This window comes from Pseudomonas sp. TAE6080 (genome assembly GCF_018732265.1).
Taxonomy (GTDB): Bacteria; Pseudomonadota; Gammaproteobacteria; order Pseudomonadales; family Pseudomonadaceae; genus Aquipseudomonas; species Aquipseudomonas brenneri.
Genome location: NZ_JAHIDY010000001.1, coordinates 345,749 through 403,419, shown reverse-complemented (window position 1 = coordinate 403,419; position 57,671 = coordinate 345,749). Strand labels below are relative to the sequence as shown.

General features: G+C 59.7%; 42 protein-coding genes (2 of these 42 running past the window's edge). 18 read left to right on the top strand and 24 right to left on the bottom strand.

Translation table 11 applies throughout. The annotated features are described in order from the left end of the window. The 3 genes in view from KL786_RS01815 to nosR are tightly spaced (at most 53 nt apart) and all read right to left on the bottom strand, a layout consistent with a single transcriptional unit that may run on beyond the window. A protein-coding gene (locus tag KL786_RS01815) for a LysE family translocator (RefSeq protein ID WP_032859925.1) crosses the window boundary here: on the bottom strand, positions 1-355 show its 5' portion. It extends 284 nt beyond the left edge of the window; only the first 355 of its 639 coding nucleotides appear in the window; the start codon lies at positions 353-355; its stop codon lies off the left edge, out of view. Positions 356-380: 25 nt separating this feature from the next. After that, the gene (locus tag KL786_RS01810) at positions 381-794 is read right to left on the bottom strand and encodes an NUDIX hydrolase (RefSeq protein WP_032859926.1); all 414 of its coding nucleotides are present in this window, start codon (positions 792-794) and stop codon (positions 381-383) included. Between the two features lie 53 nt (positions 795-847). Next, positions 848-2,191 (bottom strand): response regulator c-di-GMP phosphodiesterase, NosR family, encoded by a 1,344-nt coding sequence (gene nosR / locus KL786_RS01805; RefSeq protein ID WP_215516534.1) that lies wholly within the window; start codon positions 2,189-2,191, stop codon positions 848-850. Positions 2,192-2,445: 254 nt separating this feature from the next. Between nosR and KL786_RS01800 the strand changes: the two genes are divergently transcribed. From KL786_RS01800 to KL786_RS01785, 4 genes are all read left to right on the top strand, one after another. Continuing rightward, positions 2,446-4,320 (top strand): putative bifunctional diguanylate cyclase/phosphodiesterase, encoded by a 1,875-nt coding sequence (locus KL786_RS01800; protein ID WP_215516533.1) that lies wholly within the window; start codon positions 2,446-2,448, stop codon positions 4,318-4,320. 63 nt (positions 4,321-4,383) lie between these two features. Further along, positions 4,384-5,325: a cytochrome-c peroxidase gene (locus tag KL786_RS01795; protein ID WP_314385386.1), complete on the top strand. Its 942-nt coding sequence runs from the start codon at positions 4,384-4,386 to the stop codon at positions 5,323-5,325. Continuing rightward, positions 5,322-7,127 (top strand): DAHL domain-containing sensor histidine kinase, encoded by a 1,806-nt coding sequence (locus KL786_RS01790; protein ID WP_215516532.1) that lies wholly within the window; start codon positions 5,322-5,324, stop codon positions 7,125-7,127. Before KL786_RS01795 ends, KL786_RS01790 begins: the two co-directional genes overlap by 4 nt. 2 nt (positions 7,128-7,129) lie before the next feature. Further along, on the top strand, positions 7,130-8,509 hold the full coding sequence (locus tag KL786_RS01785; protein WP_215516531.1) for an ATP-binding protein: 1,380 nt from the start codon (positions 7,130-7,132) through the stop codon (positions 8,507-8,509). Positions 8,510-8,531: 22 nt separating this feature from the next. On the opposite strand, the gene KL786_RS01780 is transcribed toward KL786_RS01785, so the two are convergent. After that, on the bottom strand, positions 8,532-8,804 hold the full coding sequence (locus KL786_RS01780) for a type B 50S ribosomal protein L31 (RefSeq protein WP_032859931.1): 273 nt from the start codon (positions 8,802-8,804) through the stop codon (positions 8,532-8,534). 234 nt (positions 8,805-9,038) lie between these two features. On the opposite strand from KL786_RS01780, the gene KL786_RS01775 reads away from it, so the two are divergent. After that, positions 9,039-10,658, top strand: a complete 1,620-nt coding sequence (locus tag KL786_RS01775; RefSeq protein WP_215516530.1) for an FMN-binding glutamate synthase family protein — start codon at positions 9,039-9,041, stop codon at positions 10,656-10,658. A 12-nt stretch (positions 10,659-10,670) separates the two neighbouring features. Continuing rightward, positions 10,671-10,955 carry a putative quinol monooxygenase gene (locus KL786_RS01770; protein ID WP_215516529.1) on the top strand — a complete coding sequence of 95 codons (285 nt, stop codon included), beginning with the start codon at positions 10,671-10,673 and terminating at the stop codon, positions 10,953-10,955. 37 nt (positions 10,956-10,992) lie between these two features. Here KL786_RS01770 and KL786_RS01765 read toward each other — a convergent pair whose 3' ends face one another. Genes KL786_RS01765 through KL786_RS01755 form a run of 3 tightly spaced genes read right to left on the bottom strand, consistent with a single transcriptional unit; the run spans position 10,993 to position 13,873 of the window. Further along, on the bottom strand, positions 10,993-12,567 hold the full coding sequence (locus KL786_RS01765; RefSeq protein ID WP_215516528.1) for a glycosyltransferase family 39 protein: 1,575 nt from the start codon (positions 12,565-12,567) through the stop codon (positions 10,993-10,995). After that, the gene (locus tag KL786_RS01760; RefSeq protein ID WP_215516527.1) at positions 12,564-13,502 is read right to left on the bottom strand and encodes a glycosyltransferase family 2 protein; all 939 of its coding nucleotides are present in this window, start codon (positions 13,500-13,502) and stop codon (positions 12,564-12,566) included. Before KL786_RS01760 ends, KL786_RS01765 begins: the two co-directional genes overlap by 4 nt. Then, entirely contained in the window at positions 13,499-13,873 is a 375-nt protein-coding gene (locus KL786_RS01755) for a GtrA family protein (protein WP_215516526.1), read from the bottom strand. Before KL786_RS01755 ends, KL786_RS01760 begins: the two co-directional genes overlap by 4 nt. Positions 13,874-14,123: 250 nt before the next feature. Here KL786_RS01755 and KL786_RS01750 point away from each other — a divergent pair, with 250 nt between their 5' ends. Both KL786_RS01750 and KL786_RS01745 read left to right on the top strand, forming a co-directional pair. Beyond that, positions 14,124-15,257 (top strand): OpgC family protein, encoded by a 1,134-nt coding sequence (locus tag KL786_RS01750; protein ID WP_215516525.1) that lies wholly within the window; start codon positions 14,124-14,126, stop codon positions 15,255-15,257. Positions 15,258-15,323: 66 nt separating this feature from the next. Beyond that, on the top strand, positions 15,324-21,803 hold the full coding sequence (locus tag KL786_RS01745; RefSeq protein WP_215516524.1) for an NEL-type E3 ubiquitin ligase domain-containing protein: 6,480 nt from the start codon (positions 15,324-15,326) through the stop codon (positions 21,801-21,803). A gap of 48 nt (positions 21,804-21,851) precedes the next feature. Here KL786_RS01745 and KL786_RS01740 read toward each other — a convergent pair whose 3' ends face one another. Beyond that, entirely contained in the window at positions 21,852-23,270 is a 1,419-nt protein-coding gene (locus KL786_RS01740) for an amino acid permease (protein ID WP_032859936.1), read from the bottom strand. A 488-nt stretch (positions 23,271-23,758) separates the two neighbouring features. Here KL786_RS01740 and KL786_RS01735 point away from each other — a divergent pair, with 488 nt between their 5' ends. From KL786_RS01735 to KL786_RS29915, 5 genes are all read left to right on the top strand, one after another. Further along, entirely contained in the window at positions 23,759-26,860 is a 3,102-nt protein-coding gene (locus KL786_RS01735; RefSeq protein WP_215516523.1) for a transglycosylase domain-containing protein, read from the top strand. Between the two features lie 162 nt (positions 26,861-27,022). Further along, positions 27,023-27,346: a hypothetical protein gene (locus tag KL786_RS29335; protein ID WP_252193538.1), complete on the top strand. Its 324-nt coding sequence runs from the start codon at positions 27,023-27,025 to the stop codon at positions 27,344-27,346. Between the two features lie 20 nt (positions 27,347-27,366). Next, positions 27,367-27,792 (top strand): NEL-type E3 ubiquitin ligase domain-containing protein, encoded by a 426-nt coding sequence (locus KL786_RS29330; protein ID WP_252193537.1) that lies wholly within the window; start codon positions 27,367-27,369, stop codon positions 27,790-27,792. Between the two features lie 43 nt (positions 27,793-27,835). Continuing rightward, positions 27,836-28,051, top strand: coding sequence for a hypothetical protein (locus KL786_RS29325; protein WP_252193536.1), 216 nt, complete (start codon positions 27,836-27,838; stop codon positions 28,049-28,051). Positions 28,052-28,617: 566 nt separating this feature from the next. Continuing rightward, entirely contained in the window at positions 28,618-33,438 is a 4,821-nt protein-coding gene (locus KL786_RS29915) for an NEL-type E3 ubiquitin ligase domain-containing protein (RefSeq protein ID WP_215516522.1), read from the top strand. Between the two features lie 232 nt (positions 33,439-33,670). Here the strand turns inward: KL786_RS29915 and KL786_RS01720 are convergent, their stop codons facing one another. The 7 genes from KL786_RS01720 to KL786_RS01695 form a co-directional block, all read right to left on the bottom strand. Then, a complete protein-coding gene (locus KL786_RS01720; protein WP_215516521.1) occupies positions 33,671-34,903 on the bottom strand; it encodes a hypothetical protein in 1,233 nt (410 codons plus the stop codon). A 23-nt stretch (positions 34,904-34,926) separates the two neighbouring features. Then, positions 34,927-35,055 (bottom strand): hypothetical protein, encoded by a 129-nt coding sequence (locus tag KL786_RS29815; RefSeq protein ID WP_286675690.1) that lies wholly within the window; start codon positions 35,053-35,055, stop codon positions 34,927-34,929. 31 nt (positions 35,056-35,086) lie between these two features. Then, a complete protein-coding gene (locus KL786_RS01715) occupies positions 35,087-35,572 on the bottom strand; it encodes a CS1 type fimbrial major subunit (RefSeq protein ID WP_215516520.1) in 486 nt (161 codons plus the stop codon). A gap of 5 nt (positions 35,573-35,577) precedes the next feature. Beyond that, positions 35,578-36,339 carry a molecular chaperone gene (locus KL786_RS01710; protein WP_215516519.1) on the bottom strand — a complete coding sequence of 254 codons (762 nt, stop codon included), beginning with the start codon at positions 36,337-36,339 and terminating at the stop codon, positions 35,578-35,580. A 74-nt stretch (positions 36,340-36,413) separates the two neighbouring features. Next, the gene (locus KL786_RS01705; RefSeq protein ID WP_215516518.1) at positions 36,414-37,640 is read right to left on the bottom strand and encodes a hypothetical protein; all 1,227 of its coding nucleotides are present in this window, start codon (positions 37,638-37,640) and stop codon (positions 36,414-36,416) included. Positions 37,641-37,663: 23 nt separating this feature from the next. Further along, a complete protein-coding gene (locus KL786_RS01700) occupies positions 37,664-40,183 on the bottom strand; it encodes a CS1-pili formation C-terminal domain-containing protein (RefSeq protein ID WP_215516517.1) in 2,520 nt (839 codons plus the stop codon). Between the two features lie 117 nt (positions 40,184-40,300). Next, positions 40,301-40,798 (bottom strand): CS1 type fimbrial major subunit, encoded by a 498-nt coding sequence (locus KL786_RS01695; protein ID WP_215516516.1) that lies wholly within the window; start codon positions 40,796-40,798, stop codon positions 40,301-40,303. Positions 40,799-41,302: 504 nt separating this feature from the next. Between KL786_RS01695 and KL786_RS01690 the strand changes: the two genes are divergently transcribed. Both KL786_RS01690 and KL786_RS01685 read left to right on the top strand, forming a co-directional pair. Continuing rightward, the gene (locus tag KL786_RS01690) at positions 41,303-41,875 is read left to right on the top strand and encodes a PadR family transcriptional regulator (RefSeq protein WP_215516515.1); all 573 of its coding nucleotides are present in this window, start codon (positions 41,303-41,305) and stop codon (positions 41,873-41,875) included. Continuing rightward, positions 41,872-42,639, top strand: coding sequence for a siderophore-interacting protein (locus KL786_RS01685; RefSeq protein ID WP_065944164.1), 768 nt, complete (start codon positions 41,872-41,874; stop codon positions 42,637-42,639). Before KL786_RS01690 ends, KL786_RS01685 begins: the two co-directional genes overlap by 4 nt. 36 nt (positions 42,640-42,675) lie before the next feature. Here KL786_RS01685 and KL786_RS01680 read toward each other — a convergent pair whose 3' ends face one another. Both KL786_RS01680 and KL786_RS01675 read right to left on the bottom strand, forming a co-directional pair. Next, positions 42,676-43,299: a Pr6Pr family membrane protein gene (locus KL786_RS01680; RefSeq protein ID WP_215516514.1), complete on the bottom strand. Its 624-nt coding sequence runs from the start codon at positions 43,297-43,299 to the stop codon at positions 42,676-42,678. Next, positions 43,296-43,529, bottom strand: coding sequence for a VF530 family protein (locus tag KL786_RS01675; protein WP_215516513.1), 234 nt, complete (start codon positions 43,527-43,529; stop codon positions 43,296-43,298). The genes KL786_RS01680 and KL786_RS01675 overlap by 4 nt, the downstream gene beginning before the upstream one ends. Positions 43,530-43,822: 293 nt before the next feature. Between KL786_RS01675 and KL786_RS01670 the strand changes: the two genes are divergently transcribed. The 3 genes from KL786_RS01670 to KL786_RS01660 all read left to right on the top strand — a co-directional run bounded on the left by KL786_RS01670 (position 43,823) and on the right by KL786_RS01660 (position 49,942). Continuing rightward, positions 43,823-45,841 carry a TonB-dependent receptor gene (locus KL786_RS01670; protein ID WP_215516512.1) on the top strand — a complete coding sequence of 673 codons (2,019 nt, stop codon included), beginning with the start codon at positions 43,823-43,825 and terminating at the stop codon, positions 45,839-45,841. A gap of 251 nt (positions 45,842-46,092) precedes the next feature. After that, complete coding sequence (locus tag KL786_RS01665) at positions 46,093-47,430, top strand: carbohydrate porin (RefSeq protein ID WP_215516618.1); 1,338 nt, start codon at positions 46,093-46,095, stop codon at positions 47,428-47,430. A gap of 100 nt (positions 47,431-47,530) precedes the next feature. Beyond that, on the top strand, positions 47,531-49,942 hold the full coding sequence (locus tag KL786_RS01660) for a glucose/quinate/shikimate family membrane-bound PQQ-dependent dehydrogenase (RefSeq protein WP_032859949.1): 2,412 nt from the start codon (positions 47,531-47,533) through the stop codon (positions 49,940-49,942). A 414-nt stretch (positions 49,943-50,356) separates the two neighbouring features. Here KL786_RS01660 and KL786_RS01655 read toward each other — a convergent pair whose 3' ends face one another. The 7 genes from KL786_RS01655 to KL786_RS01625 all read right to left on the bottom strand — a co-directional run. After that, a complete protein-coding gene (locus tag KL786_RS01655) occupies positions 50,357-52,693 on the bottom strand; it encodes a putative bifunctional diguanylate cyclase/phosphodiesterase (protein ID WP_215516617.1) in 2,337 nt (778 codons plus the stop codon). Positions 52,694-52,872: 179 nt separating this feature from the next. Further along, positions 52,873-54,072 carry an ABC transporter substrate-binding protein gene (locus KL786_RS01650; RefSeq protein ID WP_215516511.1) on the bottom strand — a complete coding sequence of 400 codons (1,200 nt, stop codon included), beginning with the start codon at positions 54,070-54,072 and terminating at the stop codon, positions 52,873-52,875. Next, complete coding sequence (locus KL786_RS01645) at positions 54,069-55,049, bottom strand: CobW family GTP-binding protein (RefSeq protein WP_215516510.1); 981 nt, start codon at positions 55,047-55,049, stop codon at positions 54,069-54,071. The genes KL786_RS01650 and KL786_RS01645 overlap by 4 nt, the downstream gene beginning before the upstream one ends. A gap of 15 nt (positions 55,050-55,064) precedes the next feature. Then, positions 55,065-55,373: a hypothetical protein gene (locus KL786_RS01640; RefSeq protein WP_032859951.1), complete on the bottom strand. Its 309-nt coding sequence runs from the start codon at positions 55,371-55,373 to the stop codon at positions 55,065-55,067. Positions 55,374-55,386: 13 nt separating this feature from the next. Beyond that, positions 55,387-56,136 carry an SDR family NAD(P)-dependent oxidoreductase gene (locus tag KL786_RS01635; RefSeq protein WP_032859952.1) on the bottom strand — a complete coding sequence of 250 codons (750 nt, stop codon included), beginning with the start codon at positions 56,134-56,136 and terminating at the stop codon, positions 55,387-55,389. 42 nt (positions 56,137-56,178) lie between these two features. Then, positions 56,179-56,940, bottom strand: coding sequence for an SDR family NAD(P)-dependent oxidoreductase (locus KL786_RS01630; RefSeq protein WP_215516509.1), 762 nt, complete (start codon positions 56,938-56,940; stop codon positions 56,179-56,181). A gap of 11 nt (positions 56,941-56,951) precedes the next feature. Further along, positions 56,952-57,671: the 3' portion of an MFS transporter gene (locus KL786_RS01625; RefSeq protein ID WP_032859954.1), read on the bottom strand. Its footprint extends 621 nt past the window's final position; 720 of the gene's 1,341 nt are visible here — the last part of the coding sequence; the start codon falls outside the window, past its right edge — the gene reads right to left on this strand; the stop codon is at positions 56,952-56,954.

Sequence of the window (57,671 nt, the reverse complement as noted above, 5' to 3'; positions counted from 1 at the left end):
AAAAGCCCATGGTCACCAGCTTGCGTGGCGAGTCAGCAGGCAGTTGCTGAGCTTCGAATGGCGAGCGGGCGCCCGGTTTCACGGCTTGCCAGGCCAGCCACAACAGGTACAGCGCACCGGCCCATTTCAGGACTTCATAGGCCATTGGCACCGTGAGAAAGACGGCGGTCAAACCTGCGGCTGCGGCGAACAAATGCACAAAGAACCCTGCGACCACCCCCAGCAACGACGTCACCCCGGCCTTGCGGCCCTGGCAAATCGAACGGGAAATCAGGTAGATCATGTTCGGCCCCGGCGTCAGGACCAGCAGCAGCGAGGCGGCGGCAAAAATCAGCAAGTCATTGAGGGGGATCACGGGTCAGTCCTTTGTGCCCGACAGCTCAGGCAGTGGTGGTCAGCGATGCACGATAGAACGGCAGGATCAGGTCACGTGTCAAGGGTGCCAACTGCAGGCCGCCGTCGCCCGCCGGGTCGATCCAGCGCACTTCTTCGATCTCGGCGGCGGGGGTTACCGGTACATCGATACGCACCTCAAACAGCTCGGCCTCCACGGTAAACCCCGGCTCATTGGCCGCCGGTGCCGAGAAGTGGCCAAGGTAGTGCGCTTGTGCCGGATCGATACGCAGCCCCAGCTCTTCGTGCAGCTCACGCGCCAGGGCCTGCGCCGGTTGCTCGCCTGCATCGATCTTGCCGCCCGGCTGCATAAAGGCCTGGGTGCCACGCTTGCGCACCAGCAGGGTCTGGCCGTTGCTGCCGATCAACAGGGCGGCGGCGATGCGGATGGTCTTGGACATGAAATAAACGCCTTGGAGTAAAGGCCGCAAAGGATCACATGACTCCCCTGCTCCTACAAGGTCTGGGGCTCCTCGGGCTCCTTGATGAATACGCTGTATTTGGCGCCTTCCATCGCTTCAAAAGCGATCAACTTGTCCACCAGCGGCAGGTTCAAGACCTTGCCCGCGTTGAGCAACAGCATGCCGTTGTCGGCATTGAGGTTGCGCGCCAGGACCATGCCCTCGGTCAATTCACGAGTGCCCAGCACCTTGACCGTCGGGTCACCCAGGGTCACGTCACTGAGAAACGCCGCACAGGCCTGGACGAAGTCTTCCACCATGTCCGGGTCATACAGGCGGCCTGCGTATTTGCGGATATACAGCAGCGCCTCGTCGCTGTTCATCTGCCGTTCAAGAATCAAGCCGCGTTGCAACTCGATAAAGTCCACCGCCAGCTTCAGCAAACGCGAACCAAAGGGAATCCCATCCCCCTTGAGGTGATCGGGGAAGCCGCTGCCGTCCCAGCGCTCCTGGTGATGACGGATGATGCGCGCTGCATCCTTCATCGGTTCCAGGGTCATCAGTAGCGATTCGCTCTGGGTCGGGTAAGACCGATAAAGCTCGCGGTCGGTGCTGTGCAGCAGGTCAGCGGGGGCAATCATCATTCCGTCGGTCCAGCTCAATTTGCCGACGTTGTAGAGCGCCGCGGCCATGGTCAGGTCGCGCACACTGGACTCATCCATCGCCTGGGATCTGCAGTAGACCCGGATCAATTCGATCAATGGGCGGTTGGTCTGCTTTTCCTTGGGCAGCCGCAGGTTGGCCAGCAGGGAAAACACTTCAGTGCCTGTCACGTAGCTGCGCTTGAGCTCATCGTAGGCCAGGTCAAGCATGTCGGCGGTCTGCTGCAGCTCGCTGGTGCGCGCGAGCACGCGTTTTTCCAGGGTGGCGTTGAGGGCCTTGAGCTGATCATTCTGTTGCAGGGTCAGTTGCTCCAGACGCAGCCGCTCGCGGTCGGAATGCTGGTGTTCCAGGGACTGGCGCAACACCAGGAGCATCTCCTCATCGTTCCAGGGCTTGCTGATGTAGCGGTGGATCTGTCCTTCGTTGATGGCCTTGATGATCATCGTCAAGTCGGCGTAGCCCGTCAGCAGGATGCGCGACGTCGCCGGATACAGACGGTGGGTCTCGGCCAGCAACGTCGCCCCATCCATGACCGGCATCCGCGCGTCGCTCATGATCAGGTCCACGGGCTGGGTGGCCATGATCTCCAGGGCCTGGGCAGCACTTGCAGCCAGCAATACTTCATAGGGCTGGCCACGCAGCAGGCGGCGCAGGCTGTTGAGGATCGATTCTTCATCATCGACCAGTAGAACAGTGGGCTTGTAGGGGGGAACTGTAGCGAGCTGCTCATCCATGGCGACACCTGCTAACACTTGAACTAAATTGAACCCTGACACCCGCAATCGACTGTACGCAGTACTGGCCCAGGCAGACAGCGCACGCTATCAAAGGGTGAACTGCCGCTGATTTGACGCCAACTGGCCGACGAATTCAAGGGAGCCGACTACGCTTGAGGGTGAAGTCCGTGATTGACTCACCCAACCCAGCCATTGAGGAAAGGAAGCCTTATGCGCCCATCCACTTTGTTGCGCGCCAATGGGTACACGTCATGACGCTTCGGCCCGAAGGGGCGAACCGACGCATTCTGATCGTCGACGACACGGCGTCGATCCATCAGGATTTTCGCAAGATCCTCTGTGCCGAGGCCATTGCCGACCAGACGCTGGAGAGCATAGAGCAAAGCCTGTTCGGCACTGCACCAACCACCCACCAGCGTTATACCCTGGATTCTGCGTACCAGGGCCAGGAAGCCCTCGATTTGGTCACCCGGGCACTGGCTGACGACGCACCGTATGCCCTGGCATTTATCGATATGCGCATGCCGCCGGGATGGGATGGCCTGGAAACCATCGAACAGCTATGGAGCATCGACCCCAACCTGCAAATCGCCCTGTGTACGGCCTATTCCGACTACTCCTTCGAAGCGATTGAAGCCCGCTTGAAGTTCAATGATCAGTTGCTGATCCTGAAAAAGCCGTTCGATCACCTGGAAATCCGCCAGATGGCCAGTGCCCTGACCTGGAAATGGCAGTTGGCACAGGACGCGTTACTCAAAGTGTTGGGCCTTGAGCGCATGATCGAAGAGCGGGTCCAGGAGTTACTCAAGGTTTCGCACTTGTTGCACTACGATGCTCTCACAGGCCTGCCCAACAGCACGCTGCTCGGTGACCGGCTGACCCAGGCCATTGCCCTGGGCCGGCGCCACGATATGCAACTGGCGGTGATGTTTATTGGCCTGGACCGTTTCAAGCGCGTCAACAATGCACTGGGCTACCCGGTGGGCGACCAGGTGCTGCAACAGATCAGCGAGGATCTGCTGGCAACGGTGCGTGAATCCGACTCGGTGTTCCGCTATGGCTCCGATGAATTCGTGATGATCCTCAACGACATTCATCACCCTCAACAAACCCAGAGCATTGCCGAGAAGATCCTCAAGGCCCTCGGGCGTACCCGCCATGTCGCAGGCCATGACCTGCGCGTCACCGCCAGCCTTGGCATCAGTATTTACCCCAATGACAGCTTCCAAGCCGTGGAGTTGATAAAGAACGCGGAAACCGCCATGCATAACGTCAAGGAGCACGGGCCTGGCAACTTCAGCTTCTTTATCGAAGACATGAACCTGATAGCGCGTCGGCAACAAACCCTGGAGACCGCGATTCGATGGGCCCTGGAGCACGACGAGTTTGTCTTGCACTACCAACCGAAACTGGACTTGAAAAGCGGGCGAGTGGTCGGCGCTGAAGCGTTGATTCGCTGGTATCGTCCCGAGCATGGCTGGGTTTACCCGTCCGCCTTCATCCCGGTAGCAGAAGACAGTGGCCTGATCGTGCCCTTGAGCCAATGGGTATTGCACCAGGCCTGCGCACAGGCACAGCGTTGGCAGGCGCAGGGGTTGGCGCCCATTTGCGTCTCGGTGAACATCTCGGCCATCGATTTCCGTCAGCGCGACTTTGTCCCCAACCTTGCCGCCACACTTGAGCAAACGGGCCTGGCGCCCGCACTGCTGGAGTTGGAGATTACCGAAAGCGTGCTGATGCAAAACGTCGAGGACACCGTTGCCACCCTGCGCGAAATTAAAAAAATGGGGGTACGGCTGGCCATCGATGACTTCGGCACCGGTTACTCCAGCCTCAGTTACTTGCGGCGCTTTCCCGTGGATGTGCTAAAAATCGACCAGTCGTTTATTCGCGGCATGGGCGAGAACACCCAGGACATGCAACTGATCAGTGCCATTATCAGTCTGGGCAAGAGCCTTGACCTCAATATCATTGCCGAGGGCGTGGAGACGGTCGAACAACTGGAGTTCCTCAAGGCCCGCAACTGTGAGGAAGGCCAGGGTTATCTGTTCAGCAAAGCCGTGGCGGCCGAGGATTTTGCCCGGCTACTGGAAACAGGCCCCCATCATCTGATGCCGGACCAATGATCCTCAGCTCACAAGGAATTGAAGTTGAGCAATACACCACTGCGTTACCCGTCGGCATCGGTCATAAGCCTTGTATCCGGCGTATGGCTGGGCAGTTGCGCGGTACTCGCCGCGCCGCTAGATGAAGCACTCAAACCCCTGCCTGCTACACCGGTTCTGGATGCATCCCGCGTTGAGCTGGGGCGTCGGCTGTTCAATGAAACACGCCTGTCGATCAACAACACCCTGTCTTGTGCCAGTTGCCATCACCTGGACAAAGGCGGAGCCGATGACAAACCCTTCTCCCCTGGCTTCGACGGCAAGCCAGTGGCGCTCAACACCCCCACCGTGTTCAACGCCAGCCTGAACTTCAAACAGTTCTGGAACGCCCGGGTGGACACTCTGGAGGCACAGATCCAACAAGTGGTGACCAGCCCCGTGGAAATGGGCAACGACTGGCAAACCGTGGTCGCGACGCTAACCGCAGCGCCTGAATATCAACGCGCATTCACCCAGGTCTATCCCGACGGCATCACTGCCGCCAACGTGCAGAATGCCCTGGCCACTTATGAGCGCACCCTGCTCACACCCAATTCACGCTTCGATCAGTACCTGCTGGGCAACACCGACATCCTCAGCTACGACGAAAAACAGGGTTACCTGCGATTCAAGGAATACGGTTGTATTGCCTGTCATCAAGGGGTCAACATCGGAGGCAATATGTACCAGAAGTTCGGCGTGATGGGGGACTACTTCAAGGCCCGGGGCAATCCCATTGAAGCCGACCTGGGGCGCTACCTTGTAACCCTGGACGAGGAAGATCGCCACGTGTTCAAAGTGCCGAGCCTGCGTAACGTCGCCGTCACCGCCCCGTACTTCCACGACAGCTCGGCCAAGACCCTGGAAGACGCGATCGACGTTATGTTCAAGTACCAGTTGGGACGTACACCTTCGGCAGACGACAAGGCCCTGATCTCTCTGTTCCTCAGGACGCTGACTGGCGAGTGGGAGGGCAAACCATTATGAAGCTCAGTCGCCGCTCCAGCCTAACCCTGCTCGGTGCCGTCACCCTGGTGCTGGCTGCAACATTGATATTTTTGTACGTCAAATCCTCATCTGAGCAGAGCGCCACCTACACACAGTCCCGCGACTTGATCCGCCATATCAAACAATTGAACGCGCAATGGGACAGCGAGGTGCTCAAGGCCCGAATCGCCCTGACCCACAATTACGATCCCCTGGTCGCGCCACTCAACGAGATGAACAGTCTTTGGGCCGAACTGGAGGCCCGCGAGTCCTTGCACCAGCATACCGATCCGGCCAACTGGCAAGCTGTGCAAAGCAACTATCGGGCGGCGGTCCAGGAAAAAGCGCGACTGGTAGACCAGTTCAAATCCCATAACGCGTTACTGCGTAACTCCCTGGCTTTTCTACCGACCGCCGAGGACGATATCCAGGCGCAGTTCGGCCTGCTGGACGCCAACAAACGGCTGCAATTGCAAAACACTGCCACCGACACCTATGACTTGTTGCTAAGCAGTCTTGAGTTTGCCCTGGTCACCAGTGACGACAAGGCCGCAGATATCCTCGTCGGGTTGAGCAAACTGGCGATCAACAAGGAACTCATGCCCGAGGATTTCCAGGTCCCGGTGGAAATCCTCAGCAACCACATCGCCCTGATCCTGCGTGAGCAACCCCTGGTCAACGGCGTGCTGGAGCGCATCGCGGCGATCCCGCTACCCGAGCAATTGGATGACTTGACCAACCAACTCAATCAGGATCAACGGGTCGCCGACCTGAGCGATCAGAAATACCACCGCTACCTGCTGGTGTTTTCGACGCTGCTGATGCTGGTGCTGGTGTACCTGGCGATTCGCCTGTTGCGCAGCTTTGCCGAGATCAACCGGGTCAACCGGGCCTTGCAGACTGCCAACGAAGGCCTCGAACAACGGGTCGAGGAACGCACCCGGGAACTCAGGGACGCTCAAAGCGAGTTGCTCGACAGCGCCCGCCAAGCCGGCATGGCGGAAATTGCCACCAATGTGTTGCACAACGTCGGGAACGTGCTCAACAGCGTGAATGTGTCTGCCGACCTGGTGACCCGTAAACTACGGGCCAGCAAAGCCCTTGGGTTGGGCAAGGCCATGCAGATGATCAACGAACACCCCCATGACCTGGGCGCCTTCCTCATGGAGGACGAAAAGGGCAAATTGCTGCCGGGGTATTTGAACCAATTGGTGGACGCCATCGCTGTCGAGCAGCAGGGTATGGCTGAAGAATTGGCGCAATTAACCAAGAGTGTCGACCACATCAAGGATATCGTCTCCACCCAACAGTCCTATGCTGGCGCCTCCAAACTGCTGGAGCCCGTGCATATCAGCGCCTTGGTCGAAGACGCGCTGCGCATGAATTCCGGCGCCTTGAGTCGCCACCATGTCACGGTGGTCAAGGACTATCACCCGGTGCCCGAGGTCATGGCCGACAAACATCGGTTGCTGTTGATTCTGGTGAACCTGATCAGCAACGCCAAGTACGCCATGTCCAACCTCAGCGACCGGCCACGCCAGATAACCCTCACGGTCCGCGCCCTGGATGACGATACGTTGCAGATCAGCGTCAAGGACGAAGGTGAAGGCATCCCCGCAGAAAACATGACGCGGATCTTTACCCACGGTTTCACCACCCGCAAGGAAGGCCACGGTTTTGGCCTGCACAGCTGCGCCCTGGCCGCCATCGAAATGAATGGCCGCCTGACCGCACACAGCGACGGACCCGGCCAGGGCGCCCTGTTTACCTTATATATTCCTCTTGAACGTGCCGAGAACTGACCATGCCCTCTCTCCACAACCGGCGCATTCTGCTGATTGATGACACGCCGTCGATCCACGAGGATTTTCGCAAGATCCTCATGCCGCCCGTGGAACAGAACCCAGCGCTGGACGAACTGGAAAGCGCGCTGTTCGGCGCAACCGCCGCCCCCCTCGCCCACCCCTTTGAACTCGACTCGGCCTATGGCGGCCAGGAAGGCCTGCAACAGCTGTGTAGCGCTATGCAACACGACCGTCCCTACGCCCTGGCGTTTGTCGACATGCGCATGCCCCAAGGCTGGGATGGCGCCCAGACCATCGAGGAACTTTGGAAAGTCGACCCGGACCTGCAAGTGGTGGTGTGCACGGCCTACTCGGACTATTCCTGGGAGGAGCTGCTGTCACGCCTCAAGGCCCACGACCGGCTATTGATCCTGAAAAAGCCTTTCGACAACATCGAAGTCCAACAGATGGCCAATACCCTGGCGACCAAATGGGACATGGCCCGCCGCGCCAACCTGAAAACCATTCATCTGGAGCAGTTGGTGGAACAGCGCAACCAGGCATTGCAGCTGGAAATCGATGAGCGCAAGCAACTGCAAAGCCAATTGATCCAGTCGGAGAAACTGGCCTCCCTGGGGCAGATGGCTGCCGGGGTAGCCCACGAAATCAATAACCCCGTGGGTTTTGTCACCTCCAACCTCGGCACACTGGACGGTTACTTCAAGCAGTTGCAACGGATGCTCGATGCCTATCAACAGGCCCAAGAAGCATTACCGCCTGGAGCATGTGTTGAGCAATTGAACGCCCTGCGCAAAGATCTGGACTTGGACTTTCTCAAGGAAGACATTCCGATCCTGATCCGAGAGTCCAAGGACGGTATCGGTCGTGTGACGCAGATCGTCAAGGACCTGAAGAACTTCTCCCGGGTCGATAATGACGAGAATTGGCAATGGGCTAACCTGCAGCACGGGATCGACTCGACCCTGAATATCGTGGCCAGTGAACTCAAACACAAGGCGGATGTGATCAAACACTACCAGCCACTGCCCGACATCGAATGCCTGGCCTCACAAATCAACCAGGTGGTGATGAACCTGGTGATCAACGCAGCCCAGGCCATGGGATCGGAACGCGGCACAATCACCCTCAGCAATGGCGTGGAGGGCGATCAGGTCTGGCTGGAAGTGGCAGATAACGGTTGCGGGATTGCCCCTCACAGCCTGCAGAAAATCTTCGACCCGTTTTTCACCACCAAGCCGGTGGGTGAAGGGACGGGCCTGGGGCTTTCTCTGTCCTACGGCATCGTCAAAAAACACCATGGGGAGATTTCAGTGAAAAGTGAAGTCGGCACGGGCACCACATTCCGGGTGGTGCTGCCGATCCGGCAGACTGCGGCGTGACACCCGCCGCGCCTGCCATCGGTCAGGCCTGGGCTTTCTTCGGACTCGAACCAAACGAAGCAAACCGCTTGTTGAACCCGGCAATCCGCCCTTCAACCTGGGTCTTGCGCTGCTGGCCGGTGTAGATCGGGTGGGAAGCGCTGGACACGTCGAGGGCCATGTAGGGGTAAGTGTTGCCGTCAGTGTGTTGGTGGGTACGGTCCGTGTCGACCGTGGAGCCGATCAGGAAGAACACATCGGCGGCGGTGTCGTGGAACAGCACTTTGCGGTAGTCAGGATGGATACCAGCTTTCATGGGGCCTCCGGGGCATCTTGGCAGAATCAATACGTTATACAGTAACACATATAATGCATCCAAACGAGAACGTATTGCAATACCACCAGTAGACCGACTGTATGCGGTTGCCCCAGTAAGGAACTCGCCCGTAAGCTGGGACTCAGTGTTAAACCGTGAACCACCAAAAAGAAATAAAACCTTGTAGGAGTCGGCTCCTACAGGTCATAGAGAGTCCGAACCCAAGGAAACCGTATGAGCCTGTCCTTGCTTAGTCGTTATGCATTTTTTGCCGTGTGCGTCATTTTCACCCTCGCCAGCCTCCCTTTTATCCAACACGAATGGCTCTGGCCGATTACCCTGGTGACCGGCGTGCTCAGCCTGATCGGTGTGTTCGACCTGCTGCAAAGCCCTCACGCGGTGCGCCGCAATTACCCGATCCTGGGCAATATCCGTTACCTGGTAGAGGGCATTCGCCCGGAAATCCGCCAATACCTGCTGGAGTCCGACAGCGACGCCCTGCCCTTCTCCCGGGCCCAGCGCTCGCTGGTGTACTCGCGAGCCAAGAACGAAAGCGCCGACAAACCCTTCGGCACCCTGATCGACGTGTACCAGTCCGGTTTCGAGTTCATCGGCCACTCCATGCGCCCGGCCCCATTGAGCGACCCCAGTGCGTTCCGCGTGATGGTCGGCGGCCCGCAGTGCACGCAGCCGTACTCGGCGTCGGTGTTCAATATCTCGGCGATGAGTTTCGGCTCGTTGAGCGCCAACGCCATCCGCGCGCTCAACCAGGGCGCCAAACTCGGCAACTTCGCCCACGACACCGGCGAAGGCAGCATCAGCGCCTATCACCGCGAAAACGGCGGTGACCTGACCTGGGAACTGGGCAGCGGCTATTTTGGCTGCCGCACCAGCGACGGCCGCTTTGACCCGGAACGTTTTGCCGTGCAGGCGCAAAACCCGCAGGTGCGGATGATCGAAATCAAGATGAGCCAGGGCGCCAAGCCCGGTCATGGCGGGATCCTGCCCAAGCACAAGGTGACCAAAGAAATCGCCGAGACCCGCGGTATCCTGATGGGCGAGGACTGCATCTCGCCGTCACGCCACAGCGCGTTTTCCACGCCGATCGAGCTGATGCAGTTCATCGCCCAGTTGCGTGAACTGTCCGGCGGCAAGCCGGTGGGCTTCAAGTTCTGCCTGGGCCACCCGTGGGAATTCATGGGCATTGCCAAGGCCATGCTGGAAACCGGGATCCTGCCGGACTTTATCGTGGTCGATGGCAAGGAAGGCGGCACCGGTGCCGCACCCGTGGAGTTCACCGACCATATCGGCGTGCCCCTGCGCGAAGGCCTGCTGTTCGTACACAACACCCTGGTGGGCCTGAACCTGCGCGACAAGATCAAGCTCGGCGCCAGCGGCAAGATCGTCAGTGCCTTCGATATTGCCAGTGTCCTGGCCATCGGAGCCGACTGGGCCAACTCGGCCCGGGGCTTTATGTTCGCCATCGGCTGTATCCAGTCACAAAGCTGCCACACCAACAAATGCCCGACCGGCGTGGCCACCCAGGACCCTTTGCGCCAACGCGCACTGGTGGTGCCGGACAAGGCCCAGCGCGTGTTCAACTTCCACCGCAACACCCTCAAGGCCCTGGCGGAAATGCTTGCGGCGGCGGGTCTGGATCATCCGTCGCAATTGTCGGCCAAGCATTTGGTGCGCCGCATGTCGGCCACCGAGATCAAGCTGTTCTCACAGTTGCATGTGTTCCTCAAGCCAGGGGAACTGTTGACCGGCGAGGTGAACGGCGAGTTCTATTCGCGCATGTGGCAAATGGCACGGGCCGACAGTTTCGAGCCCCATGAAGAAGCAGTTGCTTGAAGGACCGCTCTGATGTTGAAAGTAATCGCTGAAGACTTTATCAAACCCGAACACCTGGACACGGTGCGGCCCTGGTATGCCGAACTGGTGGAAAAAACCCGCCAGGAACCGCTGTGCATCGCCTACGATCTGTTTGTCGACCAGAAAGACCCGGGGCACTTTATCTTTGTCGAACAATGGCCCGACCAGGCTGCTCTGGATGTTCACTGCCAGAGCGAACACTTCACCCGGCTGGTGCCACAGATCAACGCGTACCAGGCCAAGCCGTGCCGGGTGTTGTTGATGGACCGTTTTTAACGCATCTGCGGCCAAGACTGCATCATTCAAGGTGCGGTTACTGGCTGCCACTGGCCAAGGGAGAAATACCCATAAGCTGGGCTTTTTCCTTACCGAACGTATAGGTACCAAGCAACCGCCAATGGGCGGGAAGTTTTCGTGCAAGTGTCCCGCGGTCATAAGCATCAATCAGCCAAAGTCGACCTGAGGCTGTCGTTAACGAATCCAGATTATCCACATAGATCTGATCGGCCTTGTCTTGAATAAGTGTGGAAATCTGATATCCATTGGGACGCCCTGAACTGCCATCCGGACCTTTCGGTGTGTACTGCATCGGCGGCGGATCAGTGGTGACGTAATAGACCATGGACAAGTGTATGAAAAACTCTAACACCAATATTCCGTCACCTGGCTGCACCCTGTTATTAACATAATCGGCCAAGGCTCCGATCTGATTGGTTTCATGACACGACGTACACGTCTTATTGTAGACATGCCACACCCCATTCAACTCAACCGCCATCACCGCCAGCAATCCGATAATACCGCCAGCTCTGCTTTGCCTAGAAATACCGTCCAACGCCACGGCAACGACCATGGGCAATACAATCCCGGCAAACAGAAAATAACGTGGATAAAAAAGTGGTTTGTACAACGATACCAACAGAACCATCACGACCGGACACCATACATACACAACGAGTAATGTATTATTTTTTCCGCTCCGCCCCCCCAGAGTACAAATAGCCACTGAGGCGCCCCACACCATCAAGGCCAGCCCATAAAAAATCCAGGTAGGCGTCTGTTCCCCCTCGCTGAAATTCAGGAAAAACCAAACGAGTTCCACCAGTTCCTTGATACCCGGTTTCGCTATCCAATCAATCCTCGAATAATCCAACTGATTCAGCAGGCTGGGTAGCCATGGTAAAAAACAAACCACAATCAAACTATTGGCCAGCCACCACTCACGACTTAACAGGTACTTGTACTTCACCTGCCGGGAGCTCGACAGAATAAAAATATAGATCCAATGGGAAAGCATGCATAACGCGGCAAAATAGTGGGTGTACAGCCCTGCAACCATCAGTAAAACATACAGCCCTATAGGCCATTTTCTTTTCGGCCATTCAAGCCAATACACAAATGCAATGGTTGCACCCAGCATTAACGCGCCCAGGAGCGCATACATCCTCACTTCCTGACTATAACGAACCGCTGCCGGAAAGATTGCCAACAATACACTCGCCAGTATCGATGAGCGTTGCGACAGCAACAGCCGAGACAACCAGATTCCCAATACCACCGACAACACACCGAAGCACACACTCAAACTACGCGCAGCAAAGACACCATTGCCAAAGAGCTTGATCCATTCATGCAGCATCAGATAGTAAAGCGGGGGGTGAACATCTCGGGCCGTATGAAACAGAATCTCGGAAGGTGACTTCATACTCATCAACAGGCTGAATGCCTCATCGAGCCACACCCCTGTGTCAGTCAAGGCGTAAAACCTCACAGCCGCCGAAACCAATAAAACAAAGAAATAGAATAATAAAATACGCTTGGAAAAATTAGCCTTCATCGTTTTCGAAGACTCACGATTTCCGTCCCCAACCTCTTTAACCGAGCTCATCGAACGCCATCCCGGGAGTTCACAATGTCGGCAATCACATACCGCGGCCGATGCTTGGCCTCCATATAAATACGTCCCACATACTCCCCTAATATCCCAATTCCAATCAGCTGCACCCCCCCCAAAAACAAGATCGCCGTCATCAAAGACGGATACACCGGCACGGTATTTCCGAACAGCACTTTGTCCACCACCAAGAACCCGGCATGCGCCAACGCCAGGAACGAAATACAGCCACCGACGTAACTCCACAAACGCAACGGCAAGGTACTGAACGAAGTGATGCCCTCCAGCGCGAGGTTCCACAATTTCCAGGCATTGAACTTGCTCTGGCCGACCACCCGTGAAGCCCGGTCATATTCGACGATGACCACGGTAAACCCCGCCCAGGAAAGCACGCCTTTCATAAACAACTGCTGCTCCGGCAATGCCTTGACCACGTCCACCACCTTGCGGTCCATCAGGCGGAAGTCGCCGACGTTTTCTTCGATATGGGTGTAGGCAATACGATTGAGCAGGCGGTAGAACATCGAGGCGCTGTGGCGTTTGAGGTAGCCATCGCTGGAGCGGTCGCGACGTTTGGCCAGGACCACATCGGCGCCCTGTTGCCACTTTTCGATCAGGCACGCGACCACTTCAACCGGGTCTTGCAGGTCGACGTCCATTGGCACCACCGCCTCGCCACTGGCATATTCCAGGCCGGCGAACAGCGCGGGTTCTTTGCCGAAGTTGCGCGAAAAGTTGATCAGCACCACATTGCTATCAAACAGGGCGATATCCCTGGCGATATCCTGCGTGCGGTCAGTGCTGCCATCGTTGATAAAGACGATCTCGACTTCATGTGCCTGCAACAACGGCTCGCAGCGTACGGCGCGATAAAATGTCGCTATGGCCAGTTCTTCATTAAACAACGGCACAATCAGCGAAAGCCTCATGACTCGCACCGTCGAAATACCAGGAACTTCGACAACAGGAAGCCACACACCAGGCTGGCGAGGGAAAACACCAGCACTGTGACAAGCCCCGGCAAGCGCCAGCAGTCCGCCAACCGCCCCACCGCCAAGCTCAAGCATCCCAGGTAGAAGATGTACAGCAGGTAGCGGCCCACCGAAGCCGACATACCAAACGTGAAGGTGGCATTTGCAAAAAAGGAGAATGTCGCCGCCACGCAAAATGCCAGGAAATTGCTCAGGGCCTGGCTCAGGTCAAAGGCTGCCCGGAATACAAAAAAGAGTTGCCAATGGATCACAGTGTTGGCAACACCAATTACCGAGTAGCTGGAGAGTCCCATCCATAGTCTGGCCATACCCTTGTCACGCCTCGTTGCCCATCTCAACCTAGGCGCAAGCAAGCCACGCTCAAAAAAACTCGTCTACTGTCAGAATTAACAGGTTGGAGCGCTCATATGACCAACAGCGCAGCCCCCAGCGGTATTGAGACATTCAGTAATACCCAACCTTTGCAATTGCTTACAAATACCGCCAACCTGCGCCCGCCCGACGCACGGCAGGACCCTGCGCGTCACTATTTAACCCATTGTTCAAGAGCCCGCAGCCATGCTTAACGGACGCGACCCGCGCATCGACTTTTTTCGGGGCCTGGCGTTGATCTTCATTTTCTGGGATCACGTCCCCCACAACCCTCTCGGCCAGATCACCCTGCGCAACTTCGGTTTCAGCGATGCCGCCGAGGTCTTCGTATTTCTCGCCGGTTACGCCTCCGTGCTGGCCTACAGCAAGGTGCTGCAGCGCGAAGGCTACTGGATGGCCTGCCTGAAGATCCTGCGCCGCGCCTGGGTGTTGTATGTGGTGCATATCTTCTTGTTGGCGATGCTGATGGGCATCGTCTTCTTCGCCAACAGCAAGGTGGAAACCCGCGATCTGGTCCAGGAAATGGGCCTGACCCACTTCATTACCAACCCGCAACAAGCCTTGACCGACGAGCTGCTGCTGCGCTTCAAGCCCAACCTGATGGACCCGCTGCCGTTGTACATCGTGCTGCTGTTGGGCTTGCCCCTGGCCCTGCCGGTGCTGGTGCGCAAGCCCCTGGCGGTGGTCGCGGTGTCGTTGACTGTGTATCTGCTGGCCCCCAGGCTGGGCTGGAACCTGGCGGCGATTGCCGACGGTGTGTGGTACTTCAACCCGGTGACCTGGCAATTGCTGTTCGTACTCGGTGGTGCCGCTGCCATTCACGCCAGCCAGCCACGGCCCCCCGAAACCCGGCCCCTGCACCACCAGCCATTGTTTCTTGCGGCAGCCGCCTATGTGCTGCTGGCCGGCATCATCACCCTCTCCTGGCGTTGGCCTGAAATCCACGATTCTGTCATGCCTGCGGTCCTGAGCAATCTGTTGTACCCCATCAGCAAGACAGACCTGTCGCCCGTGCGCCTGCTGCACTTCCTCGCCCTGGCCTACGTCACCGCCAAACTGTTGCCCGGTCGCGGCTGGACCCAGAACTGGCTGGCCCGACAAAGCTGTCGTATGGGCCGTTACTCCCTGGAGGTGTTCTGCCTGGGGGTATTGCTGGCGCCGCTGGCGGACATGCTCAACGCCCAAGTCGATGACGCCTGGCCGATGCAGATATTCAGTGCCCTGCTGGGTCTGGTACTGATGGCCGGGCTGGCGGTGTGGCTGGAGTTCAACAAGCGCTTGAACCTGTCGGCCGCACAGCGATCCATCGCGATTAAATAGTTAGCCCCCGGGCCTGCATGCGCGGTGCTTCCATCTGCCTTCCACTTATCGTGAAAGGTAGAGCGCATGCCAACTCAACAATTACTCAACGGCCTGTCCGGCAATCTGCAATCGGGTACCGCCTGGACCCAGCAACAGGCGCTGGAGCTGATCCAGCGTAATGTGCTCCAGGCAATGGATGGCCTGGACGCCGAGGAAAAACAACGTTTCCTGCGCCTGCAACGCCAGGCCCTCGCAGCCCTGGAGGCGGTTGAAACGGAGAAGGAACGGGTAGTACGTACCTTCAAGGAAGAGGGCATGGCACAGTTGCGCAGCAAGATCGGCGGACGCGACCCCGAGCAGTACCGCTTCAATACCACCTACGTGGAAAAGATAGAACGACCCTGGCCATGGGACCCGCAGCCAGATGGTCATATCAGGTTCCCCCGCCGCTCCGACCTGGACTATCGCGAAATTGTCCACGTCAAGAGCATGTCACTGTGGGAAGCGGCTTGCGTGAACTTCGGCTTTACCTCGTACCTGACTACGGACTCCGGCTACAGCCTGATTGGTGCCAGCCGCGTGGTCGGTTTCAACGGTGATACAAGCCTCAGTGCCCAGGAGTTCGTCGACATCGCCCGCGAACTGGACCTGGGCCACAAACTGCAGGCAACGATCCGAGCCACCCTGAAAGAGAACGGCACCCTGAACCGCTTGATGGGCGCAGCGGCGTTGGCCTTGTTGCAATTTGATGTGCTGGACGCCTGGCGCAATCGCGCCCACAACGGCCTGACTCGTGCCATGTACGACAGCCTCAGTGCATCGATCGATGGCAGCGGACCGCAATTGCCTATCGAGAGCCTGAGCCTGACCCCGGGCACCACGCTGATCATCAGCGTGCCCTTTGTGGCCTGGGAGAATTACATTCCACTGCCCTTGATGCTGATCAAGATTGCCAGCCTGGGCGTGTTGTCCTATTTCCCATTCCGTCCCGGCGGTGCGTTTCGCTACCACGACGACGCCCACTCGGCAGAAGCCAATTTCCGCCAGCAATTGCTGGACAGTCACGAGAAAGGCGACTTGGGTTGGTTTTCCCGGCAATTGCCACTGGTGGGCTTGTCGGTCTTCAAGCCCTTGCTGACCCTGGAAAAACGCCCCAAGGGCCTAAACTGGATGGCCGGCAAACTGTACGACGCCTTTCACAAAGCCTTCCCGGAACGAACCCTCAATGACATCCGCTTCTCCACCGACCCACACGCCGGCCCCTCCGAAACCCTGCTGCAAGCCCTGACGTATCGTCAGCTACAGCGCTGCCAGACCGACATGGACACCCTCGCCAACACCCGCTCAGAAGCCGATTGGCAAGCGGTCAAGGACGCTGCCGCGGCCATTGCCTCCGAAGTCCTGCAGCTGTTGCTCACACCATTGCCCGGAGGGGTCAGGGGAATGAATAGGATCATGCAACTGGCGGTGCTGGGCAGCATGACCTACAGCGTCAGCGTCAGCCTGAATGAAGCGGCCAAGGGCGATGCCAGCAACTTTGCCGCGACCCTGACCGATGTCGCCGACCTAGCAATCAGCGGACGCCTGATGAGAGTCGCGGGTAAAGCCCATCGACAGCGCATGCTCGAATACTTGCAGCGACTGGGCAACCCACGCAAGGTCACTCGCCCCGACGGCGTGGAGGAACTATGGAAGCCCGACACAGGCCCCTACGCCCATGACCGGCAATACCTGCTGGATGGCAAAAAACCCGATGCCCTGGGCGTGTTCACCGTGTACGGCCAGCAATACGTAAAGCTGCATCATGAAGGCCAGACCCAGGTAGCAGAAGTGACCCACGACCTGCACGCCATGCGCTACGTCCTCAAGAATGGTCGCAGCAGTTACAAACCACCGATTGTGTTTGATCCGGCATTTCAGGCCTGGACTTTCGACCTGCACAACGTCCACACCCTGTCGGATATCCAGTTGCTGCAACGGATGCTGCCCAACGGTTCCTCGATCATCGCCCAGGTCGACCTGGAACACATGCTGCGCAGTACCGCGACCAGCCGCAACACCCTGGATCGGATATGGCGCGGCGAGCCGGCGCCGTTGAACTTGATCGAAGGCGTACGGCGGCTGCAGGCTGACCAGGTGATCCAGCAGATCATCGAACGCTTTCCCGAAGCCGGGTACTTGCCGCCCTACGGTGACAGCGTGGTGCTGTGTCTACTGACCCAACTGCCGGACTGGCCCACCAGCCTCCAACTGAGCATCAGCGATCCACAACGGAACGTGATCGAAACCTTCGGCAGCCTCGAACCATCGACGCCCCTGACAATCATCCGCAACGAAGACAGCGGCTATCAGACCGAAGGGGACCGAGGCCACCCACCCTATAGGACTGAGCCTTTGTTGAGCCTGATCATCAGCCTGCAACCGGCCCACTCGCGACTAGGCCTGGCGGATCAGGCCAACGCCTCGCCCGAGCAGCGGATCATGAAGGTTCGCCAAGACGTGGCAACGCTGGCGCGCAGGGAGCGGATGGCGTTGTTCGCGGCGATCGTCAGCCACGCAGGGTATGAAAAAAGTGAACAACTGCCGCCGGCCAATGCCCGACGCTTCTTGCCCCTCAAGGCATCCTCGCCCTTGGTAGCTGTCACGCCACTGCTGAAAAAACTGCGCGACCTCAACCGCCCATTGTCACCGGCCCTGCTAGAGCGCCTGTTAGAGCTGCACCCATTGACACCGCGCCAGCAACAAGCCTATTTGCAGGAAGGTGTGTTGCCCACCACGTTTCATGAACTGCTGGACAGCCACCGTACCGCCCTGCGTATCGACGCCGCGATAGACGGGCTGTATCACCCGCGCCAGTACAACAATGACGCCGACCTGTGGGCCAGGGAGTTCGCTTCGGCCTTGGTGCGCCACCGTCTCAAACGTGACTTTGTAATTACCGAGGTGCACGCCGGGACCATCGCCAAACCCTATCACTCCAGCGGTCCCGAAGACCTTACCGTAGAGCTGCGACACTACGGCGACGGCGTCTATGAAGCCTACGACATGCGCAACGCCGGTACGATTGCAGTGTCCCCTGACGTCGACAGTTTCTACCTGGCCATCGGTTCGGTGTTGCAGCCCCATGAGCGTCAGGCCCTAGGCATGCACAGCACCACCGATGCCCTGGGCCTGCGCAACACCCTGGGTGACTACATGAGTAGCCAACGCAGCCCCGATGGGCTTGTCAGCCTGGTCAACGGGTCGCTGGTGCAGTACGAACATACCGTGCCCTTGCCAGCCGCCTCGCAACCCGATGCCCAAGGCATTTTCCCTCTTGAAGGCGGTCACTACCTGCCGCTGTTCGGCTCCTTGTACCGGATCGTCTATGACAAGCGGATCTTCAAATGGCGACTCAAACACCCACAAAAGATCGGCGTCGACACACCAACCCTGGAGCACAATGCTAACGGCGCCTGGCGCCTGTCCAGCGAGAACCCGATGGGCTGGGACGACCATAGCCTGCTCTATCGGCTGGGAGGCGATCACTCTGCGTTCACCCAAGACATGTCCAGGAACATCCTCGCCCTGACCGATACGCCTGCCCACGTGCTACGCCAGGTGCACCGCAGCGGCCGGATGGCGCCGCCACTGCTGGTCGATACCTGCAAACGCTTTCGGATCGACCATGAAATCAACCAGTTCATCGAGGCGCTCTACGAAACACCTACTGCGGCCATCGCTCGACCAGACTTGCAGTTACTGGTCCTCTCCAGCCTGCCGGAATGGCCCGACAGCCACGTATTGCAGATTGTCGATAGCGAAAACCGCGTCACCCATCAATACCCGGAACGTAGTCGTCCCAACAACCTGCCGGTGAAGATCACCGAATCAGATTTTCAAAACGCCAGGCTGCTGGAAAAAATCATCACCCACGATGACGTTACCCTGGCCTTGCTCGGCGAACTACCGGCGACTCAAGAGCAGCGCTTGTTCCAGCTGATCACCCGGATCGTCGACTACACCCTCCGGGAAAAGACACAGATCCTGCACTCGTTGTACCGGCGCAGCGAGTCCGGGGGCAGCGAGCCGGTGCGACAGTTCAAGGCCAAGCACCCCAACCTGCCCAGCAGCACGATCACGGCAATTCTCGGCCACGCCTCGCCACGTGAACTCAAACAACTGCATGAAAAAGACCAGTTGAGCCTGCGTCTTACGGAACAGGCACGCCTGAGTAGCCACGACCTGCGCTTGAACCGCGCCTACGAAGGCCTGTATATGGACGCCTGCGCCAATGCCGACAGCGACCGGATCACCCTGCACCTGCTCAGGCTTCTGCCTGCCTGGCCGATGAACCTGCGTATCGATATCCGCGAAAGGGACAACGAGGGGCGCCTGCTCAAAACGGCAGGCCACCTGGTCGGTTCGTCACGCAAGACCGTGGCCCAGACCAACCGCGGTTATCAGGCCTACGATGCGCAAGGCAACCCTTTGGGCCAGCCTTCAAATGGCTTGCTGCGAGTGATCCTCAGCACCTTGTCCGCCAGCGAGCAAACCCTCCTTGGGGTTACCGATGAAGCCGGAATCACCGAACTGCGCCACCAGCTCGCCGAAATCGCCCTCGCCCGCCGTGTGGAGATCAAGGGCCTGCTGGATATCCCGCACCTGCAACCCTGGATGCAACCGGCAATGGGCCTGGACCGTTCGTTCCTGGTGTACCCGCTCTGGCCACGCTTCTGGCCGTTCAGCGGGACTCGGCCGCCGGACCTGGTGGCCAAGGTCCAGGAGATTTATCCGCGCTTGAGCCGTGACGAGGCGCAGCGATTGATCCAGTCACTGAACCTCAGCGAGCCGGCCGCACTGATCGAACTTGAACGTCGCAAGGCCGAGTATCAAGCCCTGGATCTGGAGTTATTGCGCTGGAGCGAAACCCTGTCGGATGAAGACAACAGTGTCGACGACCCCATTGGGCAGCGCCAAGGCCGGCGCCGCTACATAGCCGACCAATTGCGCCAGGCGTGGCGCCGGGAACACAGGATAGTTTATATCGCCGGGCTGTTCGACGTGTACTCCCTGGAGTTGCAACTGGACGATGCTGGCTTGCCACCCGCCTCCTTTATCACAGGGTCCAGCGGTTTCAGCCATATTGAACACCTGAGAATTCTCGGCAATACATTCCCCTCTTCGGGAGCTGAATTCCTCGCCAAATTCACCCACCTCAAAGTGTTGCATCTCGATTGTCGGCTGACCGAACTGCCCAGCGCGATCACTGACATGACCACGCTCACCCACCTGAGCCTGAACGACAACGATATACGTTTGACCGAAGAGGCGGTGCAACGCCTGGCAACCCTGGTCAACTTGCAAAACCTGGACCTGAGCGACAATCCGGATCTGACGCTCGCACCGGATGTCAGCCAGATGATACACATGCGCACTCTGCGTCTGGCCAACACCGGTATCACCCAATGGCCCGCGGGTGCCAGCGCACTGCCCAGACTTCAGGAACTGCACCTGCAGGAAAACCAAATTTCCACGATCCCCGAGGAAGTCTTCACCAACCCCTGGCTGCAAACCGCCAATCGCAACACCTTCCTCCATGAAAACCCGCTATCGGCGACAACCCTGGCAAGCATCGAAGCGTACCGCATCGAGACCGGCATTCGCCTCGGTGGTCAACAGCGCACGGCCCAGCATGCTGCGGTGTCCCCTAACGACTTCAACAATTGGCTGATGGGGGTCACCGCTCAAGATGTAACGGCACACCAACAACTGTGGGAGCAGCTAAAGGCGAACGAGACAGCCAGGGCCGATGATGTGTTCCGAGTCCTGCGAGACCTGAAAAACACCCTCGCTTACAGGCACAGCGATACATCGAGGACGGCTCTGACCAAGCGGGTCTGGACCTTATTGAACGCCATGGGCGAGTCAACGCAGTTGCGCGATACGGTCTGCCTCAACACCTACGGCTCAGGCAACTGCGGCGACAGCGTGCTACTGGCCTTTACCAACATGGAACTGCATCACCGTATCCATGAGGCCAAATTGCAGCACAGAAGTTACTTGGCCGACAGAACTTTGCTGGCATTGGCCAAGAGTTGCTTCTACCTCAATCAGCTGGATCACTTTGCCGATCAGTTCGTTCTGGAACGCGAACGGGCGAACCTGGCAGTCGATCCGGCCGAGGTGACGGTGTACCTGCGGGAAAAACTGGCCCTTGAGTTCAACCTGCCGTTTTACCCACTGGAGCTGCTGTACACCGTTGATGATTATGTCACCGACGAAGTGATCAACACGGCACGCACCACCCTGCGCAGGCTGGGTGACTCACCCGCATTGCAGGAGGCGATCTTGACGACCGAGTTCTGGATCGAGTATTTGACAAAAAGTGAGCCGGAGCCTTTTCTCACCGTCAAGGACACCATCAGCTACAAAGTCAGCGTGCTCGATCAGCAAATACCGGACAAACACTCGGATGCGTACCTGGAGCGCCGCCAGTCACTGATCGAGGAGGAAAGAAGCGAGCATAACCGCCTGGTGCGGCAGCTGACAGAAGGGACACAGCTGACCCTGCAACACCTCTGAAGCACGGCCTGCCTGTCGCAGAGGGCAGGCAGGCCGTGTGTCAAGGGATCATGCCGAATGCGGCGAACCCTGGCTGGCCTGGGTCGGTTGCAGCTTGAACACGTAGAACAGCACCGTCAGGAACAGCAGGAACACCGGGCCGACATACAGCGCGATGCGAGTGTCCGGGAAGTACGCCATCAGGCCCACCACCAGTACCAGGAAGGCCAGGGCCAGGTAGGAACTGACCGGGTACAGCCACATACGGTACTTCAGGGCTTTCTGCTCGGCGGGGCTCAGGCTTTTGCGGAACTTGAGCTGGGCCAGCAGGATCATCACCCAGGTCCAGATCGCACCGAAGGTGGCGATGGACGTGACCCAGACAAACACCTTGTCCGGCACCAGATAGTTGAGCAATACGCCCAACAGCAAGGCGAAGATCGACAGCAGCAACGCCTTGCGCGGCACGCCGTTGCTGGAGGTGGTGCCGAAGGTTGCCGGGGCCTGGCCGTTCTGCGCCAGGCTGTAGAGCATGCGCCCGGTGCTGAAGATCCCGCCGTTGCAGGACGAGAGCGCGGCGGTGATCACCACAAAGTTGATGATGCCTGCCGCAGTCTTGATACCCAGGCGCTCGAAGGTCATCACAAAGGGGCTACCCTGGGTGCCGATTTCGTTCCACGGGTAGATCGACAAAATCACGAACAACGCACCGACGTAGAACAGCAGGATCCGCCAGAACACCGAGCCGATCGCATTGGGAATGGTCTTTTGCGGGTTCTTCGCTTCACCGGCGGTCAGGCCGATCATTTCCACACCCAGGTAGGCGAACATCACCATTTGCAGGGACATCAACACGCCCTGCACACCGTTGGGCAGGAAGCCACCATGGGCCCACAGGTTGGAAATCCCCAGCGCCACACCGTCATTGCCAAAGCCGAAGGCAATGATGCCGACACCGCCGATGACCATGGCAATGATGGTGACGATCTTGATCAGGGCAAACCAGAACTCGAACTCACCGAACGCCTTGACCGCGATCAGGTTGATGGTGCCCATGCTGACCAGCGCCGCCAGGGCCCAGATCCAGCGTGGCGTATCGGGAAACCAGACGCCCATGTACACCGCCACGGCGGTGATTTCCGCGACACAGGTCACCAGCCACAGGAACCAGTAGTTCCAGCCGGTGAGAAAGCCCGCCAACGGGCCGAGGTAATCCTGGGCATAGCGGCTGAACGAGCCGGCGACGGGGTTATGCACCGCCATTTCGCCGAGGGCACGCATGATCACCAGGATCGCCAGACCGCCAATGATGTAGGAGAGCATGATCGCCGGGCCGGCCATTTCGATGGCCTTGGCCGAGCCGAGGAACAGGCCGACGCCGATACAGGCGCCGAGCGCCATCAAGCGAATATGCCGTTCACCCAGTTCACGTTTGAGCGGGCCGCCGGAAGCGGTCTCGCCATGGGGCAGGTGGTTGCCAGCTGGCATAGGGATACAACCTCATTTTGTTATTGGATTGAACCACCGAGCGTTCAGTGGCACGGCCGGTCGCCATGACACCGTCCTGCCGGGCTCACCTTGTGGGTAAACCCGTCTGGCCGCGCAAATCGGCCAACTCAGGGGGCGTGCAGTATAAAAAGCCAGAAGCAGGGCTTTTCACTCTATAAACAACAATATTCAGCGAGTTTTCTCGGCAAATGCCGCTTCTGCGGAGGGGCATCACCTGAATAATGTAGGCATCGTCTTACGCAAACGGCGGCGAGTATTGCACAGCAATGGTGCATCGTCATGCCCCTACCCTGGTCGTATTTACCCAGGCGAAGCGCTCTAGCCCGCAGGTCAGTCGCGCTCAGTCGCCGCCCGTCCACTGTGCGCAGCATTACCGCCAGGGACTTGCGACAAATTCCTTGTCCGCCTCAAACAGCGTCTACGCTTCACTCAAGTCCGATCAATCTGCGTGAATGGATCAATCGACTATGGGCGCTTTATGGCAAACCGATTCGACCAAGGCTGCGGGCCCCGCCGACAACCTGGATGAACAGCCATTGCCACAAGCACCCAGCAAGCGGCGGTATGGGTGGCGAATGATCTGGCTCCTGCTGGTGATCGGGCTGATCGCCGCAGGTTTTGCCGCCAATCGGGAAATGCGCACCTCTTACTGGCAAGCCCGGGAGTTGAGTCGACTCGCCAAGACCTTGAGCTACCAGGTACAGCCGGGCGCCAGCGATGCCATCGTCTATCCGGGTGACGGCCCGTTTGACAAGCGCCTGGGCTACAGCGCCCTGGGTGAGTTCCTGCCGCGCCTGATCAAGCGTGGCTACCTGATCCAGCAGCAGGCGCGCTTTTCCAGCGCATTGCTCGATTACAGCCAGCACGGCCTGTTCATCCCCTACCCCGAGAAGATCCAGGCCGGCCTGTCGATCAGCGATTGCCGGGCCGCACCGCTGTACCGCTTCACTTACCCGCAGCAGGCGTACCAGCACTTCACCGATATTCCACCGGTAATCGTCAACAGCCTGCTGTTCATCGAAAACCGCGACCTGCTCGACCCCGCCCAGCCCCAGGCCAACCCGGCGGTGGACTGGCCACGCTTTGCCAAGGCGGTCTGGTCGCAAGTTGCCCGCCTGCTGCACTTGCCAGGGCAGACCGCCGGCGGCAGCACCCTGGCCACACAACTGGAGAAGTACCGCCACTCACCCGACGGGCTGACCCTGAGCGGTGGCGAGAAAATCCGCCAGATGATTTCTGCCAGCGTACGCGCCTATCAGGACGGGCCAGACAACCTGCAGGCGCGCCAGGACATCGTGCGCGACTACCTCAACAGCGTGCCGCTGTCTGCCGTGCCCGGCCACGGTGAAGTGCATGGCATGGCCGAGGGCTTGCGGGTCTGGTATGGCGCCGATTTCAAGCAGACCAATGCCCTGCTCGCGGGTAACGATCCGCACAGTCTCGGGCAAAAAGGCCTGGCCCTGCGAGAGGTGTTGTCGCTAATGATTGCCCAGCGCCGACCGTCCTACTACCTCGCCAAAGGCCACGCAGACCTGGCGAACCTGACCGACAGTCATATCCGCCTGCTGACGCAGAACGGGGTGATCGACCCGGCATTGTCCAGAGCCGCGCTCGCCAGCCAGGTCAGCTACCGGGACTGGCAGCAACAGCCAACGATCCAAGCCATTGAAACCAACAAAGGCATCAGCGTCGCCCGCAGCCGCCTGGCGTCCCTGCTCAATCGGCCGCTGTACGAGTTGGACCGTCTGGATCTGTCCGCCAGCAGCACCCTGCAAAACGACCTGCAAACCCAGGCCACGGGCTATCTCAAGCACCTGGCAGACCCCGCGTTCGCCGGCCAGCTCGGCTTGCTCGGCCCACGCCTGCTGACCCCCGCCAGCACCGCCCAGGTGCGCTACAGCTTCACCCTCTATGAGATGACCCCCGACGGCGCACGCGTGCGGGTCCAGACCGACAACACCGACCAGCCGTTCGACATCAATGAAGGCAGCAAGCTGGAACTGGGCTCCACCGCCAAACTGCGAGTGCTGACTACCTACCTGCAGATGATCAGCGAGCTGCACGACCGCTACGCTGGCCAGACTCCCGCCACACTGAAGAAAGTCGAGGTCGACGATCAGGACCGGTTGACCCGCTGGGCCGTGGATTACCTGGCGCAAAACAGCGACCAAAGCTTGCCAAAAATGCTCGACGCCGCCCTCAACCGGCAGTACTCGGCCAGCCCCGGCGAAAGTTTTTTCACCGGAGGAGGTGTGCATCACTTCCACAACTTTCGCAACGAAGACAACGGCCGCAGCCCGACCTTGCGCGACGCCCTGCGCGAATCGATCAACCTACCGTTCATTCGCCTGATGCGCGATCTGGTGCGCTACAGCACCTACCACGGCGCCAACAACAGTGCCGAGTTGCTCAAGGACGACAACGACCCACGCCGCCAGGAATACCTGGCCCAATTCGCTGACCGCGAGGGCACTACCTTTCTGCTGCGTTTCTGGAAAAAATACCGCAACAAGGACACCCAGGCCCGACTCGACACCTTCCTCGACAGTATGCACCCCACCGCCATCCGCCTGGCCGCCGTGCACCGCTACCTGCTGCCCCAGGCCAGCCAACAGAGTTTCAACAGTTTCGTACGTGCCCATTTGATCCACACCAAGGCCCCGGAAAAGCTCACCGATGAGCGTCTGGAAAAGCTCTATCAAAACTATGGCCCCGGTGCCTATGACCTACCGGACCAAGGCTACATCGCCAAGGTCCACCCCCTGGACTTGTGGCTGCTCGGTTACCTGCTGAACAAGCCCGACGCCACCTTCACCCAGGCCGTCACGGCCAGCGAGCATGAGCGCCAGGAAGTCTATGGCTGGCTGTTCAAGAGCCGGCACAAGAGCGCCCGGGACAGCCGTATCCGCACCATGCTGGAGATCGAGGCGTTCCTGGATATTCATCAACGCTGGCAAGCCGTCGGCTACCCCTTCGACCACCTGGTGCCGTCCCTGGCCACCGCGATTGGCAGTTCGGGCGACAAGCCCGCAGCCCTTGCGGAACTGGTGGGTACGATCCTCAATGACGGCGTGCGCCAACCGACACTGCGCATTGACAGCCTGCACTTTGCCGCCAACACGCCATATGAAACCCGCTTGATCACTGACCCGGACCGAGGCAAACGAGTGATGCCCAGCGAAGTCGCCAGTGCCTTGCGCGAGGCGTTGTCGCAAGTGGTGGATGTAGGAACGGCGAAAAGGGTTTCCGGCAGTTTCAAACTCATAGACGGCACGCCGCTAGCCATGGGCGGTAAAACCGGTACCGGGGATAACCGCATTGAAGCCATTGGTGCCGGTGGACGCATTCTCAGTTCCAAGTCGATCAACCGCACTGCCACGTTTGTCTTCTACATCGGTGAACATCACTTCGGCACCCTGACCGCCTTCGTACCCGGAGCCTCGGCCCAAGGCTTCAAGTTCACCTCAGCCTTGCCAGTACAAGTACTCAAGGGCATGGCCCCGATTTTGATGCCTTACCTACAACCCGGCGCCCGGAGCTTGTGCCTGCCATCGACAGCCGGCGGGTAATTGCAACCAAGTTTTTCCGCATGTTCCTGAGCCAATACCCTGCCCGCCAAAGCATTCGCAGCAGGGCGTTACTTGTCTACTTTTCAGTCCTGAATTGCTCATCCACCCCCCCTGTTCCGAGCAACTTTCCTACGGCACTTTCCAAACCTGAGGGTCCTTGATATGACAGGCGACGATCTAATAACGCTGCCTACTGCCATTCAGCACATGACCTCTCTCAGAGAGCTGAACCTGGCCAACAATCCGTTGGGCATCGTGCCGGATGTCAGCAAGATGCCCGATTTAGCACTACTCCTGTTAAGCGATACCGGTATCAGCGAATGGCCTGCCGGCTTGTTTGCACAACCACGCAACGAGGCTTTCATCCTGGAGTTGCGCGGCAATCCCATTACCACGGTCCCCATTGTTGCCAGCAACTCCGAATCGGCCATCGTTATCGCCCTGACCCGACCGACGAGGCACTCTATGAACAGAACAGCGCAGTGATGAGATCACAAGTGCAGAGCATGCTGTCGTCCATGCACGCCGACCGCGACCTGCGGCAAGCACTGTTTCGGATGTCCAGTTTCCCAGGGTTGTGCCCCGATGCGGGCATGCAAATATTCAACGGTATGGGTATCGAAGTTGAGGCAAGCCAGGCCAGGCTCTTCAGCCGAACACCCGCTGAACGTGAAGAGAGACTGATCAAACTGGCCAAGGGGGCGGCCAACCTCAAACTGCTGAACCACGTTGCGCGCGCCGACATCGCTCACCGTCTCAAGCCTGTCGAGCAAGGCGGGCTAGGCCTGCGACTGACCTCAGACGTGATCAACGGCGAGCCCGGCACCGTTGACGAAGTAGAAGTTCACCTGGCCTATCAGACGCGCCTGGCCCGCAGGCTCGGTTTGCCCTGGGTCAGCAGACTACGAGGCCAACGAAAACAGCATCGATGAACAGTTTTCCTTCCTCGATCAACTGCAAAGCGAACAGCAAGCGTTGACCCAACCCTCGGACCTGACCGAGGCGCAAAAAGTTGAAAAACGCGAACAACTGAAACTCATGATCGAGCAGTTACAAATCGAAGACCGCGTAGTGCCTGACGAGCCGATACCCGATGAGCTCTACAACCAACTGCTCAATGACCTGGGTCAGCGACGCCAGGAATGGTTACGGGAACAGACCCGCCTGTCGCTGGGACGGATCGACGAGTAAGAACACCGGGGCATGTCTTAATACCTGGCCTGTAGGAGCGAGCTTGCTCACGAAGGTCGTGAACGATAACGCGTATTGGCTGGATAAACGCGGTGCTCTTGAGCTTTTCATAACTGGGAGTTACGCACTTTCAGGAGGTGGTGACAGGTAATAGTAAATCTGCGCAGCCTCCAGGAATTAGTTATATATATTTCACATCCAAATAACGAACAACCCGAACACTTAATACTTGAAAAACCCTTAAAATTTTGAACTTTTATTCTCAACCACAAAGGATACGCTAACAGCTATACCCTTCTAATGAGTTTAACTTAATGCCCAAACTTCCAACTCCATTCCGGACGCCTGAGACGCTCTACAAAGGACCGCATTATGATCTAATCAAACAAGAGCTCCCAGACTGGCTATCCACAACTTCTCTGGCGAAAATCACTCAATTAAACACTGCAGTCCTTTCTCGGCCGGCTTGGTACACCAGCGCCACACCCGACCAGCATCAGGCCCTCAAGACTGCCAATGTCGAGGGCTGGCGTGCGCAAAACACCGTAGACCAGCAACTGAGTAACGTGCAGGACGTGTATGCCTTTGCCGAACCGCTGTTGAAAAAGGCCATCCTGGAAAAGTACCAACTCGACCTGGACGTCAAGACAACCTTCCTGAACCTGTATATCCCCAAAAAACTGCCCTGGTATGCCCTTAACATTTCCCAGGGTGTGACTTCCCGAAAAGTGTCCCTGTTGGACGCGGCGCTGCATAATTTTGCCGATAGCGAAACGTTTGAAGACAACTCCTGCTACATCAGCCAGCCTGACTATCGCGGTCACTTCACCATCAAACCGTTAACCGACGCGATGCCCATCGACCAGTTCAAAGCGCTGTGTCGTGAACTGGACCTCGGCGCCCTGTACCAACAACACTTGAATACCCACCTGCTGCCGACGGACCTCGCTGCCCGCGCCGGCTTGAAGAACCAGGTCATCACCAGCCAGAAAGCCGCGCTCAGGGTCGCAGCGCTACTGGCCTGCCTGAAAACCGATGCACAACAGGTGCCGGACCTGGGGATAGCCGCCTACCATGTGTTGATGCGTGCATTACGCGGTGAGCGAGGCGTCATGCAGTTCTACCAACTGAGCATTCTGGAGACGGCACTGAGCAGTATTCTGCTGATTGCCGCAGACCCGGATCGGGCCTCCAGCGAATCGAAAGTGATCGCCTACATACCCCATGACCCTGAGAGTCCCGTCAAGGAGTACAACTCGATCCCCGACTTCATGCGCGACCTGACCCGCAAACTGCAAGCCAACGCGCCCATCCCTTCTCGTCAACAACAGACTTACCAACAGTTCTTCAGCCAGTTTGTCGATCATGCCCAACGCGGGCATTTCTTTGCCGAGCTGGATCAACGGCTGTGCACGCTTCAAGGGGGGCAGAAAGTCCCGCAGGACGACCCCAGGCTGCGGTCTTCGTCGCGCAAAATCGAGGGTGACCTGTGGGAATACCTCTACCAGCAATCCTTCAACAAGATCCTTAACGATGGACGCAGCATCGCCATCTCCACGGCCGATACCGACAGCGCACAACGTTGGGCCTGGTGGGATAACTTTACAAAAATCCTCTCGGATATTTTCAACGCAGCCCTGATGGTCGTCACCCCGTTCGTGCCGGGCCTGGGCGAATTGATGCTGGTCTACACCGCCCTCCAGCTGGCCAACGACGTGCTCGAAGGGATTGTCGACCTGGCGGAGGGACAGGTCATAGAAGGCGCTGAGCACTTCATCGGTGTGGCTAGCGATCTGATCCAATTTGCAATCTTCGCCGCAGGTGGGGAAATTGTGAGCGTCTTCAAACGCTCCGCCTTCGTCGATGGCTTGCGGGCAGTCAAGGTGGGTGATCAACAACGGTTGTGGAACCCTGACCTTGCGCCTTATGCCAAGAAAGACCTGCAGTTGCCGAGCGACTCGCGCCCCGATGAATTGGGCCTGCATTCGCACCAGGAGCAAAAAATCCTGCCCCTGGATGACCAGCACTACGTCGTCGAGCACGAAGAGGCCTCCAATACTTACCGGGTCAAACACCCCACCCGTCCCGAGGCCTATTCACCCACGCTCGACCATAACGGCAGTGGCGCCTGGACCCACGAAGGGGAAAACCCGAACACCTGGGACAGTGAGACCTTACGCAACCGCCTGGGGCCCGTAGTAAAGGAGCTCTCCCCCGCTCAACTCGAACAAGCCTGTGAGACCAGCGGCACTCACGACGGCGCCTTGCGCATGATGTACGCCAACCGTGATACCCCACCGCCCCTGCTGGCCGACAGCCTCAAGCGCATGAAGCTACGCGGGGAACTCGAACGCATGCCGGAGAAAATCCGCACCGGGGCCACGACTGACCTGCCAACCAACTGGTCGGCGCAAACCACCAGTGAACGTGCGGGCTGGCCGTCGAACAAAGCCATCGAGGTATTTATAAGTGACGCCTTGGCGGGCGATGCCATGCCATACGGGGCCCGGGACGCCACGGATGCCAACACCCTCAAGATCAGTCACCGGGACGTGGAAGCGGGCAAGTTGCCCGAGCAACTCATCACCTTTTTGAGTGAAACAGAGCTAGGAACCCTGCTGTCCACTCCCGTACCTGAAACGCCGGCCGGGCGAATCCAGGCCCTGCGCGATATGCTGGCCGAGACACTGATGCAGGAAAAAACTGCCGTATTCAGCCACCTCTACAGCACCCGAGAGGTGATCGACACGCCTCATGGCCGGCTGATTCAACAGCAGTTCCCGCAACTGCCCAAAGACCTGGTGGCGGCACTGCTGCTACGCACTTCGCCGCAAGAACTGGCGGTCATGAACAGCGAACAACGAATCCCCCTGCGCCTGAAAAACCTGGCCCGGGAACTGGCCAACGAAGTACGCGCAAGCCACGCGGCTGAAGGGTTCTACAACGACGCTTTGCTGACAGCGGACACCGAGCGCATGGCGCTCAATATCGTGCGCTTGCACACCGATGCCCTGGGCGACTTGAACATTGCCATTCATGAGCAATCCCCCAACGGCGCTTTGCGTTGCCAAGTGGGCCCCGCAGACGCCGGCACGAAAAAGATACTCGTGTACAAGAGCCCCGGGCGCTACCAGATCTACGATGCCACGCCCTCTGCATCGCAGGTGCAATACAGCTTCTACGAGGCGGTGTTGCGTGCTGTCCCAGCAGACACGCTCGACTACCTGCCCGGCCAGGGAGGCATATTCAAGGCATGGCTCATCGAGCAAATTGAACCATTGGCCGAACGCCGCAAGGTGCTGGAGGAACCCTCTGGCCGCCAGGCCGATGACCGCACGACGCAACGCTTGCTGCAAAAACCCATGCTCGGGGCCTTCCGTCGCTGGCTGCGGGCAACCCCTGCGCAACCACCGACACTCAGAGAGACATTGACCAAACTGTGCCCTCGCTTGAGCGAAGAACAGGTACAGAACGTGACACCGTACCTGAACACACCGGAGGGGGAACAGTTGCTGAAAACGCTGGAAACCGACCGAGCGACGCTAGACGAAGACCTGGAAAACTTTCGGAAAAAAAAATCCTCCTTCAGCAGGGAAGACTCCGACATGGTGCAACATGAAAAGCGCACTCGAAACCAACTCATCAATGAATTGAAAACCTGCTGGGAAGACGGTGCCTACCAGCGCATGCGCCCACCGGAGCCCAGACCTCGCGGTACCCTGCTGGATCTGAGCGGAATGATCCTGGGCCATTTCATACTGCGACTGGAACCGCTACGAGCTGACTTCAGTCATGTCACCCGACTGAACCTGAACGGCACAGGGCTAAGTAATGTAGACCTGGGGGTTCTCGACAACTTCCCCAACCTGCGAGCCCTGGACCTATCAAACAATGAACTGGACAGCGTGCCATTACCCTTGAAGGACATGAAAAACCTGACCGCACTGAACCTGAGCGAGAACCCGATCAGTTGGCTCGCCTATGACTATAAAATACTTAAACACCTTCCTCACCTTCGCACATTAAGCCTGGAGGGCAACAGGCGCCTGGTCGTCCCACCGGATATCCGCCACATGCCTGACCTGCGCCAACTGGTACTGCGCAGAACCGGCATTACCCAATGGCCAGCAGGCCTGGACAGCCCAAGACGCTCCATCCCGGAACTGGACCTGAGCAACACCCAGGTCAAGACCGTTCCCGAGTTCGATCATGACTCTGTGGCAGCCCAAATAGTGGCCAACAGTTGGGTGGATCGCACACGGCTTGGGCGCCTGGACGAAGACCGGTTTGTCAGCTATCGCCGCGCCCTCGGTATCGACCCTTACCGCACCGCACCACGAGGAGGCCGGGCCGACAGAGAATACTGGATGCCCGGCCCGACAGAAGCAGATAACCTCTTCGCATCCATGGTTTGGGATGACGTCGAAAAGGAGCACGGCTCCCAAGGTTTCTTCGATGTCCTCAAACTGTTGCGACCGCCTGAGGGGTTCCAGACGGATATCGATGAGCAGTTGTTTCAACAGGGCCGGGGTGACCTCTTCCTTCGCGTCTGGCAATTACTGTTTGCTGTAGATAAGAGCCCACAGTTTCGCGAGCGGATATTCAGCTTGGCCAGTACCCCGGCCAACTGCGCCGACGCCGGCGCTCATATTTTCAACCGCATGGGCGTCGAAACCCTGCTGGAAAACATCCTCACAGATGACTCCCCGCAAGGCCTATCGACCCGCGAAAAGGACCTGGTAACGCTGGCCAAGCAGTCCTGGCGCCTGGAGCGGGTCAACCAACTCGCCCACGAAGAAATCCAGCATCGTGTAGCCCCACAGAGCGAGGGTGGGCTGGGGCAGGACTTCGGCCTCGGTGAAAACACCGTTGACGACGTGCAGGTCTACCTCGCTTACCAGACCGGGCTCAAGACGCGCCTCGACCTGCCGTGGCTGTCCGAACATATGGTCTACCGCAACACGGCCCGGGTGACGCAGGCACATCTCGACAAGGCTGCGGCCAGCATCACCGAACTGGAGCAAGGCGACGGCCTGGTGAATGGCCTGCTGGAACAACCGTTCTGGAGCGACTACCTGCAAGACGCGCACCTGGAAGAGTTCAACACCCAGCGGGAGAAACGCAACAATGCCGGCAGTCAACTGGAGGACTTGCTGGATGCTCAAAAGGAATGGGCCAGCCCGCAAGTGACACCCGAACGTAAAGCTGAACTGCGCGAACAGCTCATCACACTGGCCGATGAACTGGTTATCCCGTACACCGTGGTGTTAGCCGAGCAGCCGTTATCGGACGCTACCGTGCGCAAGCTCTACGACGATATTCAGTATGACTACAACGAACTGGGTCGGAAATTGACACGCCAGGCCCTACAAAACGCAGGCCTGTAATACCGCCCGGAGACATATCGACCCCCACATTTGCCTTCGAATTCTCGCCACGCTGACGCTCAAAAGAGCCAATGCCGACGAGACCTCCTGTAGGAGCGAGCTTGCTCGCGAAGCACTCAAGGACAGCGTGTACATTCAGGAAGCACGCATAATCGTTGACGTTTTTCGCGAGCAAGCTCGCTCCTACAAAAAGCAAAAACTGCAGGCTTCATGTTGAGTGAGTGGGGCCGGCCTAGACCTCGGAGTCCCAGACCACGGTCACCACGCCCGAATAGGTACTGCCTGGCTGGTCGAGCATCCCGCGCATGTCATCGCTAAGCACTTCAAAGTGCAGGGTGCCGGGGCGGTCATTGACGTAGAACAGCGGCTGGAACAGCTCGGTGCCCGTGCCATCCAACCGCAGGGGGCGCTTGCGCACTGCCTGGTCGCCTTGACCGTCAATGCCGCCCGGCAGCGTCACGGCAACCTGCACCGGCACCTCATCACCGTTGCCGTTGCGCAAGCCACAGGTGTTGCCCATGACAATCGAGCACTCCAACTGCATCTTGAAACGTGAACTGGCGGCGATACGGAACGTCTGGTCGCGGTACAGTCGAGTCGGCGTACGTCCCCGGTCGAGCCAGGCTTGCCAGCCGCCGTCGGGGAGCAATTCGATGCGATTACCGCCGGGCGGAATATCGACCTTGAGGGCGTGTTCCACGCTCAGGGTGAAGTTGAAGGTAATGGCGTTTTTCGAGGGGACTATGACGTCGCCAAAATCATAATCAGCACCTGGCCCTATGCTATAGGTGATGCCACCCACGTACTGGCCGCTGGACATTCCCAATGGATTGGGGGTCCTGAGTTCGTAGGCGTACTCCATGGTGTTAAAGCTCATGAAGGCCAGGTCCTGCGACGGTTGGCGGCTACAAGGTCCTGCGTTTTCAGGGGTCAGCCAAAAATACGAGGCGAAGTTGACACCTGCCGCCAGATGCCCGGTGCTTTGACATGGGGTTGGAGCACTCGTCCATCGCGACTGCCAGGAAAAACCAGGCTGCGCCCAGGCAGACACACCAGGTGGCCTGGGCACAGTCCATAACGAGCCAATACCAGCGATTCGCAGTTGCACCGTCTCGGTTTCACCAGTGACCGTATGGGTCACCTGCAGGTCGCGCCAATCGGACGGCACCTTGACCATGAAGCCCTTTCGCTCATCCTCGTGATTGGCCATGATCCGAGCATTGGAATTCAATCTGAAGTCAGTGTCCCTGAGGCTGAAGATCCCCAATGCCTTGCACCGGGCCGGGATGTGCGCCGCACAGATCGAACTGATCGGCGTGGTGTTCTCGAATCTGTTCAACATCGGGTTACTGGCATCCGGCCTGAACCGTGCCGTGATCTCCTCAGCGGCCTGCGCCGACAAACTGAACAACAGCGCCGCGCCCATCGCCCCCATCTGTGTGATCAATGTACTGATGCGTTTCATCGTGAGTAGTCTCGTCATTGCACTTAACCGACGGTCTGAGTGCTGGAAGTGTTTTCAGCCAGGGTGTCCGGCGTGCAGCGCAGGTCACCGATCATCAGCACGTCGTTTTCGTTGGCCGCCGAGGTTTGAGCAAACTGCAGGCCTTTGCCCAATCCCTGGACCTGACACGCAAAAGAGCCCTGCTCACGGGGCCAAAAAATCAAACACAAGGTGCACCGTGCCGTAATACTCGCCGCCGTTATAACCACCCGGGGGCTCGATCGCCGAAATATCCAGCTCGGCCCGGGTGCCGACGCGCGCCACTTCGGCGTTGACCACCTCTGTCGCCTCCAGGGTCAAGGGAATTCGGTTGAACAACACCTGCAAATCAATGCGGCCCTGCCCGTTGTTGGACAGGTATGGGGTATCCCCCAATCGGGCAGCGACACCACCATGGAGGTTCTTCACATCGAAGTTCTTGCGCAAATGGCTGAGCTGGGACGTCACCAGGTTCCAGGCCAACTGTTGATCCTGGCCCATCCAGCCTGGCTCGGACGGCAGCACATAGGCCTCATGGACCGGAATGGTCACCGAGACATCAAAGGAGTGGCGCTCCTGGATCGCTCCGGCCTGCGTGCCCGACAACACCAAGGCCGCCAGTACACCGAATCTTGTCAGTTGCTTGAACATCATGATCACCCGTTATTTTCCCCGACCTTCATCGGCTTTTTGACCTGCCCTTCGACCAGCACAAAGCTGTAACGCCGATCCGGCTTTTTCTCGAACGTCAACTGACGCCCCGGAAGGATGTGGTGCTTGGTGGTGGGCACGCAGTCGGTCGCGTTGGTTACCGAACAGTCATAAAACTCGTCGAGCACCACCACACTGTTGCCGGCGTTACGCAGTTGATACTCACCGCTCGTTTCATTGATTTGGGTATCGAAACGGGTGTTCTTGGGGCGCACGAAAAACACCGTGCCGTAGCCCGCCATGACGTTGATCCCCGCAGCCAGATGGTCTTTATACTCGGCCCGTTCTTCGTCGGTGATACCGAAGTTGTCGTCTTTCTCCGGTACCACGGGGATGAAGCGCAGGCGGAAATAACGCTCGGTGTCCCGCGACCCCATGTACAACAGTCGGGTGCCCTGACGTCCGTTCACCGGCACGATCATTCGCGCAGGGCTGGCCATCAGCCCGTCGCGACTGGTGGTATTGCCCTTGCCATCGGTCATCGAGGCGACAGGCACTTCCCGGGTGGTGCCGTCTGCGTTGTAGATGATCTCCAGCACATTGACCTTGATGAACGCAGTGCTGGTACCACCATTGAACACACGCTTGAGGTAAGAACTGCGATCACCTTCCAGGTAGTCGTACACCACCCCGACATTGATCAACGGCCCGGCGTGGGCCGTCAGCGACATCAGGCACAACCCGATCCATAACACTGCATGCTTCATGTTTACTACGCCTCATTGGTTGAGTGCGGCGCGCCTGGGCGAAAGTACCCGGCCGCCGGTGTTGTGGGACTGGCCTAGACCTGTGAGTCCCAGACCACGGTCACCACGCCCGAATAGGTACTGCCTGGCTGGTTGAGCATCCCGCGCATGTCATCGCTAAGCACTTCAAAGTGCAGGGTGCCGGGGCGGTCATTGACGTAGAACAGCGGCTGGAACAGCTCGGTGCCCGTGCCATCCAACCGCAGGGGGCGCTTGCGCACTGCCTGGTCGCCTTGACCGTCAATGCCGCCGGGCAGCGTCACGGCAACCTGCACCGGCACCTCATCACCGTGGCCGTTGCGCAAGCCACAGGTGTTGCCCATGACAATCGAGCACTCCAACTGCATCTTGAACCGTGAACTGGCGGCGATACGAAAGGTCTGGTCGCGGTACAGCCGGGTCGGTGTACGCCCGCGATCGAGCCAGGCTTGCCAGCCGCCGTCGGGGAGCAATTCGATACGGTTGCCGCCGGGCGGAATATCGACCTTGAGGGCGTGTTCCACGCTCAGGGTGAAGTTGAACGTGATAGCGTTTTTCGAGGGGATCATGACGTCGCCAAAGTCGTAATCACCGCCCGGGCCCATGCTGTAGGTGATGCTGCCGAGGTACTGACCACTGGACATCCCCAGTGGATTGGGGGTCCTGAGTTCATAGGCATACTCCATGGTGCTAACTCTCATGGCAGCTATGTCTTGCGACGGTTGCCGACTGCAAGCCCCAGCGCCTTCAGGGGTCAGCCAAAAGAACGAAGCAGTCGCGGTACCGGCCGCCAGATGATTGGTACTTTGGCAAGGGCTCGGCGCGGTTTGCCAGCGACTCTGCCAGGACGTTCCCGGTTGCGCCCACCCCGATACACCCGGTGGTCGAGACATCGTCCAGAACCCACCAATACCGGCGATTCGCAGTTGCACCGTCTCGGTTTCTCCCGTGGCCGCATGGGTCACCTGCAGGTCGCGCCAATCGGACGGTACCTTGACCATAAAGCCTTGCCGCTCATTCTCATGGTTGGCCAGGATGGGGGCATTGGAACGCGTGGTGAATTCGTTGTCCCTGAGGCTGAAAATATTCAACGCTTTGCATCTGTTCGGGATGTGTGCCGCACAAATCGAACTGATGGGCGTAGTGTTCACAAATCGGTTCACCATCGGGTTACTGGAGTCCGGCCTGAATCGCGCGGTAATCTCATTGGCAGACCCCATGGCCGACACCCCGAATAACAGCGCCGCCCCCAGCGGTGTGACCAATGTACTGATGCGTTTCATCGTGAGTAGTCTCGTCATTGCACTTAACCGGCGCTCTGTGTGCTGGAAGTGTTTTCAGCCAGAGTATCCGGCGTGCAGCGCAGGTCACCGATCATCAGCACGTCGTTTTCGTTGGCGGTCGAGGCCGGGTCCAAGCGGAACTGGCAGAGCAACTGGTTCTGATACCGCACTTCCAGGGTCGGAGAACTGGCGCTCATTTCCATGGAGAAAAACCCGTCCACTTCGCTCACCCCACGGCTGGCGTGGTTGATCACGTGGTGTCCCTTGAGCGGCTGCCCCTGGGCATCGAGCAAGCGCCCGAGCACGCTGACGGTTTTCATCACGGTGATTTTCCGGTAGTCCACCCCGCCCTTGTTCAGGTGATAAGTGGTGCGCGCCGGCTGGATGTTCGCGGCCGGTGGGTGGTTGCCCTCAAAGTCGAAGTTGACGGTGCTGCTCTTGTAGGCCGACACCGGCACAAAATTGCGCCCCGGTCGCAGCAGCGCACCGCCGCCATTGAAGTCATCGGCACGCAGGGCAATGCTGTCCAGATCGGTTTCAACGTCGATGATCATGCCCGCGCCGTTGCTCTGGTACTGGCTGGTCAGCAGCATCTTGTCGGCGCCGGCAACGAAGGTGCTGTGCAGGTTCAAACCACCGGTGAAGTTGCCGTTGAACGAACTGCGCTGGACAAAACCGTCACCGCTGACAACGTCAGTGTCGAAACTGGCCATGCTCGACAAACCAGCGCCATAGGTGTCGGTGATCGCCGTGACCGAGACGCTTTGCAACAGGTGGTCGGTGAGGTCCTGCCGGTAGGTGACGGAGGCGTTGTTGTCGCGGCCGCCATCACGGGAGGTACGGGTGCCGATGCTGCCGGAAATCTGTCGGCCATCACTCCCCAAGGCCAGGCTCAAGCTGATATCGACGCCACGGTTGCGCTGATCATCGGTACCGGAGTTACCGGGACGATCGAACACCGAGAAACGCCAATTGGCATCGCTGCCCATCACGGTGTCGCGGCGGCTCCAGCCCAGGTCCAGCCCGGCGCCTTCGGCGTTGCCCTCACTGTGGGACAGTCGCAGGTTCCACGAGTTTTTCGCATCGACTCGATGGTTGACCGAGACCGCCGAGTTGCTGGTTTGGCCCACAAAGGTATTGCGCCGCAGGCGTGTTCCGTCGGGCAGGGTTTCGTAGGTGTCGCGGGTATCGAGCCAGCTGCGGTTATGGCTGAAGACCAGGTTGGTGGCGCCAAAGGTATAGAGCCCCTGCAGGTCCATCCCGGTGCCGTGCTCATTGGTCTGATAAACGTTGGTGTAGAGGCTGGTGTTGTTGGCAACCGTCCAGTCTACCGAACCGCCATATTGCAGTTGCTCGCGTACTTCGCGCGCCGACAGGCCGAGAATCACCCGTGGGTGCACCAGGTAGTTGACCGAAGCGCCGGCGGTCATGGCACCGGTGGCCTGTTCGTCCCAGTTGCTGAACAACTTGGTTTCACGCCCGGCGAATACGTTATAGCGCCAGCGGTCATCGACATTGCGCCAGTTGCTGGGTTTGTAGACCAGTTCCTGGGTGGTGCTGACGGTCAAGCCGTCTTCCACCAGGCGCACTTCCACTTCGTAGATACCGCCAGGCAGGGGGCGCGTGTCCAATGTCTGCAAACCGGCCGACACAGCCTGGGTATTAACCAGCAGGCCATTGCGATAAATCTCCACGGCGGCCTGGCGATTGGCGGTGACGTAGATCGGGTAAACACTGGCCTTGGCATTGTTGATGGCCAGGCTGTCAGAACTGCCGTACATGACGCCCAGGGCTGTGTCGGGGCTGGTGCCAAAGCTGCGTAACTGACGCATCAGGCCATCGGAGTTGGGGGTGAAATGGCCCAGGCGCAGAAACTGGCCTTCCAGTTCACGCTGGGTATACAGCTCGTGGATCGCATGGCGCAGTTGTTCTTCGTCACCACTCTGGCGAGCCAGTTGCAGGTTGAACACTTGGGTCCAGTTGCCCAGGCTGGCGCTGGCCTGCAAACCGTAACGGCCGCCCAGCTCTTCGTCCTGACCACCGTTGAGGTTGAGCTGGTTGTTGATGATCAAGCCACGGCTGCCGCCTTCGGGCTGTGGGTGGTAGCGCGGGGCATCGCTGGCGTGTTCGACGTTTTGGGTAATGATCGACAGCTGGGAGTTTTCAAGGTTGTAGTGCATGGATACCAGTTGCTGCGGGCAGGACTGGGTACAAGGGCCTAGGGCGATACCCTTTTCCAGCGCCGACTGCCAGGTATCGCGCGTCGCGGCGGGCACCTTGCTGTCACCTGGATCGGTAAACTCCAGCAGCGTCACACGCTCATCCTGCGACAAGACAATCAGCGCCTCACCCAACAGTTGCTGATCCAGTTCAACCCGTACCGCCAGCGGCACTTCGAAAAAATGATCACTGAACCCGGCAGGCAAACCCTGGGCTTGGGTCAGCAGGCTGGACGACGTCACGGCACCGGACGTCGGCGCGGCCAAGGCACTCGTACACACCAATAGCGCAAGCGCAATCGCGATGGGCATCATCGGGAACATGAAAGGAATACTCTGAGGGCCAAGAGACAAGATGAAAAACCAGGCCGGCCACTGGGGAAAATCAGCCGACCTGAACGCAAATGCCCGGACGCAAATGCCCCACGGGCACTCACACCATCAACGTGGTGTTGGCAGCACCGCGTCAAATACCAGCGCCACAGCTGAGGTGTACGCACCACGCTGGGTGGCCGTAGGCTTGGCAGCCGAAATGCGCAATTCCGCCCCGACGCCTGGGGTCGAATCAGCCTCGTTCACCACTTCGGTTGGCGTACCGGTCAGGGTGACGCCATGCAGGGTGGTGGTCAGTGGGATGTTTTGAGCTGCGTTACCGTTGAACAACACCGCCGGACCACCTTCGATGTAAGCGTGGACCGAGCCATTGGTGTTCTTCAGGTCGTAGATGGCGCTCAACGGTGCCAGTTCACCGCTCACCAGGTTGTAGCTCATGGTTTCATCCCGACCGAAGTTGGGATCGCGTGGCTGGGCGTGGAATACCGTGGTTGGGATAGTCGCCTTGATGTTGACGGTGTGGTTGGCCTCACCCGCTGCAAACGCCACAGAAGAGCTCAGGGCCATAACAGCCAGGGGAGCAGCAATCGCAAACTTCTTGAACATGGTCGATACCTGTTTCATGTTGGACATTGGATTGAACCACTGAAAGTTGACTTAACCTGTCAACTGACAATGAGAGTCGTTACCGCCCGCGAAGGGGCAGCACAACACCCGAGTAATAATCCACCAACTTAAAATTCAAGTATGCAATCCACTTCCCACGACTTCGTAGCCTATGAATAAAGGCATTGCAGGAAAAACATGGCACTTTGCCAAAACTTTAATATTATCCGTAAGACTTGGACTACACGAACAACACCACAACTTATTAGTTGAATATTCCGTAAGAACCATACCACAACTTTAATTAAGCCATCGAACACCGGAAGCAAAATTAGAGCACCTACTCCAATTAACGGCCATAAACCGAAATACCTAAAGTTGCATTACGTTATTTGTTAATCCGTCCATGGTTCTGCTGCTGACGACCGTTGGTCGGGCAAGCCTATTCAGGACTTAAGATATATCTTACGTTATGTCTAAATCACAGAGAGAGAGAGCATAACGATGAGAGACCCTCATTCCCACCGAGAACACGGTGATGGCCGCGATGGCTTCGAAAAACGCCCCGGCCGCGAACGTGGCGGCCGAGGCCCACGGGTCTTTGCCCCTGGCGACCTGAAGTTGCTGCTACCCGCGCTGATTGCCGAACAGCCGTGCCACGGCTACGACCTGATCCGCCAGATCGAAGGCCTGTTCGACGGTGCCTACAGCCCCAGTCCCGGGGTGATCTACCCCACCCTGACCTTTCTTGAAGAAAGCGAATTGATCACCGGCGATGCCGACGGTGGAAAAAAACGCTACACAATCACCGACGCCGGACGTCTGTTCTTAAGAGAGCAAGCCATTGCCCTGGACGGCGTACGCATGCGCATTGATGTGAGCAAACGCTCGCTGCGCGGCCATGACCGGCCACCCGAAATCCACGAGGCGGTGCACAACCTGCGCCATGCCTTGCAGTTGCACCACGGGCGCTGGAGCCCGGAGGAAATCACCCGCGTCGCGGCGCTGCTCAACAGTACCGCCCAAGCCATTGTGGATGGCCCGGCCGTCCAACCTGTACAGGGGAAAAACGTATGAGTACGCCCGTCATTCACCGTGTTACCCACGAGATCAAACGCCGGCGCCTGGAGGTGCTGCGCGTGGTCGACATCACCCCGCGTATGCGCCGCATCACCCTGGGTGGCGAGCAGTTGGCCGGGTTTGCCAGCCTGGGCAGCGACGACCATATCAAGCTGCTGTTCGCGCAGAATGCTGCCGAGCAAGCGGCCCTGGAAAGCCCAACCTTCAGCGTCAAGGGCGAGGGACCGCAACCGGCGATGCGTGACTACACCCCGCGCCGTATTGACTTGGGCAGCGGTGAGTTGGATATCGACTTCGTCCTGCACGGCGATGGCCCCGCCTCTACCTGGGCCGAACAGGCCAAGCCCGGCCAGCACCTGCACATTGCCGGCCCGCGCGGTTCGATGATCGTGCCGGATATCTTCGACAGCTACCTGCTGGTCGGTGACGAAACCGCCCTTCCGGCCATTGCCCGGCGCCTGGAAGAACTGCCGGCTGGGCGCAAGGTGCTGGCGGTGATCGAGATTGCCGATGAGCATGAACAGCAGGCACTCGACAGTGCGGCGGATGTAGAGGTGATCTGGGTAGTGCGGGGCCGGGATGATTTGCTTGGCGCCGTGCGTGAACTGCAGGTTCCACAAGGTTCGTTGTATGCCTGGGTCGCGACAGAAACCAAGTTGTCACGCCAGGTCCGGCGGGTGCTGCTCGATGAGCACACACTCAACGATGAGTTCGTCAAGGCCGTGGGTTACTGGCGTGCCGAAGGCAGCAGCGAAGAATAAGACCCTGTGGGAGCGGGCTTGCTCGCTCCCACAGTTTTACGCTGCCCGCTTCAGGATCTTGTCTAGCCCTACTAGCGCCAACGCCACACACACAAACCCCAACAATATCCCCCCGGCATTCATGAACACCTGTGGATAACCCAACGTCCCCACATCAATAAACGGGTATTGGTACTGCCCCAGCAGATGCCCGCGCAGCAGCACATAAACGAAGTACACCAGCGGGTAAATCACCCAGTAGCCGATGTGCTTGAGGCGCAAGGTGCCCTTGGGTACACAGAACCACCAGTAGCCCAGGAACAGCAGTGGCATCAGATCGTGAAGCAATTCGTCAGCGATAAACTGCCAGCCCTCGGGGCTCCACAAATGCCGCAGCAGCAAGCTGTACGCCAGGCCTACCACAACAATGCTCACCGCAATCCCACTGCTGACCGCTGGCCGCAGGAAAAACCGGCGCCCGGCCGAAGGGCGACTCACCAGTGCATAACTCAACACCACTGCCGCCAGGGTATTGGTCAGCACCGTGAAGAAGCTGAAGAAATTCACCAGGCCACCTAACAGGCTGGCATCGGCCATCCAGCGCGAATAGACAATCAGGTACTGCTGAATCGCCAGGCCTGCCCAACCGGCCAGCGCTGCCCCTGCAACATATGCCCTCATTCCAGTGGGCGTTTGGTGCGCATCAGCTTGACGTACAACCCTTCGACCTTCTCCCGCGCCCACGGCGTCTTGCGCAAGAACGTCAGGCTCGACTTGATGCTCGGGTCGTTCTTGAAGCAGCGGATGTCGATGCGCTCGGCAAGGCCTTCCCATTCGTAGTGCGCCACCAGCGCGGTGAGCACCTGCTCCAGGGTAACGCCGTGCAGTGGGTTGTTGTTCGTTGCGGTCATGCCAAGCCTTTGCCAAGAGTTGAAGAAGAAGCCGCGCACCTTAGCCGAGGTGTCGGGCCGGTGGAAGCATTGCCGTGATTGTAGCCCCACCCCGCCCCCTGTAGGAGCGAGCTTGCTCGCGAAAATCGTCAACGCTGAAGCGGTGAATCAGGATTAACGCGGTGTCCTGAAGTTTTTCGCGAGCAAGCTCGCTCCTACAGGATTTATGGAAAGTTCCACCTCTCGGCCAGAAAAGAGATGTTATATTGTAACTATAAATATCCAACTCTCTTGCTTTACCAAGGAACCTCCCGATGTCCCTCTCCCCTCTCTGGCGCCTGACCCCGCTGGCCGCTGCCCTGTTGATCGGCTCCCAGGCCCATGCCCTGGAACTGCAACCCCAAGTTATCACCGGCAACCCTTTGGGCAGCCAGCAACTGGCCTCGCCCACGACGGTGCTGGAAGGCGACGACCTGACCTTGCAACAAAAAGGCAGCCTCGGTGAGACCCTGAACAAACAGCCTGGCGTGTCGTCGTCGTACTTCGGCCCAGGCGCCAGCCGCCCGATCATCCGTGGCCAGGACGGCGACCGCATTCGTATCCTGCGCAATGGCGTGGGCGCGCTGGACGCCTCGTCGCTGTCCTATGACCATGCGGTGCCGCTGGACCCGGTCAACGTCGAGCGCATCGAGATCGTGCGTGGCCCGGCCGCCTTGCTGTATGGCGGCAGCGCCATCGGTGGCGTGGTCAACACCTTCGACAATCGCATCCCCACCGAAGCCATCGAAGGTATCCACGGTGCCGGTGAACTGCGCTACGGCGGCGCCGACACCACCCGCAGCAGCGCCGGCAAGCTGGAGGCCGGCAACGGCACCTTCGCCCTGCACCTGGATGCCAGCGCGCGGGAATTCAACGACCTGAAAATCCCAGGCTTTGCCCGCAGCCGCCATGCCCCGGAAAGCGAAAATGGTCCTGGTAAAAATGGCCGCCTGGGCAACAGCAACGGGCGCCAGGACAGCGGCGCGGTGGGCAGCTCCTACACGTGGGACGATGGTTACGCCGGGCTGTCCTACAGCAACTCCGACAGCAACTACGGCTCGCCCGCCGAACAGGACGTGCGCATCCGCATGCAGCAGGAGCACTACGCCTTCGCGTCCGAGATCCGTAACCTGCAAGGCCCGTTTACTTCGGTGAAACTCGATGCCGGCTACACCGATTACGAACACCGCGAAATCGAAGGCGGCGAAACCGGTACCACCTTCAAGAACAAAGGCTATGAAGCCCGTGTCGAAGCACGGCACCAACCTTTGGGGCCGTTCGACGGCATTGTCGGCGCGCAAGTCAGCCGCAGCGAATTCTCCGCATTGGGCGAAGAGGCCTTCGTCCCACAGACCGATACCCATGCTGGCGCGCTGTTTATCCTCGAAGAAATGCAGGCCACCGAACGCCTGAAACTCAGCCTGGGCGCACGCCTGGAACACACCACCGTCGACCCGGACGGCAAGGGCAACGAGCGTTTCGCCAAGGCCAACAGTTCCAGCAGTTTCACCGCCGGCAGCCTGTCGTCGGGCGCGGTGTATACGCTGACGCCCATCTGGTCGCTGGCCGCGACCCTGGGCTACACCGAGCGCGCACCGACCTTCTACGAGCTGTATGCCAACGGCGCCCATGTCGCCACCGGCACCTATGAAGTGGGCGATGCCAAGCTGTCGAAGGAAAAAGCGGTAGCCAGCGACCTGGCCCTGCGCTTTGACAATGGCACCCACAAGGGCAGCTTCGGCGTGTTCTACAGCCATTTTTCCAATTACATCGGCCTGCTGAACAGCGGCCGCACCTTGAATGACGAGGGCGAAGAAGACGCCGATGGCATCCCGGAGTACACCTACTCGGGCGTGCGCGCACGTTTCGTCGGCTTCGAAGCCCAGGACCGCTGGAAACTCGGCGAAGGCGCCTACGGCAAATTCGCCCTGGAACTGTCGGGCGACTACACCCGCGCCACCAACCTGGATACCGGCGAAGCCTTGCCGCGCATCGCCCCACTGCGCTTGAACAGCGGTTTGTTGTGGGAACTGGACCGCTGGCAGGCGCGCATTGATGTCGAGCACGCTGCCGGCCAGGGCCGTGTACCGCGCAACGAAAGCGGGACCGACGGCTACACCACCTTGGGCGCCAGCGCCGGTTATCGCTTCAACCTGGGTGGCAGCCAATGGCTGGCGTTCGTCAATGGCGAGAACCTGACCAACCAGACCGTGCGTTATGCCAGCTCGATCCTGCGCGATATTGCGCCAGCTCCGGGGCGCAGTGTGCAGGTGGGCTTGCGCACGACCTTCTAACAGACACTGACCTACAACCTGTGGGAGCTGGCTTGCCTGCTCCCACATTAGTTTTGCGGTGTCTGCACCGACTGTTACCAAATCCGAAAGAATCCATCTTGCGATTAGCGCTTTCTCTCCCCGAGCCAGCGCTTTATCCTTGTCTGCAACAACCTGAAACGTTTCACCTTTCAGCCAAACCTGACGAACGCCCACCCCCGGCTGCCGTTTGCGTACCCAAAACCAAAAACTATTAAGACCTGCCCTTGCCTATGCCTGCTTTCCCAACACTGCGCCTGTGCGCTGCACTGCTGCCTTTGTGCCTGATCACCTGCGCCCAGGCCGCGCCGGCCTTTGACCGTGAGTCCCCGTGGATGCTGGGTGATTTCGGCGGTTCCCGGACAGCGCTGTCCGAGCAAGGCTACGACTTCAAGATCGACTACACCGGCGAGATGGGCAGTAACCTGCACGGCGGCTCGAACCACGACCGTACTGCGCGCTACAGCGATCAATGGGCCTTCGGCAGCCACCTGGACCTGCAGAAGATTTTCGGCTGGCAGGATGCCGAGTTCCAACTGACGATCACCGAGCGCAGTGGCAACAACATCACTAACGATCGCATCAACGATCCGCGGGTCGGCGGCTTTACCTCGTCCCAGGAGGTCTGGGGCCGTGGCCAGACCTGGCGCCTGACGCAGATGTGGTACCAGCAGAAGTTCTTTGACCAGAAACTCGATATCAAGGCGGGGCGTTTTGGCGAAGGCGAAGACTTCAACAGCTTCCCCTGCGACTTCCAGAACCTGGCGTTCTGCGGCTCACAGGTGGGCAACTGGGTCGGTGGCATCTGGTACAACTGGCCGGTAAGCCAATGGGCGCTGCGGGTCAAATACCACCTGACGCCCGAGTTGTACGCGCAAATCGGCGCCTATGAGCAGAACCCGTCCAACCTCGATCGCGGCAATGGCTTCAAGCTCAGCGGCAGCGGTACCCAGGGCGCCCTGTTGCCGGTGGAGCTGGTATGGACGCCAAAGGTCCACGGCCTGCCGGGCGAATACCGTGCTGGGTATTACTACAGCAGCGCCAAGGCCAGCGATGTGTACAAGGACCGCAACGACCAACCCGCGGCCCTCAGTGGCGAGGCCTATCGCAGCGCCTCCAGCAAGCGCGGCATCTGGCTGGGCGTGCAGCAGCAAGTCAGCAGCCTGGCCAGCGACAACACCCGGGGCTTGAGCGTGTTCGCCAACGCGACGATGCACGATAAGAAAACCAACGCTGTGGATAACTATGTCCAGGCCGGTGTGGTCTACAAAGGCCCGTTCGATGCCCGCGCCAAGGACGATATCGGCTTTGCCGTAGCCCGCGTCCACGTCAACCCGGCGTACCGCAAGAACGCCCAGGCCAGCAACCAGGCCCGCGCGGTCTACGATTTTGACGACGCCGCCTACCTGCCGGTGCAAGACACCGAGTACAGCGCCGAACTCTATTACGGCGTGCACGTCAGCCACTGGCTGACGGTGCGCCCGAACCTGCAGTACATCCGTCATCCGGGGGCCGTCGCCCAGGTGGATGACGCGCTGGTCGGCGGGATCAAGCTGCAAGCGTCCTTCTAAATCTGAATAAACGCAATTAGCCCTGAACCAAGCCTGCGCGCAAACGTCATCTACAGTGAACAAGCGCGGGACTACCTTAAACGTCACGGAGAATCACACTATGAGCACTGATGGTGCTTCAAGTCCAAGCCGCCTGCTGCCCAGGCTGCTGGGGATCTTGCTGCTGATCATGGGCCTGGCCTTGTTGGCCGGGGGCATCAAGCTGAGCATGCTCGGCGGGTCGCTGTACTACCTGCTGGCCGGTATCGGCATCACCCTGACCGGCCTCCTGCTGCTGGCCACGCGCCGCGCGGCGCTGGGCTTGTACGCGGTGGTGCTGTTCGCCAGTACCGTGTGGGCCCTGTGGGAAGTCGGCCTGGACTGGTGGCAGTTGGTGCCGCGCCTGGCCCTGTTGTTCGGCCTGGGCATCGTCATGCTGCTGCCGTGGTTCCGCCGCCCCTTGCTGCGTGGCCAACCTGCCCCGCTGGGCACTGGCGCACTGAGCGTGGCCGTGGTCTTGGCCGGCGCCACAGCCGTGGCCAGCCAGTTCACCAACCCCGGTGAAATCAAGGGCCAACTGGACCGCGATGCGGTACCGGGCATGACCAATGCCGCCCCGGCCCAGGCCGATGGCGACTGGAACTCCTATGGCCGCTCGGCCTTCGGTGATCGTTACTCGCCCCTGGCGCAGATCACCCCTGAGAACGCGCACAAACTGGTGCCGGCCTGGACCTATCGCACCGGCGACCTGCCTGGCCCGGGCGACCCCGGTGAAACCACCGCGGAAAACACCCCGCTGAAAGTCAACGGCATGCTCTACGTGTGTACGCCGCACAGCCAGGTGATTGCCCTTGATCCGGACACCGGCAAGGAAATCTGGCGTTTCGACCCTAAGCTCTCGACGCAAAAAGCCGCGAACTTCAAGGGTTGGGCGCACATGACCTGTCGTGGCGTGACCTATCACGATGACGCCGCCTATGCCGCCACCGCGCAAAGCCCGGCCACTGACGCCGCTGCGCCGGCTGCCAACGCCTGCCCGCGCCGGATCTTCCTGCCGACCGCCGACACCCGCCTGATCGCCCTGAACGCCGACACCGGCAAGATGTGCGAAGACTTCGGCGACAAAGGCCAGATCGACCTGGGTGCCAATATCGGCGCCTTCGCCCCAGGTGGCTACTACTCCACCTCGCCGCCCGCCGTCACCCAGAACCTGGTGGTGATTGGTGGTCACGTCACCGATAACGTCTCCACCGACGAGCCAAGCGGCGTGATCCGTGCGTTCGACGTACACACCGGCAAACTGGTATGGAACTGGGACAGCGGCAACCCGGACGACACCACGCCGATTGCCGAGGGCAAGACCTACACCCGCAACTCGCCGAACATGTGGTCCATGTTCGCCGTCGATGAAAAACTCGGCATGCTCTACCTGCCGATGGGCAACCAGACCCCGGACCAGTTCGGTGGCTACCGCACGCCTGCCTCGGAGCTGCACGCTGCCGGCCTGACAGCGCTGGATATCGACACCGGTAAAGTGCGCTGGCACTACCAGTTCACCCACCATGACCTGTGGGACATGGACGTAGGCGGCCAGCCAAGCCTGATCGACATCAAGACCGCAGCCGGCGTGAAGCAAGCGGTGATGACTTCGACCAAGCAAGGCAGCATCTACGTGCTGGACCGTGCGACCGGCGAGCCTGTTGTGCCGATCAACGAAATCCCTGTGCCGCAAGGCGCGGTGGCCGGTGATCACACCTCGCCAACCCAGCCCAAGTCCGACCTCAACTTCATGCCACCGCCCCTCAAGGAACGTGACATGTGGGGTGTGACTCCGTTCGACCAACTGCTGTGCCGGATCGACTTCAAGTCCCTGCGCTACGACGGCCCGTTCACCCCGCCATCGCTGCAAGGCTCGATCGTCTACCCAGGCAACTTCGGCGTGTTCGACTGGGGCGGCATCTCGGTTGACCCGGTGCGCCAGATCGCGTTCGTCAACCCGAGCTACATGGCGTTCAAATCGACCATGATCCCGGCGGAAAAAATCGCCGCCATGGGCCCGCGCGTCAGCGAGACCGAAGGCGTGCAGCCGAACAAAGGCACCCCTTATGGTGTGGTCCTGGAAGCGATGCTCTCGCCCATGGGCCTGCCGTGCCAGGCTCCGGCCTGGGGTTATGTGGCCGCAGTGGACTTGACCAACAACCAGACCATCTGGATGCACAAGAACGGCACCGTGCGTGACAGCTCGCCGGTCCCCATCCCCCTGAGCATGGGCGTGCCAAGCCTGGGCGGGACCTTCACCACCGCCGGTGGCGTGTCCTTCCTCAGCGGGACCCTCGACCAGTACCTGCGTGCCTATGACGTGAAAAACGGCAAGCAATTGTGGGAAGGTCGCCTGCCTGCAGGCGCACAGACCACCCCGATGACCTACACCGGCAAGGACGGCAAGCAATACGTGCTGGTCGTGGCGGGCGGTCATGGTTCCCTGGGGACCAAGCAGGGTGACTATGTGATGGCGTTCAAGCTGGCCGACTAAGCCAGCCAGCAGTAAAAAAGCCCCGGACTCCCGGGGCTTTTTATTTGAAATACCGTCCAACTGTAGGAGCCGGCTTGCCGGCGATGGTCGTTAACGATGACGTTGGGTCTCTGACACCCTGCGGCGCTCTTACTGACGCCATCGCTGGCAAGCCAGCGCCTACAAGGGATGTAGCTCCGCAGGCCAGCGTGGTTTGACGGGGCGCCTGAGATCAAAAGCCAGATCAAAATCAAAAGCAGAGACAACAGTAAAATCAAAGTGCGCAGCTGCCATACCTGTGGGAGCGGGCTTGCCCGCGATGGCGCCTGTAAGAGCGCCGCAGGGTGTCAGTTACCCAACGTCATCGTTAACGACCATCGCGGGCAAGCCCGCTCCCACACAAGCCAGTCCCCACATGAAGTTGTGTTGAATCAGTCAGACCGTGCTGTGGGAGCGGCGCATCCACATTTCAAACGCCATGGCATTCAACGGCCGGCTGATCAGGTAGCCCTGGGCCGTGTCGCAATTCCACTGTTTGAGCAGCCTCAGGCTCGGCTCGAACTCCACCCCTTCGGCCACCACTTTGAGTCCCAGATTGTGGCTCATCTCGATGGTCGAACGCACGATCACGGCATCGCCGCTGGTGCTGTCGAGGTTGCGCACAAACGACTGGTCGATCTTCAGTTCCTGCACCGGCAGGCGCTGCAACTGGGCCAGGGATGAGTAGCCGGTGCCGAAGTCGTCCACCGACAGGCTGATGCCACACCCGCGCAGTTGTTCAAGGATGCGCAAGGCCTGTTCCGGGTTGTGCATGATTGCGCTTTCGGTGATTTCGAAGATCAATTGCCCGGCCAGCACCCCGTGTATCTCCAGCAACTCGGTCACCCGTGGCGCCAGCCCTTCGTCGCCCAGGTCATCCACCGAAATATTCACCGACAGCTGCACCTCCAACCCACGCACGCTCCACTCTGCCAATTGGCGGATGGCCTCTTCGATCACCCAATGGGTCAGGCTGGACATGCTGCCGGAGCGTTCGGCCAGGGGAATGAATTCGGCGGGCGATACCAGCCCCAGGGTCGGGTGTTGCCAGCGCAACAGCGCTTCGGCCTGGCGCACGTAGCCATGGCGCAGGTCGAGCTTGGGTTGATAACACAGGAATAACTCACCCTCGATGGCGGCGCGGCGCAGGTCGCGGATCAGGCTGATCTGGCGTTGATGGGCGAGGTCTCGGTCCTGTTGATAGATCTGCAGATAGCCGGGCAGCGCGGCGGCATCGTGGCGTGCAATGGCCGCGCGACTGATCAGTTCTTCGACCTGCCGGCCATCTTCAGGGTAGGTCGCAATGCCCATGCTCACTTCGTGCCGCAGCTCATCACCGCCGACCCGCTGCGGTTCGGTCAGCAGCGCGTACAAGCGGTCGGCGCGGGCCACCGCGCTGTCAATTCGGGTATTTTCCAGCAGCACCAGGAACTCGCTGCCCGTGATACGGGCCGCCGTGTCGCCAGCGGCCAGGCTCGACAGCAGGCAGCGGCTGGCTTCGCGGAGCATTTCTTCAACGCCTTGCGGGCCAAAGCCTTCGTTGATCACCCGGTAGTTTTCAATCCCCAGGTACAGCAACACCACCGGGCGCCGCGCGCTGATTGCGCTGCCCAGGCGCTCCATGGCCAGGGCGCGGTTGGGCAGGCCGGTCAGGGCATCATGCAAGGCGTTATGGGCCAGTTGCCGCTCGCGCACGGCGATGCCGCTCTGCATTGCGTTGAAGGCGCGGGCCAGCAGGCCAAACTCATCCTTGCCACGCACCGCCACCGGTGTGCGGTAATCACCGGCGCCAATCCGCTCGGCCGCCTGCACCAGGGCATTGAGCGGGCGCGACACCCGACGCGCCATCAACAGCGCGCCCACCAACGACACCAGCAATGCGGCCAGGGCGATGCCGAGAAATTGCCGGTCCAGCGGCGCGAAGGATTGCAGGGCGTGGTCCAGCGGGCTTTGCAGCAAGGCCATGACTTGCCCACCCTCCCCGCTGTTGGCCAGGGGCACCACCTGGCTGAGAAAACGCTGGCCGCGAAACTTGATCATCTGCCCCTGCGCGGTGCTGCTTGAGTCTTGCAGCACCTGGATGATGGCCGGGCGATCCTCGGCGGGCTGGGTGCTGAACAAGGTACCCGGCTCACCGTTGTCCAGGCTCATGAAGGACACTTCCAGGTTGCTCAGGGAGCGCAATTCGCTGGCAAACGTCTCATCCATGGAAAAACCCATGACCACCCGGGCCACAGGTAACGGATTGAGGACCTCTTCCTCGACCAGCAAGAACGGCCGGCCAGCCAGGGCGACGATCAGAATTTGCAGGGAATTGCGCCGGGCCTGGCGCAGTGCATGGGCGTAGGGGAAAACTTGCTGGCGGGGAACGCCAGCCAGGGTACTGACGATGACCTGCCCGTCGAGTCCCAACACAAACACCTCGCTGCTGCGGACCCCTGTGCCATGGCGCTGCAAGGCGGCAATAATCTGTGACGGCTGGCCAGCGGTAACGGCCCGGCGGAACTGCGCGTCCACCGTCAGCCAGTCCAGGCCGTATTGCAGGCGCCGCCCGCGCAGGTCCAGCAAACGCTCGAACACCCGGCTGCCGGTTTCCAGCTGCACCTGGGCCTGGTTTTCCACCGCCCGGGTGGTGGCGCCCTGGACGGCGAAATACACCGCGCCCACCACAACCAGCAGCAGTAACGCCAACACCCCAGCCAGGCGCGTCTGGAAGGCGTAGCGCCAGCCAATCCGCTTGCCCTCTGGCAGCGTTCGCCCACCCCAGCTCAAGCGTCCTTTTGTCATACGCATCCCTCGCGACTACAAACCCTGCGTCAAAAAAATGCCCTTTCATTCAGGGCATTTGGACATCCAGATTAGTCTTCACCGGGCAGAAGTAAAACCTAATAAATGCGGGAGGGTCGCTGACATTATTTTGACGACAAATCACCGCCTAAACGGTAGCGGGCCCGCATGAAATCGCCCCAGCGGCGCACCAGGTAGTTGTGCTCGTCCATCACCGAATTCCACACCGCGATATGCCCCATGCGCTGCTCGTAGGAGCCGCCATCGCGTACTTCGCCGACGTCGATCAGTGGCAGGCCATCGCTGCCCAGCAACTCTTCGCGGGCGGGTTTTCCTGCGTACCAATAGTCCCACTCGGCGCTGCTCAGGTGGTCGCGGCTGCGCGCCGGGTTGCCGATGTAGTAACCCTGGCGGGCCATCACCGCACCGGGCCAACCCGACAGCCACCAGTTGAGGTAGGCATAGGCGGCATCCAGTACCGGGCCTTGGGCATGGCGCGACAGCGACAAACCGCCGAACCAGGCGCGATAGCCTTCACGGGGCACTGCCAGACGGTATTTGACCCCGGCCCGATGCAAGCGCATCAAGGTCGGCGACCACAGGCTCTGGATATCGATGCTGGGGCTGAGCATCAATTGCGCCGCTTCCTCGTCGTCGGACCAGAACGCGGCGAAATGGCCTTCCTTCTGCTTGCGCACGAGAATGTCGGCCAGCACATCGATCTCTTCGATGCTCATATTGCCGATGTCATTGAAGTCGGCCAGCCCTGCACCCTGTACCGCCAGCGCCGCATCCAGGGCGCCGATGGCCGCGTCGCTTTGCAGCGCGGTGCGTGCGCGCAAGGCCGGGTCCAAAAGCCAGCCCCAGCTTTCATTGCTGCGGCAAAAGCCCTCGGGCAAGCGCTCGGGACGATAGGCAAAACTGTCGGCGTTGTGGGTCAAGGGCAACATGCTGATGCGCTCGCTGACAGTGCTGCCGAGGCTGCCATCGTGCTGCACGAACAGGCGTTCGCTGGGCACGCTGCCGCCGCCCAGGCGATCATCGGCACTCAGGCGCCCGCGCTTGGGCAGGTCGTTGATCTCGTGCCACAGGGCGATGCGCCGGGTGTCGATTGGCTGGATCGCCCGTGCCGGCCACACAAAGTCGACGTTGTGAAACCACTGGTCATAGAGGTCATAGCTGTCCGGCTGCATCACCGCGATGCGCTGCGCCTGCTCGACATCGTGGACCTGATACACCAGGCGAATGCCCAGTTCCTGTTCGGCGCGCACGCGCAAACATTCCAACAGGGTCACCGAGGTGCCCAGCACTCTTAGGGTAATCATGGGGCGAACCTGCGGCAGAACACATCAAAGGAGCGGCGCAACAACGCCGGGTCAAGGCCGCGCAAGATAAACACCAGGCGCGACTGACGCTCCGTGCCCGGCCATGCAGGCAAATGAACCGGGGCATGCAGGCAATGCTGCACGCCATGAATGACGATGGGGGCTGAGCTGGCGTTCACGTTGAGCAGTCCTTTGACGCGAAGAATGCGTTCGCCGTGGCATCTTAACAGCATCGATAACCAGACCCCGAAGCCCACCCAGTCCAGGGGCTGGTCGAAGGTCAGACAACACACTTGCGCCGCGCCGTGGGTCGAGGGTGTGGAAGAGGCCTGATGCAATTTCCAGCGCCCCACTTCCAGCGCTGGCGTGGTGCTGCGCAGACCTTCACCCAGCAACAATTGGTCGCCACTGTGAACCTCATTCGTGTTGAGGATCGGCGTACCGGCGTTCAGCGCGGCCAGGTGTTGGCGCAAGTCATCGCAGTGATCCACCAGGTCGGTCTTGCTCAACAGCAAGCGATCGGCCGCCGCCACCTGGGCCAGCCACTCCGGGTGCAGGCGCTCTTGCAGGGCGGCGTGGCTGGCATCGACCAGGGTCACCACCAGGCCGATATGAAAACGCCCGCGCAGTTGCACATCATTGTTCAAGGTCGCGAGGATCGGCGCCGGGTCGGCCAGGCCGGTGGTTTCCAGGATCACCCGCTTGAAGGCCGGGATTTCACCACGTTCGCGGCGTTGCAGCAGGCCCAGTAGTGCGTCTTTCAATTCGCCACGGATGGAACAGCAGATGCAACCGCTGGGCAGCAATACCGTGTCGGGTGCCACTTCTTCGACCAGTAGATGGTCGATGCCGACATCGCCAAATTCATTGATCAGCAGCGCCGTGTCACCGAGGCTTTCGCCTTGCAACAGGCGCTTGAGCAAGGTGGTCTTGCCGCTGCCGAGGAAGCCGGTGATCACATTCAGCGCAATACTCATATTCATACCCCACATTCAAAGGCGGTCCGGGGCAACTTCCAGATGGTTGAGCAAGGTTGGGTCCAGAGGATCCAGCGGGCGCCCCAGCATGCTTTCTGCGGCACGCCATAGCTGATCCAGGCCGCTGGCCAGTTCCTGCTTGCCGGTGGCGCCGAGCAGCAGGTAAGAGGCGCCCTGGAAGTCTTCGACCTTGAGCCGGAACACCGCCAGCACCTGGTTGATCGCGGCAATCCGGCGCAGGCGTTCGCGGCGCCGTGGCAGCTCGTCGCCCAAAGGATCGCTCCAGTGCAGGTCTTCGCCCAGCAGTCCACAGAGTCCGCACATGCTTAAGCTCCGCTCATGGCATGACATCGCCGGAGTTCGGCCCCAGTGTCTGGCCAACAAACAGGTTGCCGCCCGGCTCACTGGCCAGCAGCACCGCCGTGGGCGCCACTTCATCGGCCAGGCCGAAGCGCCCCAGGGGCAACTCGGCGGCCTTGGCGCGCTTCCAGGTGTCACTGATGCCGCCCACCAGCGGCGTTTCAATCGGGCCGGGGGCGATGGCGTTGACCAGTACGTTGTCCTTGGCCACTTCCAGGGCCAGGGATTTGGTAAAGCCGATCACCCCGGCCTTGGCCGCCGCGTAGTGGGTGAGTTCGGCGCCGCCCTTGATCCCCAGTTGCGAAGCGACGTTGATAATCCGCCCCCAACGCTGGGCGAGCATATGGGGCAAGGCGCGCTGGCTGGCGATAAACACGCTGGTCAGGTCCACGCGCAGCATGTCGTTCCACATCTCGATGGACAGGTCGACACAGCGCGCCTGGGTCAGCATGCCGGCGTTGTTGACCAGGATGTCGATGCCGCCGAAACGGGCGACGCAACTGTCCACACTGGCCTGGGCGCCTTCGACGGTGCCGACATCGGCGATGCACTCAAACACCTCGGCACCAAGGTTGCGACAGGTGATGGCGGTTTCGGCCAGGCTCGCGGCGTCGCGGTCGGCCAGCAGCAGGCGTGCGCCTTCAATGGCGTAGGCGCGGGCGATGGCAGCACCGATACCGCTGCCGGCGCCGGTGATCACAGCGCGGCGGTTGCTGAGTTGAGGCATATAGGTTCTCCTGTTCCTGAGACGGGTGAGCGTCCCATAGGGTTAATCGGGCCAGCGTACGGTCAGGCCGCCATCGATGACGATGCTCTGCCCGGTCAAGTAGCTGGAGGCATCGCTGGTCAAGAACTGCACCAGCGATGCCACCTCATCCGCCCGCCCAACCCGGCCCAGCGGGATCGCCCGCGCGGCTTTCGCCAGGCCTTCGGGGCCGAGGGAGTTCTTTGCATCCAGCGACTGCGGCGTCTCGATCAACCCCGGGATCACTGCGTTGCAACGGATCCCCAGCGGCGCCAGTTCCACCGCCAGCGAGCGACACAAACCCGGTACGCCCGCCTTGGCCGCCGCGTAATGCGCGTGCTCCTGCCAGCCGTACACGCCACCGGCAATCGACGAGATCGCCACCAGCGCCCCACCCTCTTTCATCTGCCGGGTCGCCGCGCGGAAGGTGCGCATCACCCCCGTCAGGTCGACGTTGAGCATCTCGTTCCACAGCTCGTCCGTCATCTCCAGCAATGGCGCGCGGCGCAACAGGCCGGCGTTGGCCACGGCATAGTCGAGGCGGCCAAAATGCTGGATCGCCTGCGCCGCCAGGTTATCCACAGAGGTGGTATCCCCCACGTCCAGCGGCAACATCAGGCATTCACCAGCGGCCGCTTGCACCAGGTCTGCGGTGGTTTGTGGGTCATGGGGATCGGCCGGGTAATACCCGCCTACCACCGCCACGCCGCTGCGCGCATAGGCCACGGCGAGGGCTTGGCCGATGCCGCTGGCGGCACCGGTAATCAAGGCAACTTTACGGCTCATCAATACACTCCTTACTGGACAGTTTCCGGACGCACGTGGCGTGCGGCAAACATCAGCGCGCCGGAGAGGAAGCACGGCAGCGCACCGAAATACAGGGCGGCGGTCTGCCAATCACTGCCGGCAGACAACACCTGGGTCGCGCCAAAGCCGGCGACCACGGCGCCAATCGGGCCCATGGCATGGATGATCGCGCCGCCGGTGGCACGGATGCTGGTAGGGAAACTTTCACTGATGAAAAACAGCGCCGCCGAGTACGGGCCGATCAGGAAGAACAGGCCCAGGCTGTACAGCCCGACCACCATGGGCATATTGCTCGGCCCATAAAGCATGCCGGCGAACGCCAGGCCGCCAAGCATCCAGCCCAGGCCGATCACGTTGCGCCGACCGATCTTGTCGCCCAGCCAGCCGTGGGTCAGGTAGCCGCAGTAGCCGACCAGGTTGGACAGCACAAGGATGATCAGCGAGTTCTCGAACGAGATGTGGTGCACGCTGATGATCACCGAGGTGCCAAGCACGCTGAACACCTGGATCGCCGCCCAGTTGAGCAGGATCGCCGCGCCAATCACCAGGGTCGCCCGGCGTGCCGGGCCACGGAACGCCGCCTTGAGGCCGGCCTTGCTGTGTTCGTCGTAGTCCACGCCGTAGGTCAGGGCGACGTTCTGCGCCTCGCTCACCGCGCCGCTTTTACGCAGTTGGGTGATGCGCTGGTGGATCTGGAACTGCGGGCTCTC

Coding starts and splice junctions, on each gene's coding strand:
- KL786_RS01695 (WP_215516516.1), bottom strand. CDS start 40,798: ATGTTCAAGAAGTTTGCGATTGCTGCTCCCCTGGCTGTTATGGCCCTG.
- KL786_RS01680 (WP_215516514.1), bottom strand. CDS start 43,299: ATGAGGGCATATGTTGCAGGGGCAGCGCTGGCCGGTTGGGCAGGCCTG.
- KL786_RS01760 (WP_215516527.1), bottom strand. CDS start 13,502: ATGAGGCTTTCGCTGATTGTGCCGTTGTTTAATGAAGAACTGGCCATA.
- KL786_RS01770 (WP_215516529.1), top strand. CDS start 10,671: ATGTTGAAAGTAATCGCTGAAGACTTTATCAAACCCGAACACCTGGAC.
- KL786_RS01735 (WP_215516523.1), top strand. CDS start 23,759: ATGGGCGCTTTATGGCAAACCGATTCGACCAAGGCTGCGGGCCCCGCC.
- KL786_RS01800 (WP_215516533.1), top strand. CDS start 2,446: ATGACGCTTCGGCCCGAAGGGGCGAACCGACGCATTCTGATCGTCGAC.
- KL786_RS01755 (WP_215516526.1), bottom strand. CDS start 13,873: ATGGCCAGACTATGGATGGGACTCTCCAGCTACTCGGTAATTGGTGTT.
- KL786_RS01630 (WP_215516509.1), bottom strand. CDS start 56,940: ATGAGCCGTAAAGTTGCCTTGATTACCGGTGCCGCCAGCGGCATCGGC.
- KL786_RS01775 (WP_215516530.1), top strand. CDS start 9,039: ATGAGCCTGTCCTTGCTTAGTCGTTATGCATTTTTTGCCGTGTGCGTC.
- nosR (WP_215516534.1), bottom strand. CDS start 2,191: ATGGATGAGCAGCTCGCTACAGTTCCCCCCTACAAGCCCACTGTTCTA.
- KL786_RS01640 (WP_032859951.1), bottom strand. CDS start 55,373: ATGTGCGGACTCTGTGGACTGCTGGGCGAAGACCTGCACTGGAGCGAT.
- KL786_RS01745 (WP_215516524.1), top strand. CDS start 15,324: ATGCCAACTCAACAATTACTCAACGGCCTGTCCGGCAATCTGCAATCG.
- KL786_RS01685 (WP_065944164.1), top strand. CDS start 41,872: ATGAGTACGCCCGTCATTCACCGTGTTACCCACGAGATCAAACGCCGG.
- KL786_RS29330 (WP_252193537.1), top strand. CDS start 27,367: ATGCTGTCGTCCATGCACGCCGACCGCGACCTGCGGCAAGCACTGTTT.
- KL786_RS01720 (WP_215516521.1), bottom strand. CDS start 34,903: ATGAAACGCATCAGTACATTGATCACACAGATGGGGGCGATGGGCGCG.
- KL786_RS01710 (WP_215516519.1), bottom strand. CDS start 36,339: ATGAAGCATGCAGTGTTATGGATCGGGTTGTGCCTGATGTCGCTGACG.
- KL786_RS01785 (WP_215516531.1), top strand. CDS start 7,130: ATGCCCTCTCTCCACAACCGGCGCATTCTGCTGATTGATGACACGCCG.
- KL786_RS01690 (WP_215516515.1), top strand. CDS start 41,303: ATGAGAGACCCTCATTCCCACCGAGAACACGGTGATGGCCGCGATGGC.
- KL786_RS01700 (WP_215516517.1), bottom strand. CDS start 40,183: ATGTTCCCGATGATGCCCATCGCGATTGCGCTTGCGCTATTGGTGTGT.
- KL786_RS01635 (WP_032859952.1), bottom strand. CDS start 56,136: ATGCCTCAACTCAGCAACCGCCGCGCTGTGATCACCGGCGCCGGCAGC.
- KL786_RS01705 (WP_215516518.1), bottom strand. CDS start 37,640: ATGAAACGCATCAGTACATTGGTCACACCGCTGGGGGCGGCGCTGTTA.
- KL786_RS01780 (WP_032859931.1), bottom strand. CDS start 8,804: ATGAAAGCTGGTATCCATCCTGACTACCGCAAAGTGCTGTTCCACGAC.
- KL786_RS01660 (WP_032859949.1), top strand. CDS start 47,531: ATGAGCACTGATGGTGCTTCAAGTCCAAGCCGCCTGCTGCCCAGGCTG.
- KL786_RS29335 (WP_252193538.1), top strand. CDS start 27,023: ATGACAGGCGACGATCTAATAACGCTGCCTACTGCCATTCAGCACATG.
- KL786_RS01790 (WP_215516532.1), top strand. CDS start 5,322: ATGAAGCTCAGTCGCCGCTCCAGCCTAACCCTGCTCGGTGCCGTCACC.
- KL786_RS01650 (WP_215516511.1), bottom strand. CDS start 54,072: ATGATTACCCTAAGAGTGCTGGGCACCTCGGTGACCCTGTTGGAATGT.
- KL786_RS01750 (WP_215516525.1), top strand. CDS start 14,124: ATGCTTAACGGACGCGACCCGCGCATCGACTTTTTTCGGGGCCTGGCG.
- KL786_RS01810 (WP_032859926.1), bottom strand. CDS start 794: ATGTCCAAGACCATCCGCATCGCCGCCGCCCTGTTGATCGGCAGCAAC.
- KL786_RS01665 (WP_215516618.1), top strand. CDS start 46,093: ATGCCTGCTTTCCCAACACTGCGCCTGTGCGCTGCACTGCTGCCTTTG.
- KL786_RS01670 (WP_215516512.1), top strand. CDS start 43,823: ATGTCCCTCTCCCCTCTCTGGCGCCTGACCCCGCTGGCCGCTGCCCTG.
- KL786_RS01740 (WP_032859936.1), bottom strand. CDS start 23,270: ATGCCAGCTGGCAACCACCTGCCCCATGGCGAGACCGCTTCCGGCGGC.
- KL786_RS01645 (WP_215516510.1), bottom strand. CDS start 55,049: ATGAGTATTGCGCTGAATGTGATCACCGGCTTCCTCGGCAGCGGCAAG.
- KL786_RS01715 (WP_215516520.1), bottom strand. CDS start 35,572: ATGTTCAAGCAACTGACAAGATTCGGTGTACTGGCGGCCTTGGTGTTG.
- KL786_RS01765 (WP_215516528.1), bottom strand. CDS start 12,567: ATGAGCTCGGTTAAAGAGGTTGGGGACGGAAATCGTGAGTCTTCGAAA.
- KL786_RS01675 (WP_215516513.1), bottom strand. CDS start 43,529: ATGACCGCAACGAACAACAACCCACTGCACGGCGTTACCCTGGAGCAG.